A 51,004-nucleotide genomic window follows, 5' to 3' on the forward strand; every position below is an offset into this window, starting at 1 on the left:
CTGCCGGCCGTGTGGCTGCTGATCTGCACCACCACCGCGGGCCTGATCAAGTTGTTCGACCCGAACCCTGCGGTCGGCTTCCTGGCCCTGGCCAAGAAGTACAGCACCGCGCTGGATGCCGGCCAAGTGCTGGCCCCGGCCAAGGACATCGGCCAGATGCAGCATGTGATCTTCAACGCCTACACCAACGCCGGCCTGACCGTGCTGTTCCTGGTGGTGGTGTTCAGCGTGCTGTTCTTCGCCGTCAAGGTTGGCCTCGCCGCCCTGGGTCGCAAGGAGCGCACCGACAAGGAAACCCCGTTCCAGGCCCTGCCTGACGCTTGAGAGGATCGCCGCGATGTTCAACGACCTGGGTCGACTGGGCAAGTACCTGGGGCAGGCCGCCCGCCTGATGGTCGGCATGCCCGACTACGACAACTATGTCGAGCACATGCGCAAGAAGCACCCGGACAAGCCGGTGATGAGCTACGAAGAGTTCTTCCGCGAGCGCCAGGAAGCGCGCTATGGTGGCAAGTCCGGGCCCAAGTGCTGTTGAACCCGCGACACGCGTGAACCAGTGGGAGCCCGGGCAACCGGGCTCCCACTTTCATTTTCAGCTGCAGGAGACAACCGCGTGCAAACGCCGATTCCCGTTACCGTGCTGACCGGCTTCCTTGGCGCCGGCAAGACCACATTGCTCAAGCATATGCTCAGGGCCGAGCATGGCCTGAAGCTCGCCGTGATCGAAAACGAATTCAGCGAGGCCGGCATCGACAGCCAACTGCTGGGCGATGAACCGGTGCAGGTCATGACCCTGGCCAACGGCTGCGTGTGCTGCAGCATCCATGGCGACCTGACCCGGGCCCTGTACCTGCTGCTCGAACGGCTGGATGCCGGTGAAATCGCCTTCGATCGCCTGGTCATCGAGTGCACCGGCCTTGCCGATCCGGCGCCGGTGGCGCAGACCTTCTTCATCGATGAAGAGCTGCGCGAGCGCTATATCCTCGACGGCATTATCACCCTGGTCGACACCGCCCATGCCGAGCTGCACCTGACCCAGGCCATCGCCCAGGCCCAGGTTGGCTTCGCCGACCGCCTGCTGCTGAGCAAGACCGACCTGGTCGAGCCGCAGGTAGTCGACGCCCTGCGCGAGCGTCTGGCGCGCATCAATGGCCGGGCGGCAATCCGCGTGGTCGAGCACGGCCGCATCGACCTGGCCGAGCTACTCGATGTGCGCGGCTTCAACCTCAACCCCGACCTGGGCATCAGCCCAAAGCCCACCTTGCGCCCGCTGCTCAAGCCGGCCACCCCTGACCGTATCTCGACGCTGGTGCTGCGCACCGAAACGCCGTTGGACATCGATCGGCTCAGCGACTTCATGAACGAGCTGCTGGAAGAGCACGGCAAGCAATTGCTGCGCTACAAGGGGGTATTGAACATTGCCGGTGAGGACCGCCGTCTGGTGTTCCAAGGGGTGCTGAAGCTCTATGGCTTTGATTGGGACGCCGAGTGGAAGGACGGCGAGACACGGGAAAGCGTGATGGTGTTCATTGCCGATGAGCTGCCGGAAGAGAATATTCGGGCAGGGTTTGAGGCGTTATATCACGCATGAATGGGACGTAGCTGACTGGTTGATGCCGCCAAATGGCGGCATTTTTTTGCCTCGTTCAATACATTGGGCCACACGCTATGGCCCCCTTGAAAGAGGTACCTTTTTTGGTGCACTTGGTCGAGTCACAAGCGGGTGATTGCCTGGCAGCTGACTGAGGCGATGAAGCAGCAGAGGGTCAGCAAGAAGGCGCTTGCCGAGCGCATGCACACCAGCCGTACGGCGGTCGATCGAGCGCTTGATCAGACGGATGCCGGCATGACGCTGGCAACGCTGGCCAGTGCGGCGAGAGCCTTGGGCCAGCGCGTGGAAATACGTCTCGTGCCGGATGTCGCAACAACTCGCTGAGAACAAGCACAAAAAAGCCCGGCACATGGCCGGGCTTTTTCACATCAGGCGTCCGCCAATCAGTTGCCGTACACCGGCAGCTTCTTGCAGATGGCCTTGACCTTCTCGCGCACGGCGTCGATCACCGCTTCGTTGTTCAGGTCGGCCAGGATGTCGCAGATCCAGCCAGCCAGTTCGCGGCACTCGGCTTCCTTGAAGCCACGGGTGGTGACGGCAGGGGTGCCGAAACGCAGGCCCGAGGTGACGAACGGCGAACGTGGGTCGTTCGGGACCGAGTTCTTGTTGACGGTGATGAACGCCTTGCCCAGGGCGGCGTCGGCGTCCTTACCGGAGATTTCCTGCTTGATCAGCGACAGCAGGAACAGGTGGTTCTGGGTGCCGCCGGAAACGACGTCGAAACCACGCTCGATGAACACTTCGGCCATGGCCTGGGCGTTCTTTACCACTTGCTGCTGGTAGGCCTTGAACTCAGGCTGCAGCGCTTCCTTGAAGCAGATCGCCTTGGCGGCGATGACGTGCTCCAGCGGGCCGCCCTGGGCGCCCGGGAAGACCGCGGAGTTCAGCTTCTTCTCGATGTCGGCGTTGGCGCGGGCCAGGATCAGGCCGCCACGCGGACCGCGCAGGGTCTTGTGGGTGGTGGTGGTGACCACGTCGGCGAACGGAACAGGGTTCGGGTACACGCCGGCGGCGACCAAGCCAGCCACGTGGGCCATGTCGACGAACAGGTAGGCACCGACCTTGTCGGCGATTTCGCGGAAGCGTGGGAAGTCCAGGACCTGCGAGTAGGCGGAGAAGCCGGCGACGATCATCTTCGGCTTGTGCTCCAGGGCCAGTGCTTCGACTTCGTCGTAGTTGATCAGGCCGTTGGCGTCGATGCCGTACTGGATGGCGTTGTACAGCTTGCCCGAGGAGGAGACGCTGGCGCCGTGGGTCAGGTGACCGCCGTGGGCCAGGCTCATGCCCAGGATGGTGTCACCGGCCGACAGCAGGGCCAGGTAGACGGCGGCGTTGGCCTGGGAGCCGGCGTGCGGCTGGACGTTGGCGTAGTCGGCGCCGAACAGCTCCTTGGCGCGGTCGATGGCCAGCTGCTCGACGACGTCGACGTACTCGCAACCACCGTAGTAGCGCTTGCCTGGGTAGCCTTCGGCGTACTTGTTGGTCAGAACCGAACCCTGGGCCTCCATGACCGCCGGGCTGGTGTAGTTTTCCGAAGCGATCAGCTCGATATGCTCTTCCTGGCGCAGGGCTTCTTGCTGCATGGCTTCGAAGAGCTCGGCGTCGTACTTGGCAATGGTCAAATCACGGCTGAACATGGCGGTCCTCAAGGATCGGGCAGAATTGGGGGGGCATTCTAACCGATTGATTCGCCGCTGGCATATGAAGTGGCATCAAGTCGCGGACCAATGGCCCTCATGTTGCAGCCCGCGCCGTTTCTGGGCTGGAGTTGACTTTTGGGTCCGTTTTTCAAGGCTTGGCGCCGTGCACTGTGGGAGCGGCCTTGCGTCGCGAAAGAGCCGCAAAGCGGCCCCGGCGATCTTTGCGTTAACACTTAGGTCCTGGGGCTGCTGCGCAGCCCTTTCGCGACGCAAGGCCGCTCCCACGGAAACCGTCTCGTGTCACCGTCGTCACTGGAACATGAACAACGTCTCGTTGCTGAACTGCGCCTCGAACTGGTTGGCCGGCATCGGCCTGCCGAACAGGTAGCCCTGCACCTCGTCGCAGCCGTGCTCGCGCAGGAACTCCAGCTGCTCGTGGGTCTCCACGCCCTCGGCGATCACCGCCAGGTTGAGGCTGTGGGCCATGGCGATGATCGCCCGGGCGATCTGCGCGTCCTGCTCGCCCTCGGGCAGGCCGTCGACGAAGGTGCGGTCGATCTTGAGCACGTCGATGGGGAACTGCTTGAGGTAGTTGAGCGACGAGTAGCCGGTGCCGAAGTCGTCGACCGCGATGCTCAGGCCGAGATTCTTCAGGCTGTCGAGGATCTGCATGGCCTCGTTGACCTCGCGCATCAGGATGCTTTCGGTCAGCTCCAGCTCCAGGCAGGCCGGGGGCAGCCCGGTTTCCTCGAGGATGGTGGCGATGCGCGTACCCAGTTGGCCGTCGGAGAACTGCCGGGCGGAAATGTTCACCGACACCTTCGGTACCCGCACCTTCTCCTTGTGCCAGGCCTTGAGTTGGCGGCACGCCTCGCGCAGCACCCAGTCGCCGACGTCGACCACCAGGCCCAGCTCTTCGATCACCGGGATGAAGTCGCCCGGCGGCACCAGGCCGCGGGTCGGATGGCGCCAGCGCAGCAGCGCCTCGGCGCCGGTCAGGCGCTTGCCGTCGCCGCTGAACTGCGGTTGGTAGTAGAGGGTGAACTCGTTTTGCTCCAGGGCATGGCGCAGGTCGCTCTCCAGCTCCAGGCGCTCCAGGGCGCTGGCGTTCATGTCTGCCTGGTAGAACTGGAAGTTGTTCTTGCCGCGCTCCTTGGCGTGGTACATCGCCGTGTCGGCGTTCTTCATCAGTTGGCTGAGCTCGCTGCCGTCCTGCGGGCTCAGGGCGATGCCGATACTGGCGGTGACAAAGAACTCGCGGTTTTCCAGGACGAACGGCGTGACCAGCCCGTCGAGGATGTGCTCGGCGACATGGATCGCCCGGTTGAGCGCCTGCTCGCGGGTGGCCTTGGGCTGCAGCAACAGGGTGAACTCGTCGCCGCCCATGCGCGCCACGGTGTCGTCGTCGTCGACGCAGGCCAGCAGGCGCTCGGCCATGTCCTTGAGCATGCGATCACCCGCGGCGTGGCCGAGGGAGTCGTTGATCGGCTTGAAGCGGTCGAGGTCGAGGAACATCAACACCACCCAGGCCTTCTGCCGTTCGGCCTGCTGCAGGGCGGTGTACAGGCGGTCCTGGAACAACGTGCGGTTGGGCAGGTGGGTCAGGGCGTCGTAGTAGGCCAGGCGGTGGATGCGCTGTTCGCTGGCCTTGCGCTCGCTGATGTCGGTGAAGAAGCACACGTAGCTGGCCAGGTCGCCCTCGTCGTCGAGCACTGCGGTGATGCCTACCCACGCCGGGTAGTGCTCGCCGTTGCGGCGCTTGAGCCAGACCTCGCCTTCCCAGGTACCGCGCTGGCTCAGTTGCTTGAGCACGTAGCCCAGCTGGGCGCTCTGCTGCTGTTCGACGGTGAGCATGCCGGGCAACTGGTCGAGCACTTCGGCCACGGCATAGCCGCTGACCCGGCTGAAAGCCTCGTTGGCCTGAACGATATAGCCGGCCGGGTCGGTGATGAGGATCGCCGAGGTGGAGTGTTCGAACACCGTCGCGGCCATGCGCAGGTCTTTCTCGGCACGGCGCTGCTGGCTGATGTCGCGTCCCACGCCGAGCACGCCTTCGAAGCGCTCGTGTTCGTCCCACACCAGCACCAGGCGCAGCTCGATGGGGATCTTGCGGCCATCGGCGCGCAGGCAGTCGAACAGGAACAGCTGGGTGGGCAGGGTGCTGCGCAACTGGGCCAACTGCTCACTGTCGCCCAGCACCTTGCTGACCCGCTCCAACAGGTTGTAGACGCCGCTGAGCTGGGCGGGGTTGGCGACGATCGACTGCCAGCCGTTGGCGAAGATCCAGTCGGCCTGGTAGCCCAGCACCGCCTGCACCGAGGGGCTGACGTAGTTGAGCTGCAACTGGCTATCGGTGGAGAAGATCACGTCGCTGATGCTCTCGGCGAGCATGCGGTAGCGCTGCTCGCTGTCGCGCAGGGACTCGCTGGCCTCGATCTGCACGGTGACGTCCTTGCCCACGCCGATGATGCGGGTGACCTGGCCCTCGCTGTCGCGGGTCAGCACCTGCTCGCGGATGTCGTAGCAGCGCCAGCCGCCGTCACGGTGGCGGAAACGCAGCTGGCAGTGCAGCGACTCGCCGTGGCCGGTGTCGCGCTGCTGCTGGCGCAGGGCACGATAGTGCTCGGCGTCGCCGGGGTGCAGGAGCATTTCCCAGAAGCGGTCGCCCATCTGCGCCAGTTCCACACGGTCGTAGCCCAGGGTCTGGCCGAGGTGGCGGTTGCTGAAGATCATGCGCTGGCTGTTGACGTCCTGCACGTAGAGCTGGTCGGGCACGGTGCGCACCACGTCCGACCAGAAGCCTTCGCGTTCGAGCAGCGACAGCTCCACCTGCTTGCGGCTGGTGATGTCGCTGATGCTCAGGATCACCGCCTGGTAGTCGCGGCGCTGCTGGGGCAGGCGGGCCATCAGCCACAGGTGCAGTTCGCCACCCTGCGGGGCGGGCAGGCGCACCTCCAGTTCAAGCTGCTGGCGCTCTTCGATCAGCGCGTCGATCAGTTGCATGCCGATACTGTCGCGGCTGTCGCCGCTGCCCTCGATCAGGCGCTGCCAGGCGCCTTCGTGGCTGTCGACATTGAGCAGCTGACGCGCCACCTGGTTGATCTCGGTGATCTTCAGTTCCGCCAGCAGCGTGCGGCGCAGCTTGGTGTCCAGCGCCAGGCTGTGCTTGAGCGCGGCGCGGTTGCGCAGGTGGTAACGGTCGAGCTGGCCGGGCAGGCTGGACAGGTCGAGCACGCACAAGGCCACGCCAGTGCCCTCGAAAATTTCCTGGTAGCGTCGGCGATCCTCCTGCAGGGCGCGCTGGCGGCGACGCATGTTGATCAGCGCCAGCACCGGCAGCAGGGCGCAGAACAGCACCAGCACACACTTGCCGATCAGCGCCGGCAGCAGTTTGTCGCGGGCCATGCCTGCGTCGAACAGGCCGCGCAGTTGCCAGGTGCTGTTGTCGATGAACGCGAGCATCACGCTTTGCAGCGGTTCGTCGCTGGCCTGGCGGTGGCCATGGTGCTGGATGATCTCGCCGCTGCGGCTGTTTTCCAGCAGCCACAGGGGGTGGGTAGGGCCGTCCAGGTGGCGGGTCAGCTCCTGGTAGTAGTCCGGGCTCAGGCGCAGCAGCCAGTAGCCGCGGTCCTGCTCGGCCGGCTGGCGCAGCAGCAGGTACACTCGCTGGTTGTCGGCGCCGTTGCCATAGAAGAAGGCGCGGCCTTGGTTCAGTTGCAGAAGGTCGTCAATCAACTGACGGTCCGGCGTGCCGTCGAGGCTGTCGCTGCGTACCTGCCCGGCGGCGTCCAGCCAGGCCAGGTCGCGCAGGGCCGGCAGGCGCGCCTGCAAGGTGGTGAGCAGGCTCGGCAGGGCGGCGGGCGCCGGTGGATTGACGTAAGGCTGGACCAGGTTCAGCGATTGCTGGGCCTTCAGCGCCATGTTCAGGCCCAGGTGGTCGGCCAATTCGGCGCTGGTCGTCAGGCTGTGCTGACGCAGGTCGGCCTGGGTATGGCGGAACTGGGCGAACAGTTGCCACAACAGCAAACCCAGCAAAACCAGGGCGAGCAGGGCCAGCGCCCCCTTGAGCGAGCCACGCAGGTGTGTGCCGGCCGAGGTGTCGGCAGGCCGCAGGGATGACGGTTGCGTGAGATTGGTCAAGCGTTGGGTCCTGCGATTTGGCTGGCGATGGCAGGGGTTGCGTCCTCGCAGCATGCACGGCGCGTGCCGTGGTCGCTGGGCGCACTATAAGGCGCACGCGAGAAGCCGACTAGCATGCCCGCAAACATGGCAAAGTGCCAGTCCGTATGTCCGCGCACCGCCCGGCAGCCGGTCATGTCGGTTCGGCAAGCCCCTGCAACCTGTGCGAGAATGCCGCCCGCTTCATAGTCAACGCAACGGAGATGTACGGTTTTGGTTACCCACTATTCCACCAATGGCCTCGATTCCGCCTGTGGGCGCAGCAGTCAGACCCTGGTCAGCACTGCCGTGACCGAGGACGTATCCTGCAAGACCTGCCAGCGTTCGCTGGCCAAGCCGGACACGGCTGCCGCCAGTGCCAACAAGACGCCGTCGCTGGCCGAACTGCGCAAGCAGGCCATGCCTGCGGTCGAGGCCGTCACCCCGGCGGCTGGCAAGCCTGTTGCCGCGCCCGCCAAGGCCGCGAGCAAGCCCGCCGCCAAGGCTGCGGAAAAACCTGCCCGCAATGGCGGCTTCAGCGTCAAGGCCGCCTGGGCCGCGCGCCTGGCCGAGCAGTCGGACCGTTGCCGCCTGCCGCGCGGCAAGGTCAAGCAAGCGCACGTCTGAGCCTGCGTCACCTTGATCGCGGGCCAACCCCGCTCCCATGCAACAACGCCGTGGCGTGGGAGCGGGCTTGACCCGCGGTAGCCGCCGAACGGCGCCGCCATCTACCCATCTGTGCAACGCCGCGAGTTGGCGTAGAATGGCCCACTTTGTTCAACGACACCCCGTAATCACATCCCCCTGGCCCATGCCGGGGCGCGTGTCTTTACCTATCTGATAGAGGGCTTGGTTTTGGCTCAATACGTCTACACCATGCATCGGCTGAGCAAGGTCGTGCCGCCGAAGCGGGAAATTCTCAAGAACATTTCCCTGTCGTTCTTCCCTGGCGCCAAGATCGGCGTGCTGGGCCTGAACGGCGCGGGTAAATCGACCCTGCTGCGGATCATGGCGGGCGTCGACAAGGAATTCGACGGCGAAGCCCGTCCGATGCCCGACATCAACGTCGGCTACCTGCCCCAGGAGCCGCAGCTGGATCCGACCAAGACCGTGCGTGAAGTGGTCGAGGAAGCGGTCAGCGTGATCAAGGACGCCCAGGCCCGCCTGGACGAGGTCTACGCCGCCTACGCCGACCCCGACGCCGACTTCGACAAGCTGGCCGCCGAGCAGGCCAAGCTCGAGGCTATCCTGCAGGCCGCCGACGGCCACAACTTGGAGCGTCAGCTGGACGTTGCCGCCGACGCCTTGCGCCTGCCGGCCTGGGACGCCAAGATCGAGCACCTGTCCGGTGGCGAGAAGCGCCGCGTGGCCCTGTGCCGCCTGCTGCTGTCGGCTCCCGACATGCTGCTGCTGGACGAACCGACCAACCACCTGGACGCCGACTCGGTGGCCTGGCTTGAGCGTTTCCTCCACGACTTCCCCGGCACCGTGGTGGCGATCACCCACGACCGTTACTTCCTCGACAACGTCGCCGGCTGGATCCTCGAACTGGACCGCGGCGCTGGCATCCCGTACGAAGGCAACTACTCGGGCTGGCTGGAGGCCAAGTCGGAGCGTCTGGCCCAGGAATCCAAGCAGCAGAGCGCCCACGAGAAGGCCATGAAAGAGGAACTGGAGTGGGTGCGCAAAGGCGCCAAGGCCCGCCAGTCCAAGTCCAAGGCCCGTCTGCAGCGTTTCGAAGAGATGCAGTCGCAGGAATTCCAGAAGCGCAGCGAGACCAACGAGATCTACATCCCGGCCGGTCCGCGCCTGGGCGACAAGGTCATCGAGTTCAAGAACGTCACCAAGGGCTACGGTGATCGCGTGCTGATCGACAACCTGTCGTTCGCCATGCCCAAGGGCGCCATCGTCGGCGTGATCGGCGGCAACGGTGCCGGTAAGTCGACCCTGTTCCGCATGCTGATGGGCAAGGAGCAGCCGGACTCGGGCAGCATCGAGATCGGTGAAACCGTGCAACTGGCCTGCGTCGACCAGAGCCGCGAGGACCTGGACGGCAGCAAGACCGTGTTCCAGCAGATCTCCGACGGTTCCGACCAGATCCGCATCGGCAGCTACGAGATTCCGTCGCGCACCTACGTCGGCCGCTTCAACTTCAAGGGTGGCGACCAGCAGAAGTTCGTCAAGGACCTCTCCGGTGGTGAGCGTGGCCGCCTGCACCTGGCCCTGACCCTGAAGGAGGGCGGCAACGTCCTGCTGCTCGACGAACCGTCCAACGACCTCGACGTCGAAACCCTGCGTTCCCTAGAAGAAGCCCTGCTGGACTTCCCGGGCGCCGCCATCGTGATTTCCCACGATCGTTGGTTCCTGGACCGTGTGGCCACGCACATCCTGGCGTACGAAGACGACTCGAGCGTGGTGTTCTTCGAGGGCAACTACACCGAGTACGAAGCCGACCGCAAGAAGCGCCTGGGCGACGCCGCTGCCCAGCCGCACCGTGTACGACACAAGAAACTGGCCCAGTAAGCCGGATTTCGCTGCACAGCAATGGGGCCCTTCGGGGCCCCATTTTTGTGCCTGGCATTCGAGCGTCGGCGGGGCAAGGTGGAAGCGGGCTTGCCTTGCGATAGCCGGGTTCAAGCCGATCAGCCAAGCAAGATCCTGTGTCTAGAATTTTGTATACACTTATAGAAAACGCACCAAATAATTTCATAAAAACGACATTGCGCCCTGTTCCAGTGCGATTGGTTCTTGGTACATTCGGGAAAAAACCAAAAACAATCCCTCTTGGTGAGATGTCTACCATGATCGAATCTGTCGACGATTTCCTGGCCCGCCTGCAACAGCGCGACCCGGCTCAGCCCGAGTTCCACCAGGCCGTGGAAGAAGTGTTACGCAGCCTGTGGCCGTTCCTCGAACAAAACCCTCACTACCTCAAGGCCGGCATCCTCGAGCGCATGGTCGAGCCCGAGCGCGCGGTGCTGTTCCGCGTGTCATGGGTCGATGACCAAGGCAAGGTGCAGGTCAACCGCGGCTACCGCATCCAGATGAGCAGCGCCATCGGCCCGTACAAGGGCGGCCTGCGCTTCCACCCGTCGGTGAACCTGGGCGTGCTCAAGTTTCTGGCCTTCGAGCAGGTGTTCAAGAACTCGCTGACCTCGCTGCCCATGGGCGGTGGCAAGGGCGGTTCGGACTTCGACCCCAAGGGCAAGAGCGACGCCGAGGTGATGCGTTTCTGCCAGGCGTTCATGAGCGAGCTGTACCGTCATATCGGTGCCGACCTTGATGTACCGGCCGGTGATATCGGCGTCGGCGCCCGTGAGATCGGCTTCCTGTTCGGCCAGTACAAGCGCCTGGCCAACCAGTTCACCTCGGTGCTGACCGGTAAGGGCATGACCTACGGCGGCAGCCTGATTCGCCCGGAGGCCACCGGCTACGGTTGCGTGTACTTCGCCGAAGAGATGCTCAAGCGTCAGGACAAACGCATCGACGGTCGCCGCGTGGCGATCTCAGGCTCCGGCAACGTCGCCCAGTACGCTGCGCGCAAGGTCATGGACCTGGGCGGCAAGGTGATCTCGCTGTCCGACTCCGAAGGCACCCTGTTCTGCGAAGCCGGCCTGAACGACGCGCAATGGGATGCGCTGATGGAACTGAAGAACGTCAAGCGCGGCCGCCTCAGCGAGCTGGCCGGTTCGTTCGGCCTGGAGTTCCGCAAGGGCCAGACGCCGTGGTCCCTGCCGTGCGACATCGCCCTGCCGTGCGCCACCCAGAACGAACTGAACGCCGAGGACGCCCGTACCCTGCTGCGCAACGGCTGTATCTGTGTGGCCGAGGGCGCCAACATGCCGACCACCCTGGAGGCTGTGGATATCTTCATCGAGGCCGGCATCCTCTATGCGCCGGGCAAGGCTTCCAATGCCGGTGGCGTGGCCGTGTCGGGCCTGGAGATGTCGCAGAATGCCATGCGCCTGTTGTGGACCGCGGGCGAGGTGGACAGCAAGCTGCACCACATCATGCAGTCGATCCACCATGCGTGCGTGCACTATGGCGAAGAGGCCAATGGCAGCATCAACTACGTCAAGGGCGCCAACATTGCTGGCTTCGTCAAGGTCGCTGATGCGATGTTGGCGCAGGGCGTGGTTTGATTCGAGGTCATGGGGGCTGAAGTCTTGGCAAGACCGCTCCGCAGTCGCTTGTGCTAATGACTTAGTACTAATACTTGCGTCACCAGGCTTCGTCTACAGGATGAAATCAGCTTGATTTCATAGGTTTGCGCAGCGCCCGCCGTCCTCTACCACAGGTACTAACACCAAGTTGTGAACTACCTGTTTCGCTGTCCTCGGCTTTCACTGCTGGTTGTGAGTACAACAACCAGCAGCGGGAGTCTTCCCATGAACACTCAAGCGTGGATCAGGGCCGCAACGGCGCTGACGATGGTCATGTCCCTGGGCCTCACCGGTTGCAGCAGTGGCGGAGGTGGGCATCACAGTGAGGTCGATGGTTCCTCGGCCGACGGCGGTACGGGCGCAGGCACCGGTGCGGGTGCTGGAGACTCGGGCGGCGGGGCCGGTGGCGGTGGCACGGGCACCGGTGGTGGCAGCACCCCGGGCGATGGCAGCGCAGGCACGGGTGGGGGCAGCGGCGGCTCCGGCGGCGGCACCACGCCCGGCGGCGGCGATGGCGGCACGGGCGGTGGCACGACCCCTACCGCCCTGGTCACCGGCCAGGTGGTCGATCAACTGGGCAACACCGTCTCCGGTGTCGGTGACGGCGTGAGCAACCTGGGCCAGGTGATCGGCTCGCTGCCCATCGCCGGCGATACCTCGCTGACCGGCGGTGTGGGCGCGCTGGTCTCGTCCGCCGGCAACGCGGTGGACAGTGTCGGCAGCGGCTTGAGCGACGGCCTGGGGCAACTGGGCACTGGCAACAATGCCGTGGGTACCACGGTCGGCGTGGTCGGCGCGGCAACCGCCGACCTGGGCACGGGGGTCTCTGGCCTTGGCCAGGGCGTGACCGGACTGGCCAGCAACGGGCCGGTCGAGCAAGTGCCGGTGGTCAACCAGCTGGTCGCCGGGGCCGGGCAGGGTGTCGACCGGGTCGGCCAGGCGGTGACCATGCTTGGCAACACGCTCTCGCCGGTCGGCACCAGCGGTCCGCTGGCCGGTGCGACCCAAGGCGCGAGTGATGCCCTGGTGCCGGTGGTCTCGCTGGTGGAAAACACCACGGCCAACGTCACCCGGCAGACCGGGCTCGCCGGCCCGCTCAACCAGGCGTTGAATCAAACCGGCACGGTCCTGAACCAGGCCGGCCAGCAACTGGCGGGTTCGGGCAATCCACTGGGCACCACGCTTGGGCAGGCAGTCGCCAATACCGGCACCACCGTGAGCACCGCCAGCGGGCTGGCGCCGGTCACCGGCGGCGCGCGTACCGGGCTGCTGGAAACCGCTGGTGGGGTGGTGGCAGGTGCCGGTAGTGGCTTGGCCGCGAGTATTGGCAGCCCGACGGTTGGCGGTATCGGCGGCAACGTGGTGCAGGCGGGCAACAGCGTTGCCAGCCTGGGCCCGGTGCTCGGCGGCAACGGCGTGACCAACACGGCGGCAGGTGCTCCTGCCGCGGCACTCACCCAGCAGGTGGGCAGCGGACTCAGTCCGGTGGTCGCCGGTGTGTCCAGCGTGACCCAGCAGATCGGTGCCAGCACGGGCGCGGGAGCGCCGGTGGCCGGGTTGCTGAACCAGGTGGGTGGCGCGGTGGGTACCGTCGGCACGCAATTGACCGGCGCCACGGCCAACCCGACGGTCAGCCAGCTGGGCGCAACGGTGACGGCGGTGGGCGCAACGGTCGGCCAGGCCGGCACCCTGGTCAACGCCAATGGCGCACAGGGCAGCGGTCTCGGCGGCGCCCTGGGTGGCTTGACCGGCGCCCTGGCAGGCGGGCAGCGCTGACGCGACGGGCTACGCTAAAGGTGAGTGAGGCCGACCGGTGCGCCGTGCGCCGGTCGGTCACCCTGTCACCCTTGGATCATGGAGTGTCCGAATGCGCCGATTGCTGGTGACGATGCTGGCGCTGTCCGTGGCCAGCCTGGCCCGGGCCGAACCCCTGCCGAGTTTTCTCAACAGCAACGAGACCGAGCGCCGCCTGCCCACGCCGAACCTGCCGGTGGATGCCTATCGCCCCGGCCCCGCCGGCCTGCACGTGCCCACCGTGGACAGCGCGCGCCAATCGCCGCTGTTGATGAGCACGCAGGTGGCGGTGCGCAAGGTGCGCTTCGAAGGCGGCACCGTCTATCCATTGAGCGACCTGCGTGAGCATTTCCAGCCGTTGATTGGCCGTGAGGTGACACTCGCCGAGCTGATCGAGGTCACCCGTCGCCTGACCCAACGCTACCAGCAAGACGGGTACTTGCTTTCGTACGCCTACCTGCCGCCCCAGGACTTCGCCGATGGTCGGGTGCGGGTGGTTTTGGTGGAAGGCTACATCCACGACTATCAGGTACAGGGCGATATCGGCGCGGCGCGCGCCTACCTGGACCAGTTGATGGACCGCCTCAAGGCCGAGCGTCCGCTGACCCGTGAGAGCTTCGAGCGCTACACCAGCCTGGCCGGGCGCATCCCCGGGGTGACCTTCCAGGCCCAGGTGCCGCCCCCGGCCACCACCGATGGCGCGACCCGGCTCCTGGCCGAGGTCTCGCGCAAACCGATCACGACCACCCTGAGCCTCAACGACGGCAGCCGCGACGACCTGCAGGCGTTGATCGGCGCCAGCAGCAACGCGCAAACGCGTTTTGCCGAGCAACTGAGCGCCAGCGTGCTGGTGCCGCCCGGCGAAGACAAGGAGCATTACTACCGCCTCGACTACAGCCAGTTCCTCGATGCCGAGGGCTCGAAGCTGCTGCTGTCGGCCTCGCGCTACCGCAGCGATCCCAAGGCGCGCATCCGCCTGGACAACGGCATCGACCTGACCCAGCACCGCGAGAACGATCGCTACTCGATGGGCATCAGCCAGACATTGATCGCCTCGCCCAGCGAATGGTTGGAGGTGGTCGGGCGCTTCTACGTGGTCAACGACCGCATCGACTACCAGGTGGTGGGCTTTCCGTTGCGCCTGGACAGCCAGACCGATATTCGTGCGCTGTCCTTCGAAGGGGACTGGCGCAAGGCCGAGGCACGGCGCCTGCGCATCCTCAGTGCCGGTGTCTACCAGGGCCTTGACCGCCTGGGGGCCAGCACCAATGCCGACTACGACCTGGACTTCCTGCGCCTGCGGGTATCGGGGGTGCAGAGCGACAACTTCACCGACAACTGGCAGGGTGTGGCCTCGGCGGCAGCCTACTGGAGCAACGACAGCCTGCCCGACAGCGAACGGGCGGTGTTCGGCGGGCAGAACTTCGGGCGGGGTTACCCCAGCGACCAGGGCTCGGGCGACAAGGGCTGGGGGTTGGCCTACGAGCTCAACTACAGCTTCCGGCGTGACGGCGCCTGGCTCAAGGTCGTGCAGCCGTACGTGGCACTCGACACGGCGCGGGCCTGGTTCAACGCGCTGGACGTGGAGGACACGAAGATGTCATCGGCGGCGCTGGGGCTGCGGTTCGGCGATATGCGCTACTACAACATCGCGGTCGAGGTGGCCAAGCCGATGTCGGACATCGCCCTGGACAGCTTCAACCGGCGGCCACGGCTGAACCTCAGTTTCAGTTATCAGCTGTAGGAGCGCGCAAGCTATTTGACGGCCTGCATCAATGGCTTGGGAAACAGGTTCTCCAGCGTCTCGAGTAGCCGTGCGTGGTAGATCGGCTTGCGGAACAGGTCGAGCACCTGCAGCCGCAGCAGGTCGCTGACATCGTCCATGTCGGCATGCCCGGACATCACGATCACCGGCAGGTGCTGGCGCGCGGTGTGCTCACGCAGGCGCTGCACCAGGCCCAGGCCGCTTTCCTCGGGCATGCGCAGGTCGGTGATTACCAGGGCGACATCGGGGTGGCGGGTCAATTGCTGCAGGGCGCAGCGCACCGAGGTGGCGGTGTGGCAACAGAAGCCCTCGTTCTCCAGCAGCTCGGCCAGTTCCAGAAGGGCCTCTTCCTCGTCGTCCACCAGCAGGATCTGTTGACGCAAGGAAGAGGTCGGCATGGTCGGCTCCAGGCAGTGGGACTACACGTCATGCAGGTGCTGCGGTCACTGGGTGATCGCGGTCTTGATGGTGGTCATGATGGCCGATACCTCGGTCGAGATCGGCGTGACGAAGCCGGCCAGCACCACCGCCACCATGGCCGCGATCACGGCGTATTCGATACCGGAGGCGCCGTCCTTGCGCTGGAGGAAAGCCCTTACATGGATGAGGATTTGTTGCAGCAGCATGGCACTACTCCTTGCGCTCGATGGGCGCCGGTCGGCGGGGCTTGATAAGTGATACCCCTTTGCCATCAGAGCATTGCCAAGCTGTGGCGACCTGCAAATGTAAGAAGGCATTAATCCAAAAGTATTGGTTGTAATTGGCGATGCTAAGTTTTTGTTTTGCCGACGCGTCAATTTCATGGCTCTAAAAATGCGGTGCAGGTAATGGCGAAAGATGGCGGCTCAGCTACCGTCCAATAGCGAAATAGTTACCTTTTGCCATCATTGGTCCCAGGCGTGGGGGGAGAGCGCAGATGAGCAGTCGCCTGACCATGATCCTCGCCGGCCTGTTCCTGATCGCGGCCTTGCTCGCCGGGTACTGGGGCCTGCGTTTGAGCCGCCCGGCCGAGCCCGCGCCAGCGCCATTGGCGCCTCCGAGCGAAGCGGCGATCCCCGCCGCGCCCGTCCCCGTCGCCCCTCCCGAGCCGCCGCGCTCGCCCATCGTGGTGTTGCGCAGGGCGGTGCCGGCCAACACCCCCTTGAGCGAGGACGATGTGCTGGTCGAACGCCTGCAGGTGGTGCCGGCCGGCGCCTTCCAGCAACTCGACCAGGTGCTCGGGCGCCGCAGCATCCGGCCCCTGGCGGCAGGCAGTTGGCTGGAGGAGTCGAGCTTCCAGGCCGGCGGACCGCTGGCGCGGATGATCCGCCCCCACGAGCGCGCCGTGGCGGTGGCCGTCGACGATGTGATCGGCGCCGCCGGGCAGTTGCGCCCGGGTGACTTCGTCGACGTGCTGCTGTTTCTGCGCGAGGAGAACAACAACCCGCAGTCCTCCGCCCAGGTGGTGCTGCCGGCCCTGCGCGTGCTCAGCGTCGACCAGCAGACCGGCCTGGCCAACGACGGGCGTCCGGCGCAGACAGCCGAAGAGCAGAAGGCCCGTCGCGACCAGCAATCGCTGAACAGCAACACCACCCGCACCGTGGGCCTGGCCGTGCCAGAAGCCCTGGCCAGCCGGCTGATGCTGGCGGCCCAGGCCGGGACCTTGCGCCTGGCGGTGCGCAGCGCCGAGGAGCCACTGCTGGCGGCCTACTGGTCCGGCCAGGACGCCAGCCCGCAGTTGCAGAGTGCCAACCGCGACCTCTATCGCTTCAGCCAGCTGTCCCAGGTGCCCCTGGCCAGCCAGGCGGCCGCCGCCGCGGCTGGCGCCCCAGCGATGCAGATCATTCGCGGCGCCCAGAACGGCGATAACAACAAGACTCCCTGAACCGGCAAGGATGCGATCCATGCGTATTTCTTTGCGTGTTACTCCACGAGGCGGATGGCTGGTCCCGGCGCTGCTGGTCCTGGCCCTGCTGGCGCCGACTGCGCAGGCGGCGGCCAAGGGTTGCGCCGCGTTCGGCCAGTTGCCGTCGGTGATCGAGATGGACCAGGGCTTGCAGCAGGAACTGCGCCTGCCGGTGGCCATCACCCGGGCCGCGGTGGGCGAGCCCAAGGTGGCCGATGTGCAGCCCAGCGGCGAGCGCGCCGTGCTGCTGACGGCGGTGGGGCAGGGCACCACCAGCCTGATGCTGTGGACCGACTGCACCGCGCAGCCGCACCGGGCCATGTTGTTTGTCAAGGGCCGGGCCAGCGCCGACATGACGGAAACGGCGCAACTGCCCTCCGCCCAGGAGGACCTGCCGGTGCAGGTGCAGGCTGATATCCGCTTCGTCGAAGTGCGCCGCCTCAAGTACAAGGAGGCCGGGGCGCGGTTGTTCTTCAAGGGCTCGAACAACAGCCTGATCGGCTCGCCCGGCACCGTGCCCGACACGGTGGTGCGCCCGGGCTACGTGCCGAGCACCGCCAGCGTGCCGAGCTCGGCCAACTACGCCGACGCCCGGCCCGGCATCCCCCTCGACAACAGCGTCTTCAACATTGTCTGGGGCGGCGGCAGCAGCCGCTTCCTGGCAATGATCAACGCCCTGGAGAACAGCGGTTTCGCCTATACCCTGGCGCGCCCCAGCCTCACCGTGCTGAGCGGGCTGACCGCAAGTTTCCTGGCCGGTGGCGAGATCCCCATCCCGGTGCCCAGCAGCGGCAGCGACAACGTGTCGATCGAGTACAAGGAGTTCGGCGTGCGCCTGGCGCTGACCCCCACGGTGGTCAGCCGCAACCGCATCACCCTGAAGGTCGCCCCCGAGGTCAGCGAGCTGGACTTCAACAATTCGGTGGTCATCGCCGGCACCCGGGTGCCGGGGCTCAGCGTGCGGCGTACCGATACCAGCATTTCCCTGGCCGATGGCGAGAGCTTCATCATCAGTGGCCTGATCAGCAGCAACGTGCGTTCGAACGTGGACAAGATGCCGGGCCTGGGCAACCTGCCGATCATCGGTGCGTTCTTCCGCCAGTCGGCGCTCAATCGCGAGGAGACCGAGCTGTTGATGATCGTCACCCCGCACCTGGTCCAGCCGCTGGCCGCCAATGCGCGCCTGCCGGAACTGCCGGGCGAGGCGTTGCGCACCTACGACCCCAGCTGGGGCCGCCTGTTCTTCATGGAAAACGGCAACTTCGAAGGCCGTGGCGGGTTGTCCCAATGAACGAAAGCCTGAACCAGACCTACCTGGCCCTGACCCGCACCGACGAGGACCTGCACTGGCTGCAGGGCGCGCTGGCGCCGCTGGGGCAGGTGATCGGCGCCAGCAGCCCGAACCTCGACGAGCTGCTGGCGCTGGTCGACATGACCTTCAGCAACCTGGTGTTCATCGGCCTGGACCGCGAGCAGTTGATCGGCCAGTGCGCGCTGATCGAGGGCATGCTCGAAGCCAAGCCGATGCTGGCCATCGTCGCCCTCGGCGACGGCATGGACAACCAGCTGGTGCTGCACGCCATGCGCGCCGGCGCCCGCGACTTCGTCGCCTATGGTTCGCGGGCCAGCGAGGTGGCGGGGTTGGTGCGGCGCCTGGGCAAGCGCCTGCCGACGGCCACCAGCAACCCCAGCCTGGGCGGCCTGACCGTGCTCTTCGGCACCCAGCGCGGCGCCGACGGCGCGCTGCTCACCACGCACCTGGCGCGGGTGGTGCAGGAGAGCGGCCAGCAGACTCTGCTGCTTGATCTCGGCCTGCCCCGGGGCGACAGCCTGGCCCTATTGGGCCTGGAGGCCTCGTTTCATTTCGGCGACGCCCTGCGTCACCTGCGTCGGCTCGACGCGACCCTGATCGACAGCGCCTTCACCCGCGACAAGGGCGGCTTGCGCATCCTGGCCTATGCCGACAACGACGAAGCCCTGGCACAGTCCAGCGCCGCCGAGCTGTACATGCTGCTCAGCGCCTTGCGCCAGCACTTCCAGCACATCGTCGTGAACCTCACCGGCCAGGCCGACAGCGAGGCCCTGCGCACCATCGTCAGCCACTGCGACAAGCTGATCGTCTACACCGACCAGAACATCATCGACTGCCGGCGCAACCTGGATGTGCTCGAACAGTGGCGCGACCGCGGCATCAAGCTCGAACACGCCAGCCTGCTGGTGGACCGCTACCTGCGCCATGTGGCGCCGGATGCCGACGCCCTGGCCAAACGCTACGGGCTGGCCTTGCTCAAGGTCATGCCCTACAGCCCGGAGGTGCGCCTGAACGCCAAGAACCAGGGCTTGAGCCTGTTCGAGCTGGCTCCGCGCGAAGGCCTGACCCAGGCCCTGCGCGGCCTGGGCGAGCGCCTGGCGCAGCGCTCGGAAAACCTGGCGCCGGCAGGCCAGGGCTGGCTCAACCGGCTGTGGGGCAACCGATGAGCAACGAAGAACCCTTTGGCGGGCCGCGCCATGCGGCCAGCGATCCGCAGGTGCTCAAGCGCGCGCTGCACCGGCACGTCATCGACGCCATCGAGGACAGCGGCCGCAACCTGCTCGAAGGGGCGCGACCGGTGCTGGCGCAGTTCGTCCTGGAACAGGTGGGCGACTATGTGGCGCGCCTGCGCCTGGCCCTGTCGCGCTACGAGATGGAGCGACTGGCCGAGGAGATCGTCGACGAGCTGACCGGCTACGGCCCGCTGGAGGTGCTGCTGCGCGATCCGAGCGTCACCGAGATCCTGGTCAACGGCCCGTACCGGGTGTTTGTCGAGCGGGCGGGGCTGTTGCAACAAACCGACTTGCGCTTCATCGACGCGCATCATGTCGAGCGGGTGATGCAGCGCATCCTTGCGCCCCTCGGGCGGCGCCTGGACGAGTCGTCGCCGATGGTCGACGCGCGCATGCCCGACGGCAGCCGGGTCAACGCGATCATCCCGCCGGTGGCCCTGGACGGGCCATGCCTGTCGATCCGCAAGTTCCGCCAGGACATGCTCAAGAGCGCCGACCTGCTGGCCACCCGGGCCATCGACCAGCCGATCTACGACTTCCTCGAACGCGCCGTGGGCCGACGTTGCAACATCCTGGTCAGCGGCGGCACCGGCACCGGCAAGACCACCTTGCTCAACATCCTCAGCCAGATGATCGCGCCCCAGGAACGTCTGGTGACCATTGAGGATGTGGCCGAGCTGCAACTGCATCACCCGCATGTGGTACGCCTGGAGACCCGCCCGCCAAATGCCGAAGGCCATGGCGAGATCAAGGCCAGCGAGCTGATCCGCAACGCCCTGCGCATGCGCCCCGACCGCATCATCCTCGGCGAGATCCGCGGCGCCGAGGTGCTCGATGTGATGACCGCGATGAACACCGGCCACGACGGTTCGATGAGCACGGTGCACGCCAACACTGCCCAGGACGCGCTGCTGCGCCTGGAGACCCTGGTCGGCCTGACCGGCCGGCAGGTGGCCGAGAAAACCCTGCGGCAGATGATCTGCGCGGCGCTGGACGTGGTGATCCAGCTGACCCGACTGGCCGATGGCCGGCGCTGCGTCAGCGAGGTGCTGGAAGTGGTCGGCGTGCGCGATGATGTGTATGTGACGAACACCCTGTTCCGCCTCGACCGGCGCAGCGGCGACGGTTTCTTGCGCGAGGCGCCGAACCCCGCGGGAAACAAGCTGCGCCACGAGGGCGTGCTGTGATGGGCCCGCTGCTGCTGGCGCTGTCGCCCTTGTGCCTGGGCATGGCGCTGCTGCTGTTGCGCCTGGGCCTGTACAAGCGTGGCGAGGAGCGCATCCTCGAACGCCTGGGCCGGGCCTACCGCGCCGTGCGCAGCGGCAATGCCCGGCGCGACTGGCTCGACCCGTTGCTGCAGCGGGCGGGCCTGGCCCATGCCGAATTTTCCCCCAGGCCGTGGCTGTTCGCCTGGTTGGCGCTGACCGTGCTCGCCGGCCTGGTGGCGGGCTGGGTGGTGGCGTCGATGGTGCTGTTCGGCCTGCCGCTGTTCGGCCATTTCTTCCTGGCCTGGCGCTGCCGGCGGCGCCTGCAGCAGATCGTCCAGCAACTGCCTGGCCTGCTCGACTACAGCGTGCGCAGCCTCAAGGCCGGTCGCACCCTGAACGAGGCGGTGCTCGGCGGCGTCGACAGTACTCGCGAGCCGCTGCGCTCGGCGATGCTGAGGGTACGGCGCAACGTGCAACTGGGTGTGCCGCTGGAGGATGCGGTCAATGAATTCGCCGAACTCTATGGCCAGGCCGAACTGCGCATGTTCGCCCTCGGGCTGCGCATCAACCAGCGTCACGGCGGCAATGCCAGCGAGCTGATGGAGAACCTGATCAAGCTGATTCGCGAACACGAGCAGGGCGACCGGCAACTGCGCGCCATGACCGGCGAAACACGCATTACCGCGTGGATCCTCGGCGCGCTGCCGTTGGCCATGGTCGGCTACTTCCTGTTTGCCAATCCCACCTATCTGTTGGCCATGTGGCACGACCGCAGTGGGCAACTGATGCTGCTGTTCGCCTTCGCCCTGCAGGCCGTCGGCTGCCTGGTGCTGTGGCGCATGATGAGGAGCCTGTAAGTATGGCCTTGTTGCTTTGCGCGCTGTTCTTGTTTGCCGCGTTCGTGCTGCTGGCCTTGCAGGTCGGCCAGCAATGGCGGGCCCGGCAGCGGGTGGCGCGACGCCTGCAGGGACGGCTGGTCCGTGACGAGCGGCTCGGCGACTGGCTGCAGTGGCTGGGCAGCAGCCCGCTGGGACGGCGCCTGCAACGGCTGGATGGCGAGACCCAGGCGCTGCTCGATCGCCTGGGCTGGCGGCGCAGCCGGCAACGGGCGTTGTTCGCCGCCGTGCAGTTGGGCTTGCCGCTGCTGGCGGTGGGCGTGGCGCTGCTGCTAGGCCATGGCTTGCCCGGGGAAAACCGCGGGCACTGGGGCGTGCTGGTGCTCTGCGCGATGGGTGGGGGCTACCTGCTGCCCAAGCGCTTGCTGGTGTTGGCGGCGGCGCGGCGCCAGCGGCAGATCGCCCAAGAGGTGAGCCTGCTGATCCCGCTGCTGCGCATCCTCTTTGAAACCGGGCTGGCGGTGGAGCAGGCCCTGCGGGTGCTGGCCCATGAAGGCTGCAGCCTGGTACCGAACATCAGTGACGAATTGCGCCTGGTCCTGCAGCGAGTCGACTCAGGCCTGGCCCTGGGACCGGAGCTGGAAAAGACCGCGCGCCTGCTGGCGGTGGACGAGTTGATCGACACCTGCGTCATTCTCCAGCAACTGCTGGTGCAGGGCAGTGGCTCGATGAAGTCGCTGCTGGCGCTCAAGGAGTTGCTTGACGACCGGCGCCTGACCGGCCTGCAGGAACGGGTGTCGAAGATGTCGGCGAAGATGTCGGCGGTGATGATGGTGTTCCTGTTCCCGGCGTTGCTGATCGTCCTGGCCGGGCCAGGTTTTTCCGCGCTGGCGCGGGCCTTGGGCTCATGAGGGGATAAATGGATATGAAAGCGATCCTGACGTTGATCGGCCTGTTGCTGCTCACCGGTTGCGCCGGCCAGCCCCCCGAAGGCCTGGCCCGTCTGCTCGGCGGTGGCACCTGTGGCAAGCCCGATGCCGACCAGCAACTGAGCCTGGACATGGCCGACCAGATGATCAGCGAAGGCCGCCCGCACGCGGGCCTGGCCCACCTGGAACAGCTGCCTGACACCCTCGACCAGGTCCGCCTGCGCAAGGCCAAGGTACTGCGCCAGCTCGGGCGCGGCGAGGCCGAGCCGCTCTACCGCAGCCTGCTCGGCGGCTGCCTGGCCGCCGAGGGCGAGCACGGCCTGGGCCAGCTGGCTTCGGCCCGTGGCGATGACGTCCAGGCCTTGCGCAACCTGCAGCGGGCGGTACGCCTGGCGCCAACCGACGAGAAGGTGCGCAACGACCTGGGCGTGGTGCAGATGAACCTGGGCAACCACGAACAGGCGCGCTTCGAGTTCCTCACCGCCATCGAGCTCAAGGACGACAACCCGCTGCCAGCGGTGAACCTGGTGACCCTGTCGCTGGTGCAGGACAACTGGCGGCAGGCGGAAGATTTGGTCAATCGCCTGCGCCTGAAGCCCGAGCAATTCGCCGAGGCCCAGGCCCGGGCCCAGCGCATCAGGTCCAACGGGCGCGGCCCACTGGCGGCGACCGAGTCTTCGGCCGCGGCCATCAACTGATCGGGAGGTGATCATGTTCAAGCCCTGGATTGTCCTGGCCTGCCTGGCCGCACCGCTGCTGGCGCAGGCCGAAGAACCTGTGCGCCAGCCACGCCCACAGACCGCCACCGAGGCCCTGCTGCAGGTACAGGCGAGCAATCGCCAGGCCTCCAGCGTGCGCCAGGAACAGACCGACAAGGAACGCGACCAGGCCATGCAGCGTTGGCTGGACAGCTACAAGTACGCGATTCCGGATTTCTACCGCTGGACCAAGATCAGTTCGTCGAACAATTGAGCACTTGAAGCTGTGGCACGATCGTGTAGGAGCGGTATTCACAAGGTCAGTGCGTGGTAAACCGCTGATGCACCGGCGACGAACGCGGAGTCAACGCCAGCGCCAACTGCGTGCGGTTGTGCATGTGGGTCAGGCGCAGCACCTGCGACACGTACAGCTTCACTGTGTTCTCGGTGATGCCCAGCTCGCAGGCGATCTGGTAGTTGGTCTTGCCCTTGCTTACCAGCCGGGCCACTTCAAGCTGGCGCGGTGACAGCTTCTCGAAGGCGGCGGGCAGCTCCGCCTCGCCGTCCTCGGCATCGCTGGCGCGACGGTGGGTGCCCTGGCCACGGGCTTTTTCCAGGTCCTGGTAGAGATCATCGATGGACTCGGCCAACTCCTGCAGACGCTGGTTGAGGCTGCCCAGCTCGCGGAAGTTGCGGCGCCGTTCGAGCAGCGCCGCTTCCTGGCGGCGCACGCCTTCGAGCAGTTCGTCGAGGTCCATGGGCTTCTGGTAGTAGTCGGCGAAGCCCTCGCGCAGGGCGCGGATCACGTCCTGCTTGTCGGCGCGGCCGGTCAGCATGATCGCCTCGAACATGCGCTGCGGCCCTGCGTTTTGCTTGAGGGTGCGGACCAGCTCGATGCCATCGCGCTCGGGCATGTGCAGGTCGCACAGGATCAGGCCGATGGTCTCGTCGGCCTTGAAGCAGTCGATGGCCTGGCCGGTGGAATGGGCGGGGACGCAACGGTAGCCCTCGCTTTCGAGAAATTCGCACAACTCTTCGACGATCACTGGCTGGTCGTCGACTACCAGCACTTTCACCTCACTGACGGACTTGTTCACGATCAACTCCCTGTTGTATCGGCTCTGCTCCCGGGCCAGAGGCTCTGGCAGGTAGAAAAGTAGTCGCACTTTGCAATTATGTACATGCATCTAGCTCATGGAAGCGACCCAGCGGTCGGTTATTGGATCCAGACGGCCGTCAACAGGAAGCCGGCCAGCACATACGGGGCAAAGGGCTGCTTGTCGCCGACCTGTTCGGCCAGCGCCTGCAGGCGCTTTTTCACCTTGGGATTGAGCAGGGTCCACAGACGCCGCCGGCCGAACATCCAGGCGAGCACGGTGACCCCGGCGCCGATGAAGGTGCCGAGCACGTATTGCGGGCTGGTGGCCAGGGCCAGGGCGCCCATCAGCTTGACGTCGCCGGCGCCGAAGCGGCCGAGCATGTAGCCGGGCAGGGTGAGCAGCATGACGATGGCCAGGGCCCAGCCGGCTTCGCTTGCGTCGGCGCCGATCCAGCTGCGTCCGGTGGCGAACAGCCAGGCCAGGGCGCACGCCGCGACCCCGAGGGTCAGGGCGTTGGAGATTTGCCGTTCACGGACATCTTGTTCGGTGCACAAGGCAAGCCACATCAGGAGAACAATGCTTTGCATTGGCAAATTGCCATCCCTATTCGTTGAACGGTTCTATGCTTTCAGACAGGTCTCACAGTCAGGGTAGACGCGATCATGAAAGCAAGCCCGGCGGGACAGCAAAAAGGCGCGGCAGCCATCGAGTTTGTCGCGGTATTCATGGTGTTTTTCGCGGTGTTCTACGGGCTGGTCAGCTACGCCTTGCCGATGCTGATGCTGCAGTCGTTCAACCAGGCCAGCAGCGAGGCGGTGCGTCGCTGCGTGGCCGTGGACCCCGCCAGCCAGACCTACGAGCTGGACGTGCAGGGGCTGGCCCGCCAGGTGATCGGCCAGCAGTTGGCGTGGATGCCCAGCGCGCTGGGATTCAACGTGCTCACTGACACCCGGGTCACCGTCGGTGTGGACAAGGTGCTCACGGTGGTGATCGACTACCCGCGCTCGCGCCTGACGCGGGTGCTGCCGACCCTGGTGCTGCCGGTGGTCGGTGACGTACCGAAGCTGCCCGCGCGGCTGCAGGCCCAGGCGAGCCTGCAACTGTGAGTGGTGGCCTGTTCGATCGCTGGTTCGCCGCGCCGGTCCCGGCCCAGACGTCCGAGGTGACGCCGGCCATCGGTCTGCAGCTGTGGCTCGACGACCAGGCGCGGGTGTTGCGTCTGGCCGGTCCGCTGCGCAGCCTGCTGGCACTTCCCGCTCAGGCGGGCGCGCGGGTGCACGATTATCTGGAGCGTCACAGCTGGCTGGTGCTCGAAGGGCAGCCCGCCGACTGGCAGGGCCAGCCCCTGGACCTGGATTTTCACACCGTCATGGGCCATGCGCTGCACACCCGTGGCTGGCTGCAGCGCCACGAACAGGGCTGGATGCTGCAGCTTTTCGACATCGGTGACCTGCTGCGCGAGCAGCGCTGGGACCGCCAGCGCCCCTTGCTCGGCGAGATCGGACACGCCCTGCGCGAATGTGGCAGCGAGCGCCTGCTACAGACGGCCCGCGAACAGTTGCACAGCCTGGCCGAGCACTGGCAGGCGGCCGCGTTGCGGCTGATGCTGCGCGAACCAGGAGGCTGGCGCCACTACGCCAGCAGCGACGAGACCTGGCCCTGGCCCGACGATCGCAGGCTGCGTGAGCGCCTGGACCGCTGGCCGGCCCATACCCTGGTCGAGGTCGATGACGACCCCGAGCTGCTTGCCCTGTGCGGTGCTGCGTCGTTGTTCCTGGTGCCCTATCGTCAGGGCCTGGAGGCCGAGGCCTGGGTGCTGTGCGCCGGGGCGCGGCAGGCGCCTGCGGTCGACATGGCCCTGGCGCTCGTACGGACCTTGACCGAGCCGCTGCTGGTGCGCCATCGCCGCCAGCAACTGCAGCACCAGGCCCATCACCTCGATGACCTGCAGCGCCAACTGGGCGCGGGATGGTGGGAGTGGCCGGCGCACGGCGAGCTGCAGCTGGACCCGGCCCTGGCCGCGACCCTCGGGCTGGCGAATCGGGTCAGCCTTGGCCAATGGCTCGCCCGCCTGCACCCGGCGGACCGCGAGCCGGCGCAACTGGCCCTGGACCAGGCCCGTGACGGGCAGGCGCTGAGCCTCAGCGTGCGCCTGCCGGGTCACGATCCCCAGGCGCCGCCGCGCTGGTTCCATTGGGCCGGCCAGGGCCAGGCCGGCCAACTGCGCGGCTTCCTGCTCGATATCAGCGCCCTCAAGGCCCAGGAGCAGCAGGCCGGCGCGGCCCGTGCGCGGCTGGAGAACCTCATCGCCCGCTCGCCCGCGGTGATCTACGTGCAGCGCTATGCCGAAGGCGCGCTGCACAGCGACTTCTACAGCGCCAGCCTGGCGCCGTTGCTCGGCTGGGCGGCCGATAGCGAGCAGGCGCGCCAGCCGGGCCTGGCGGTGCATCCGGACGACCGTCCGCTGTGGCTGGAGCGCACCCGCGGTCTGTTGCGCGATGGCCAGGTACGCTGCCGCTATCGCCTGCGCGATCACCTTGGCGGCTATCACTGGATGCTTGACGAAGCCCGCCTGCTGCGTGACGACCTCGGCCAGCCGCTGGAGGTGGTCGGCCTGTGGCTGGACGTCAGCGAGGCCACGGAAGCTGCCGAGCGCATGCGCCAGAGCGAGGAGCGCTACCGCGTGCTGGTGGAAGACTCGCCGGCGATGATCTGCCGTTATCGCCCGGACCTGACCGTGCTGTTCGGCAATCGGCCCTTGGCCGACTACCTGGGCTGCACGCCCGGGCAGTTGCAGGGCGCGGACCTCGGGCAATGGTTGTCCGCCGGCCAGCGCGAGGCCTTCCTCCTGCGCCTGCGGGCGCTGACGCCGGAGCAGCCGGTGAGCAGCGCGGAGATCTGCCTGCAACTGCCCGGCCGCGAGCATGCCTGGTGGGTCTGGGCCGACCGTGGGTTGTTCGATGCCGAGGGCAACCTGCTGGAGGTCCAGGCCGTGGGCCGCGACAACACCGAAGTGCGGCGCAGCCAGCAGCAACTGCTGCAGGGCGCGAAGATGGCGACCCTGGGCGAGCTGGCCACCGGTTTGTTGCACGAGATCAACCAGCCGCTCAACGTCATGCGCATGGCGGTGGTCAACACCCTCAAGCGTCTGGAGAACGGCGCTGCCGATCCTGTTTATCTGGAAGACAAGCTGCGCCGTATCGAGGCCCAGGTCGAGCGCGCCGCCCGGCTGGTCGACCATATGCGGGTGTATGGCCGGCGCTCGGCGGTCGAGCGCGAGCGCTTCGCCGCCTGGGCCGCGGTGCAAGGCGCCCAGGCGTTGCTAGAGGAAGGCCTGCGCGGCAAGGGCGTGACACTGCGCCTGGAACCGCCCGAGGCCTTGGCCCAGGTGCTCGGGCATCAGGATCAGCTGGAACAGGTGCTGATCAACCTGATGGTCAATGCCCGTGACGCCTTGCTGGAAAAGCAGGTGGCGCAGCCGTGGATCCGGGTACGCCAGACGCTGCATGGCGGGTGCCTGTGGTTGCTGGTGGAGGACAACGCCGGCGGGATCGATCCGCAGCTGCACGAGCGGATCTTCGAACCCTTCTTCACCACCAAGTCGGCCGGGGTCGGCACCGGGCTGGGCTTGTCGGTCAGCCATGGCATCGTCAGCCAGATGGGCGGCCGCCTGAGCGTGGACAACGGCGTCGAGGGCGCGTGCTTGCGGGTCGAACTGCCCCTTCACAGCACCAGTTGAGCGTGGCCGCTGGCGCAGCTGAGGTTGGTGCCGACCTGGGCGTCGAGCAGGTCGATACCCAGCACCTTTAGCAAGCCGTTGACCAGGGGATCAAGCAGGGGGCTGAGCAGGTTCTTGATGACCGGCTCGAGGATGTTCTTCACCCCGTCCAGCAGCCCGGCGGTGAGCACCAGCACCTGGCCGAGGCCGCCATTGCCGGTGGGCCTGTAGGCTTCCAGGTGGATGCCCGCCAGGGTGTCGGACAGACTCGCCACCACCTGCGCCTGGTCGCTGTCCATGGGTTGGTAGGCCGGTTCCTGGCCGATTTCGGTCGGGGCATGGGCACCGCTGAACAGCAGGGTCTTTTCCACTGGGCCACTGCCCAGCAGCTTGCTGTCCACCCGCAGGCCGATGCCACCGCCGGCGTAGGGCAACCGCGTGCCGCAGGACGGCGGCAGGATCAGCAGGCGGCTGCAGACATTGGTGCCGATATCGATGACTGGCAAGGCCTTTACCACGGTGGTGCCGTTGCTGAGGAAGTCCGCCGTTGAATCGAACCTGCCGATGGCGATTTTCGCCGCCGAGCGCTGGGTGAGGGTGGTCAGGCTCTTCGGGCTACAGGTGTAGTTGTCGGGCGGTGCCGGGCGCAGGCGGCTGCTGCCTTCGGCGACTTCGATGCCGATATCGATATGCACCTGGCCGTCCAGCAGCTTGATGTCGCTGACCTTGCACGGAATGCCCAGGGCGCAGGTCAACGATTGCACGGTGCCCAGCAGGTTCAGGCTGAGCAGGTTGTTGAGCACGTTGGTCAAGGGTGCCGCGAGGTCCAGCACCGCATTGAGCAGCCCGGCGATGCCGCTTAGCAGGGGCAAATCGAGGGAGACCAGGGCGCGGATCTGGGCGGTATGAACGCGCAACTCGTCCGTGCGCGGGTCACCCACCGCCGAGATCTGCGGGGGCTCGATCACCCGCAGTTGCACGCGGCCATTGACCAGCCCGAGCACATTGATCGGCAGGTCGGCGTTGACGGCGTTCTCGCTGGCCGCCAGTTGGATCACCCCTTGCACCAGTTGCAGCAGCTGGATGCTGGCGTCCAGGCCAGCCTGGGCCGTGCCGTTCTGCAGGTCGAGCAGCTCGCCCAGTTGCAGGCCGCCCACCGGCAGGTCCGCCGCCAGCTTGCCCAGGTTGGTGATCACATCGACGGCGGCGCCGCTTTGCTGCAACACCTTGACCGCGGCCTGCAGCAGGACGGTGGCGCTGGTGTCGGCGTTGAGCAATTGCTGGTAGTCGCCGATATCCAGGTGCAGGTCCACCGCCAGTTGGTCGAGGTACTTCAGCAGGTTTAGCTGGGTGTTGGCGATGCCCTGCCAGCCCAGCACATCGAGCTGCGCCGAGCCGCCCAGGGCCTTGAGCAGGGCGTTGAGCACCGAGCCCTGGGTCGAGTTGACGGTGGCCAGGGTAGTGCGGATGCTCAGCCGCGCCTGGGGCGTCCCGGGGGTGGCTGCCACCGCGCTGGCACGCAGGGTGGTGGTGCGGGCGATGGCGCCACCCTGGACCAGCGCGTACACCCCGCCAGCGACGCTGGTGACCACCACGTTGCTGACCTCGACCCTGATCGCCTCGTGACGCACGTTGTCGGCGGTGAACGTGCGCAGGTTGTCGAGGCCGGTGCGCAGGTAGCCGCAGTTGGCAATCAGGGGGTTGAGAGGCGAGTGGCCGTTGCGGGTGGCCGCGGTGCGGGCCAGGGTGGAGGCCTGCGGGCCGCTGCCGCTGCAGACGCCGCCGTGCTCGGCGGCTTCCAGGGCGGCCATGTCGGCGATGCGCTGCAGCTTGCGTTGTTCGAGGTAGAGGCGGCCGCTGTCAACGGTCAGGAGCATGAACACCAGGGCCAGGCCCATGGTCAGCGCGGCCATCAGGCCGATCGCGCCGCGTTGGCGCACAGCGGAACGGGGAACCACGGGCACTCCTTTGCCGGCCTGTGGCCCGGCAGCGCGGCGGCGGTGCAAGGAGTGTAGTCAAGGTGATGGCAAGTTGCCTTGTCTGCTGCACGCGATCTCTGTGGGAGCGGCGCGCAGGCTTCAGTGCGGCGGATAGTTGCTCAGCACCTGGGTCACGGTCTTCTGGATCGCCGCATTGCGCTCCTGCGGGCTGGGCGGGTAGTTGTTCATGATCTGCTCGGCGCTGCCGCGCCATACCAGCTTGCCGTCGCGGCCATCGAACAGGTCGACCTGAATGGTCGCCACCTTGTAGTCGACGCTGCGCGTCTCGTTGTACATCGGCCCGCCCCAGTAACCGCCCCAATAACCACCCCAGGCACCGCCGTAGTTGGTGGTGACCTGCTGCTGGCGGTCCTCGACGATCAGGTAGGCGCGCACCTTCACATCCGCCCGGGCATTGCCCTGGACCGGGCGCAGGCCGCGCTGGTCGAGCTGGTTGGAGACCGCCTGGCGAATGCGTTGCTCGGTCAGGTCGCTCTTGATCCGCGGATCGTCCGGGCGATATTGCAGGCCCGGTTCCTGCCAGGCCCAGCTGCGATAGGCGGCGAAGTCGCGGCTGGCATCGAAATCGTGCTGCACGTTGTTGCTCGAACAGGCGGCCAGCAGCAGGGCTAAGGACAGTAGAACGAGACGGCGCAACATGGTGGTTCTCCGTTGAACGTTAGCTGGGAGGATAGCCGCTCATCGCCTTGCTCACTGACTCGCGCAGGGCGCTTTCGCGCTCACGCGGCGAGTCCTTGTCGCTGCCGCTTTCGGCGCTGGCGCTCCACACCGGCTGGCCGTTGCGGGCATCGAACAGGTCGATGCGCACCACCATCACCTCGACTTCGTAGGTGCGCACGATCGGCACGCTTGCGTAGCCGCCATAGCCGTTGCGATAGCCGCCGTAGCCGACGCCGCCGTAAGGGTAGGGGCCGTAGTAGGGATCGTAGTCGTAGTCGCGCACCTGGCGCAGGCGCCGCTCCAGACGCACGTCGGCGCTCACCAGCAGGTCGGCGGGCGCATTGCGTGCCGGGCGCAGGCCGTGCTGGTCGAGGGCACCGCTCACCGCGTCGGCCAGTTGGCCCGGCGTCGCGTTGGCCAGGCCCCCGGGTGGCTGGTTGTTGCGCCAGCTCCAACTGCGGTAACGGCCGTAGTCGCGTGTCGGCGCGGGGTAGGCGCTGGCATCGAAGGTACTGGCGGCCTGTGGCGGCGCCGGCGGCAGCGGCTTGCCGCTGGCGACATAGGGGTTGCTGCCCTGGCAGGCGGCCAGGGCGAAGGGGAGCAGGGCCAGGCAGAGCAGACGATACGGCATGGATCCTCCTGGCGAGCGGGTCAGTGGGGGCGGCACATCCAGTGCAGGTAGCGGCCCAGGCCGGCGAAGCTGGGGTGACGGCGGTGCGCCAGTTCCATCTCCAGCAGGTCGAGCAGCTCGGCCTTGTCCTGGAACTCTTTGGGCATGTAGTCGTGGAACACCCGTACGCCGCTCTCGCTTTCGACCTGCCACAGAGCTTCAAGTTGCGCCTTGAGCTGGCGTGGATCAAGTGGTTTCTGTGGTGTGAGGCTCTGCTTTTCGCCGGCCAGCCGATTGTGCCGCAACTTGCGGAAATGGCCCTTGAGCAGGTTGCGGTAGACCAGCGCGTCGCGGTTGTAGAAGGCCAGCGACAGCCAGCCACCCGGCGCGGTCAGCTGGTGCAGCACCGGCAGGATGCTCTCGGGCTCGGCCAGCCATTCGAGCACGGCGTGGCACAGCACCAAGTCGTAGGGTTCGGTGAGTTGGCCGAGCAGGTCCTGCCACGGCGCCTGGATGAAGGTCGCCTGCTGGCCGGCCTCGGCGAAGCGCGCACGGGCGCCGTCGAGCATCGGCGCGGCGGGTTCTGCAAGGGTCACCTGGTGGCCGCGCTGGGCCAGCCACAGGGCCATGTGGCCGAGGCCCGCGCCGATATCGAGCACCCGCAGGGGGCGGTCGGGCAGGGCCTCGGCCAGGTCGGCCTGGAGCACCGCCAGGCGGATGGCGCCCTTGGCGCCGCCGTAGATCTTCTCGGCGAAGCGGCTGGCCAGCTCATCGAAATGACGGTCGTTCATTTGCCGAAGCGCCTCTCGCTGTCGGCGAGCTTGGCCCGCACCACCTCGTTCATGTCCAGTCCCAGCTCACTGCACAGCAGCAACAGGTAGAGGACGATATCGCCGACTTCCTGGCCGGCGTGGGCGAGCTTGTCGGCGGGCAGCCGGCGGGACTCGTCCTCGGTCAGCCACTGGAAGATCTCCACCAACTCGGCCATTTCGACGCTGGCGGCCATGGCCAGGTTCTTCGGGCTGTGAAACACCCGCCAGTCGTTGGTGTCGCGGATGCGGTGCAGGCGTTCGGTCAGTTCTTGCAGGTTCATCGGGGTCTCCTCGTGGCGCATAGCTTCCGGCGAGGTGCCTTGCAAAGCAAGCCCGATCAGAGCGTGCGCCAACTGCCGAGCATATGCAGCAGGCCGCCGTGGCCATCCAGGCGCAGCTCGCCGCTCGGCCCCGCCTGGCTGGCGCTCAATATCACCTCCGAAGGCAGGCGCACCGGTTTGTGGAAGTCCACCGCGAAGGCATATCCGGCCTTGGGCAGGTGCCCCTGCAAGGCCGCCAGCGCCATGGCCTTGCTCCACATGCCGTGGGCGATGGCCCTGGGGAAGCCGAACAGGCGTGCCGTGAGGCTGCTCAGGTGGATCGGGTTGTAGTCGCCGCAGACCCTGGCGTAGCGCCGGCCGATATCGCCGTCGGCATACCAGCGGGTGGCTTCGGGCAACGTGGCGGACGTTGTGTCGGCGAGTTCCGCGGCCGGTGCGTCGAGCTTGAGGCCGCGCACCAGCATGCGGCTGGTTTCGCGCCAGAGCAGGCCGAGGCCATCCTCGGCCTCGGTCACCAGGTCGAAGGTGCCGCCTTTTTCATGGGGCTGCAGGTTGTCGGCATACACCGCGAAGCGCAGCCCGTCGATGCCGCCCAGGGGGCGCAGCACCTGCAGGCTGTTGTGCAGGTGCACCAGCCCCAGCAACGGGAAGGGAAAGTCCTCGGCGGTGAGCAGTTGCAGTTGCAGGCTGAAAGCCATGACGTGCGGGTAGGTGCCCGGCAGGCGGCCATCGTCGGCGAAGTGGCAGAGCCGGCGGTAGGCCGCCAGGTTGGCGGGGTCGACCCGCAGGAAGCAGCGCAGGCCCTGCTCCGGCAGCTGGCTGCCACGGATCTTGCGTTTGCCGAGGGCGCGCAGGTACAGGCTCGGTCGTGATTCGGGGCTGTGCAGGTCGTGCCAGGATCGGGTCATGGTCAGGCTCCCATCAAGGCCTGGCCGCAGACCCGCAGGGCCTGGCCATTGACCGCGCCCGAGCCCGGCTGGCTGAGCCAGGCGATGGCTTCGGCGACGTCCTGCGGCAAGCCGCCCTGTCCCAGCGAACTCAGGCGTCGGCCGGCCTCGCGCAGGCCCATGGGCATGGCCGCGGTCATGTGCGTTTCGATAAAGCCTGGCGCCACCGCGTTGATGCTGGCGCCCTGTTCGGCCAGGCGTGGCGCCCAGGCCTGGGCGAAGCCGATCAGCCCGGCCTTGCTGGCCGCGTAGTTGGACTGGCCGCGGTTGCCGGCGATGCCGCTGACCGAGGCGAGCAGGGTGATGCGCGCATCCGCGTGCAGCTTGCCGCCTGCGAACAGCGCCTCGGTCAGCACCTGGGGCGCCTTGAGGTTGACCGCCAGCACTGCGTCCCAGTACTCCGGGGTCATGTTGGCGAGGGTCTTGTCGCGGGTGATGCCGGCGTTGTGCACGACGATATCCAGGCCCTGGGGCAGGGCTTCGAGCAGTTGCGCGGCGGCATCGGCGGCGCAGATGTCCAGCGCCAGGGCACGACCGCCCAGGCGCGCGGCGAGGGCGTCGAGGTCGCGCTGGGCCTGGGGCACGTCGAGCAGCGTCACCTCGGCGCCGTCTCGGGCCAGGGTTTCGGCAATCGCCGCGCCGATGCCCCGGGCGGCGCCAGTGACCAGGGCGTGGCGGCCGGCCAGCGGCCGGGTCCAGTCTTGCACCTGGGCGGCGCAGGGCGTCAGGCGCAGGACTTGGCCGGAAACGAACGCGCTCTTGGGCGAAAGGAAGAAGCGCAGCGCGCCCTCGAGCTGGCTTTCGGCGCCTTCGGCGACATACAGCAGGTTGGCCGTGGCGCCATTGCGCAGTTCCTTGGCCAGCGAGCGGCTGAAGCCTTCCAGGGCCCGCTGGGCAACGCTGGCCTGCGCATCGGCGACGCCTTCTGGCGCACGCCCCAGGATCACCACGTGGGCGCTGGAGGCCAGGCTGCGCAGCAGGGGTTGGAAAAATTCGCGCAACTGCTTGAGGTCATCGCTGTCGGACAGGTGACTGGCATCGAACACCACCGCCTTGAGCTTCGGCCCCAGGCCCGCGACCCAGGCCGGGACCTCGAGCGCGTCGCTGGCGAAGCCGTAGCAGTCGGCGGTCAGGCGTGGAGCGATCGCCGCCACCTGGGCTGCCAGCGGCCCGCCGCCCAGCACCAGTGCGCCCTCGATGGGGCGCAGGCGCCCGGCCTGCCAGCGTTCCAGCGGCACCGGGCGGGGCAGGCCGAGGGCATCGACCAGTTTTCGTCCGAGGGTGGAGTTGGCAAAGCCCAGATAGCGGTCGCTCATGTACGGTTCTCCCTGAAGGCAAGCATGCAAGTGTGGACCAAGTTTGTGGCAGGGTCGTTCGAATGCGCGAAAAGAACCTAGGCTTAAGGATCAAATTGTTTCAGGAGGAATACAGGCATGCAGTCAATTCGCCGGGTCGCGATCCTGGGGGGCAACCGGATTCCCTTCGCCCGCTCCAACGGCGCCTACGCCAAGGCCAGCAACCAGGCGATGCTCACGGCGGCCCTCGAGGGCCTGGTGGAACGTTACCGCCTGCACGGCCTGCGTCTGGGCGAAGTGGCGGCCGGCGCGGTGCTCAAGCATTCGCGTGACATGAACCTGACCCGCGAGTGCGTGCTGGGCTCGAGGCTGTCGCCGCAGACGCCGGCCTACGACATCCAGCAGGCCTGTGGCACCGGCCTGGAAGCGGCGTTGCTGGTGGCCAACAAGATCGCCCTGGGGCAGATCGACAGCGGCATCGCCGGGGGCGTCGACACCACCTCGGACGCGCCCATCGCCGTGAGCGAAGGGCTGCGGCAGATCCTGCTGCAGGCCAACCGCGGCAAGACCCTCGGCGAACGTCTCAAGCCCTTCCTGAAACTGCGCCCGGGCCTGCTCAAGCCCGAGTTGCCGCGTAATGGCGAGCCGCGCACCGGGCTGTCGATGGGCGAGCACTGCGAACGTATGGCGCAGACCTGGCAGATCGGCCGCGAGGAGCAGGATGAACTGGCCCTGCTCAGCCATCAGCACCTGGCGGCGTCCTACCGCGAGGGCTGGCACGACGACCTGCTCACGCCCTACCTTGGCCTGACCCGGGACAACAACCTGCGCGCCGACCTGACCCTGGAGCAACTGGCCAAGCTCAAGCCGGTGTTCGAGCGCAGCGGCCTGGGCACGCTCACGCCGGGCAATTCCACGCCGCTGACCGATGGCGCCTCGCTGGTGTTGCTCGGCAGCGAGGCCTGGGCCGAGACGCAGGGCCTGAAGGTACAGGCCTACCTGGTGGACGGTGAGACGGCCGCAGTCGATTTCGTCCATGGCCAGGAAGGCCTGCTGATGGCACCGGTGTACGCGGTGCCGCGGCTGCTGGCGCGCAATGGCCTGACCTTGCAGGATTTCGACTTCTACGAGATCCACGAAGCCTTCGCCGCCCAGGTGCTCTGTACCCTTAAGGCTTGGGAGGATGCCGACTACTGCCGCACGCGCCTGGGGCTCGAAGGGCCGTTGGGGTCGATCGATCGCGCCAAGCTGAATGTGAAGGGCAGCTCGCTGGCCGCCGGGCATCCGTTCGCGGCGACGGGAGGGCGGATACTGGCGAACATGGCCAAGCTGCTGGGCGAGCGTGGCAAGGGGCGTGGCCTGATCTCGATCTGCGCGGCGGGTGGGCAGGGGGTAACGGCGATCATCGAACGCTAGGCGGCGATGGCTGGTACCCTTGTCCGACCCGAGACACCAGGCCTTAGCATGTCGATCACCGGACCACGTCCCATCCCCGCCCTGGACCAATTGCCCAGGCCGCTCTACGCCCGCGCCGAGAGCCTGGGCGCCGGGTCCTGGACCACCCGTCACCAGCATGACTGGGTGCAATTTTCCTATGCCATCAGCGGCGTGCTTGGCGTGTACACCAGTGACGGCAGCTACTTCGCCCCGCCGCAGTGGGGCGTGTGGATCCCGGCCGGCACCGAGCATGAAGTGCTGACCTCGATGCAGGCCGAGATGCGTAGCCTGTATGTGCGCCGCGATGCCTGTCCTTGGGCACCGGGCGAATGCCGGGTGCTGGAGGTCACGCCGCTGGCGCGGGAGCTGATCAAGCAGTTCTGCACCTTCGCGGTGAACTACCCGGAAGGCGACAGTGCCGAGGCGCGGTTGGTGGCCGTGTTGCTGGACCAGCTGCGCACCCTGCCGCAGGTGGGGTTCTCGCTGCCGCTGCCGCGCCACCCGGGCTTGCTGGCGTTGTGCAACGGCTTGATCGCCGCCCCCGACCGGCCCCAGACCCTGCAGCAGTGGGCGGTGCAACTCGGGGTATCGGAAAAGACCCTGATGCGCCTGTTCCAGCGCGAGACGGGGCTGAGCTTTCGCAACTGGCGCCAGCGCATGCGCCTGCTGTCGTCGCTGGCGCTGCTGGAGGCCGGAGAGAGCGTCACCCAGGCCGCGCTGGGCTGCGGGTATGACTCGACTTCGGCCTACATCGCCGCCTTTCGCCAGCTGTTCGGCGCCACGCCAGGGGAACTGCGCCTGTAGTAGCGGCTGCTGTTTCGGTCAGTGACAGCACCCGCTGCCATTGGCCAGGTCCTTGAGGATCGGACAGTCCGGCCGGTCGTCGCCCTGGCAGTGGGCCACCAGCTCGCCGAGGGTGTCGCGCAGGCTCACCAACTCCTCGATGCGCTTGTTCAGCGCCTCGATATGCTGCATGGCCAGGGCCTTCACGTCGGCGCTGGCGCGCTGGCGGTCCTGCCACAGGGTCAGCAGCTTGGCGACTTCTTCCAGGGAAAAGCCCAGATCACGTGATCGCTTGATGAACGCCAGGCTGTGCAGGTCCTCCTGCTGGTACAGCCGGTAGCCGCTTTCGCTTCGCGTGGCGGGGCGCAGCAGGCCGATGGACTCGTAGTAGCGGATCATCTTGGCGCTCAGCCCGCTGCGGCGGGCGGCCTGGCCGATGTTCATGGGGCCTCCTGGTCGATGGCGGTGGGTTTCCAGGTCTTCAGCCACAGGGCATTGCTCACCACGCTGACGCTGGACAACGCCATGGCGGCGCCGGCCAGCACCGGATTGAGGTAGCCCAGCGCGGCCAGGGGGATGCCGATCAGGTTGTAGATGAATGCCCAGAACAGGTTCTGGCGGATCTTCGCGTAGGTCTTGCGGCTGATTTCCAGTGCCGCGGGTACCAGGCGCGGATCGCCGCGCATCAGGGTGATGCCGGCCGCCTGCATGGCCACGTCGGTGCCGCCGCCCATGGCGATGCCGATGTCGGCGGCCGCCAGCGCCGGGGCGTCGTTGATGCCGTCGCCGACCATCGCCACCACGCCCTGTTGCTTGAGCGCGGCCACCGTGGCGGCCTTGTCCGCCGGCAGCACTTCGGCGTGCACGTCGTCGATGCCGAGCGCCTCGGCCACCACCTTGGCGCTGCCGCGGTTGTCGCCGGTCAGCAGGTGGCTGCTGATGTGGCGCGCATGCAACGCGGCGATGGCCTGGCCGGCGCCGGGTTTGAGACTGTCGCCGAAGGCGAACAGGCCCAGCACGCGGGGGTGGCTGCCGAGTTCGATCAGCCAGGACAGGGTGCGGCCCTCGGCCTCCCAGGCTTGGGCGCTGGCGGCCAGCTCGCCCGGTACCAGCCGGCTCTCGTCGAGCAGGCGGCGGTTTCCCAGGGCCAACTCGCGGCCCTCCACCTGGCCGGCGATGCCACGGCCGGTGAGGGACTGGCTGTCGGCCACTTGCGGTACGTCAAGATTGCGTTCGGCGCAGGCATCGAGCACCGCCTTGGCCAAGGGGTGCTCGCTGCCACGCTGCAGGGCGCCGGCCAGGCGCAGCAGTTGGTTATCGTCACCGCTGCTGGCCTGCTGGTGGACGATGCGCGGACTGCCGGAGGTAAGGGTGCCGGTCTTGTCGAATACCACGCGGTTGACCGCATGGGCGCGCTCCAGCGCTTCGGCGTCCTTGATCAGGATGCCGTGGCGGGCGGCGACACCGGTGCCGGCCATGATCGCCGCGGGCGTGGCCAGGCCCAAGGCGCAGGGGCAGGCGATCACCAGCACGGCGACGGCGTTGATCAGCGCGGTTTCCAGCGGTGCGCCGGCCAGCCACCAGCCGACCAAGGTCACCAGGGCCAGCACCAGCACGGCGGGGACGAATACCTGGCTGACCCGGTCGACCAGCTTCTGGATCGGCGCCTTGGCCGCCTGGGCGTCCTCGACCAGGCGGATGATGCGGGCGAGCACGGTCTCGGTGCCCAGCGCCAGGGTCTTCACCAGCAGGCGGCCTTCGCCGTTGATGGCGCCACCGGTCACCGCGTCGCCGGGCTGCTTGGGCACCGGCAGGCTTTCACCGCTGATCAGGGCTTCGTCGGCGTGGCTGCTGCCTTCGAGCACCTGGCCATCGACCGGGAAGCGCTCGCCGGGCTTGACCAGCACCACATCGTCGAGGCGCAGCTGGCTGATGGCGACGTCTTCCTCGCGCCCCTCGACCACCCGCACGGCGCGTTCCGGGCGCAGGGCCTCCAGTGCCCGGATGGCGCTGGCGGTCTGGCGCTTGGCGCGGCTTTCCAGGTACTTGCCCAGCAGCACCAGGGCGATCACCACCGCCGAGGCTTCGAAGTACAGGTGCGGCGTCATGCCGGCGTGGGCGTTGGCCCATTGGTACAGGCTCAGGCCGTAGCCGGCGCTGGTGCCCAGGGCGACCAGCAGGTCCATGTTGCCGGCACCTGCGCGCACGGCCTTCCAGGCGGCGACGTAGAAGCGTGCGCCAAGGATGAACTGCACCGGGGTGGCCAGCAGGAACTGCGCCCAGGCCGGCAGCATCCAGTGCAGGCCGAACGGTTGCACCAGCATCGGCAGCACCAGCGGCAGGGCCAGCAGCAGGGCCGCGGCGACCGCCAGGCGTTCGTTGAGCAGGCGGCGTCGGGCCTGTGCCTGGTCATCGTGGCTGGCCAGCGGCAGGGTGGCGCTGTAGCCGGCCTTCTCGACCGCGGCGATCAGCGCGCCGTCGTCGACGCCCTCAAGTACTTCAAGGTGGGCGCGTTCGTTGGCCAGGTTGACGCTGACCTGCTCGACCCCCGGCAGTTTGCCGAGGGCGCGCTCGACCCGGCCGGCGCAACTGGCACAGGTCATGCCGCCGATCTGCAGTTCGAGGGTACGGGTGGGGACGCTGTAGCCGGCGTCGCGCACCGCGTCGACCAGCGCCGGCAGGCTGTCGGCCGGGGCCTGGACCCGGGCCTGCTCGGTGGCGAGGTTGACGCTGACGTGTTCGGTACCGGTGACCTTGCGCAGGGCGCGTTCGACCCGACCTGCGCAGCTGGCGCAGGTCATGCCACCGATCGGCAGGTCGAAGGTGGTGGATGCGGGCATGGCTCTCTCCTCCGTGGACAGGCCTCCAGCATCAACCTTGCCATGCGGGCAAGGTCAATAGCCCAGGCCGGCTCTCTTGAGCACCAGGCCATTGTGCCCCATGGCGATCCGGTATTTGTTGATCTGGCCCGCCTGCAAGGTCAGGCGCGTGCTGCGCTGGTCCTCGACGCCGGGCGCGCAGCCGGGCACCTGCCCGGGCAACAGGCGCAGGCGCACATCGACGGGGCCCGGCGGTAGGTTGAATGAGGTTGACTGCTCCTGGAACAGGCGGCCGGACAGCTGGTCGTTGAGGTAGATGCCGATCTCGCAGCTGGTGGCCACCTCCAGGCGTTCCCGGGAAATGATCAGCACGCTGTAGTCCGAATTGCCCTCGGCGCTGGCCGGTGGCACGACGGCCAGCGCGCCCAGCAATCCGACGAGGCCCAATGCTGCCCTGATCATGAAAAATCTCCTGCTTGCCAAAATCGTCAAAGGCGCAGCTTGGCCGAGGCGCGCGCGGATTTCCAGCCCGGCCGTTTTCTGCGGAACTTGACCTTGCCCCGATGGCAAGGCTGAGACTGGGCAAAACCCACAAGGAGGCAACCTCGATGCAAGTGTTCAATGTACAAGGCATGACCTGTGGCCATTGTGTGAAGGGCGTGACCCGGGCGGTGCAGGAGCAGGATGCGGCGGCACGCGTGGAAGTGGACCTGGCGGCGCGCCAGGTGCGGGTGGAAAGTGCCCTGGCGGCGGATCAGATCCTGGCGGCGATTCGTGAAGAGGGGTATCAGGCCGAGGTCGCCTGAGTTATCGCGGTGTGCATGGCGATAGTCTTGCGGCGCCGGTGAGATCGCGCGCCGCGCAGGCGGCGCGCGATCTGACTGACGGTGCACGGTTTCCGTGGTGCACCTACAAAATCAATACAAAGGTTTTCAGGTAGACTAGCGGACTTGCTTAGCCTGCTATGGATTTTCCATGAACCTTCGAACCTTGCTGATTCTCGGCGCCCTCAGTGCGTTCGGGCCTCTGGCGATCGACTTTTATCTGCCGGCCTTCCCGGCCATGGCGCATGCCTTCGGCACCGACGAAAAGCATGTGCAGACCACCCTGGCCGCCTATTTCCTCGGCTTGTCCCTGGGCCAGCTCGCTTACGGGCCGGTGGCCGACCGTTTCGGCCGGCGTCTGCCGCTGCTGTTCGGGGTTGGCCTGTTTACCGTGGCGTCACTGGCCTGCGTCTATGCCCCAAATCTCGACAGCCTGATCCTGGCGCGTTTCGTCCAGGCCCTGGGTGGCTGCGCCGGCATGGTGCTGTCGCGGGCGATCGTCAGCGACAAGTGTGACGCGGTGGCCTCGGCCAAGGTGTTTTCGCAACTGATGCTGGTGATGGGCCTGGCGCCGATCCTCGCGCCGATGCTCGGTGGCGTGCTGGTCAACGTGGCAGGCTGGCAGTCGATCTTCCTGGCCTTGGGCCTGTTCAGTGCGGCATGCCTGCTCGCCGTCGGCCTGGGCCTGCCGGAGAGCCTGCCGGCCCATGTACCGCGCCAGCCGCTGTCGGGCGCGCTGCGCCAGTACCTGAGCCTGTTCGGCGACCGGGTGTTCGTCGGACATGCGCTGACCGGCGGCATCGCCATCGCTGGGATGTTCGCCTACATCGCCGGTTCGCCGTTCGTGTTCATCAAGCTCTACGGCGTGCCGCCCGAGCACTACGGCTGGCTGTTCGGCACCAACGCCGCCGGCTTCATCCTGATGGCCCAGGTCAATGCGCGGCTGCTGGCCAAGCGCGGTCCGGCATTCCTGCTGGCGCGAGCGGTGTGGTTGTACCTGGTGGCGGCGCTGGCGCTGCTGGTGGTGGCGGCGTTGCGCCCGGCACAGCTCTGGCCATTATTGGTGCCGCTGTTCGTGTGTATCGCCAGCCTCGGTTGCATCATCCCCAACGCTTCGGCCTGCGCCATGAGCGGGCAAGGAACGCGGGCTGGCAGTGCCTCGGCCCTGATGGGCTGCCTGCAGTTCAGCGTCGCCGCAGGCGCGGCGGCGCTGGTCGGAGTGCTGCACGACGGCAGCGCGGTGCCCATGGCGCTGGTGATCAGCTTGTGCGGCGCGCTGGTGGTCAGTGTCGCAATGCTGACCCGGCGCCTGCAGGCCAGCCGGCCCGCGTGAGCGGGTGGGGCGCGTTGAGACGCGCCTCCAGCAGGGCGACGAACGATCGCGCCTCGGCCTCGCTGCGGAAACTCACCACATGCTGGTCGAGCTGGACCTGCCAGGGGCAGGTGGGGTTCCGGTTCGACGCACTGACGACAATCTTCATCGCGATCCACCTCAAGTGAGCGGGAGCGGATCTAGTGTAGCGCTGCCCCCGGCTCGCGCCATGACCGCGATCAGTACCCAGACTGACGGTCATGACGGTCTGACGCTGGGAGACGTTCTGTTTTGCAGGGCGGAAATTTTCCCTCTTCCCGTCGGACATATCGACCCCCTGGTTCGTTGCTGTCAGCTGCGTTCCCGCTAGAGCCACGGTAGTACGGGGGATGGGCAGAGTCAGTCGTCAGCCACTCTGACAGACGCATCTTTAAGAACGATTTTGGGAAGGCGTATACCGACCCATCTGGGGCATGCCTCCCTCACGGCGAGTGCCCTCCAGCGGCTTATACTGCCCCCTGGCGGCCAGCGAAGGGTGAGCGTTTCCCTGGGCTGGCGACCACCATCCGGCACACGAACCATCCCGCGCTTGCCCACACCGGAGGCAGGGCATCTGCGGCGTTCGCCAGCAGGCGGGAATCATCAGGGAGCTTCAGGTTCATGAACGCAGTCCGCAGCATCAGTCAGGTCGCCAACCTGATGGCCGATCCCAAGCGCAGCGCCATGTTGTGGGCGTTGATCGATGGTACCCCGCGTGCGGCGGACGAGCTTGCCGTGCTCACCGGGCTGAGCACGTCGTCGGCCTGTGCGCACCTGTCGCTGTTGTGCAGTGCCGGGCTGCTCAGGCACGAGGCGCGTGGGCGCAAGCGCTTCTTTCGCCTGGCCACGCCGGAGGTCGGCACTGCGGTGGAAGCCTTGGCCAGCGTGCAACTGGCGACGCGCTCACCTGGGGAGCAGGGCACGACACTGCAGATTCCCCTGTCGATGCGCAAGGCACGCCTGTGTGGTGATCACCTGGGCGGCGAAGTGGCCGCCGCGCTGCTCCACCGCCTGCAGGTGGCCGGTTGGCTGGAGGGCAGCGAGCAGTACCTGTCGGTGAGCCAGGAGGGCAAGGAGCACCTGGAGGCTCTGGGGGTATTCATTGACGCGATGGCCGCCGGTGACCGGCGCGGCTGCGTGATATGCCACTGCAGTAAATGGAACGATCAGGGCCCGCACCTGGGCGGTTGCCTGGGCAAGGCCTTGCTCCGCTTGTTCACCCAGTCGGGTTGGGTGCGTGAGCAGGAGGGCAGCCGGGCGGTGCAACTCACACCGCTCGGCCAGCAGCAGATCAACGCGATCGCCTGCCTCCCGGCCCGGCAGGTCGGCTAGCGGACCAGTCGCGCATCCAGGCTGTTCTGCGCCAGGCGGCGTGCCTGGTCCTGGGTCATGCCCAGGTGCTGATGCAGGGCGTGGAAGTTCTCGGTGACGTAGCCACCGAAGTAGGCTGGATCATCGGAGTTGACCGTAACTTTCACCCCACGCTCGAGCATGTCGAGGATGTTGTGCTGGCCCATGTGTTCGAACACGCACAGCTTGGTGTTGGACAGCGGGCAGACGGTCAGCGGGATCTGCTCGTCGATGATGCGCTGCATCAGGCGCTCGTCCTCGATGGCGCGCACGCCGTGATCGATCCGCTGGATCTTCAGCAAGTCGAGGGCTTCCCAGATGTACTCGGGCGGGCCTTCCTCGCCGGCATGGGCCACGGTCAGGAAGCCTTCGCTGCGGGCGCGATCGAAGACGCGCTGGAACTTGCTCGGCGGATGGCCTTTTTCCGAGCTGTCCAGGCCCACGGCGACGAAGGCATCGCGGAAGGGCAGGGCCTGGTCCAGGGTCTTCTGTGCCTCGTCTTCACTCAGGTGGCGCAGAAAGCTGAGAATCAGGCCGCTGCTGATGCCCAGCTGCTCGCGACCATCCTTCAAGGCCCGGTTGATGCCATTGAGCACCACCTCGAACGGGATGCCCCGGTCGGTGTGGGTCTGCGGGTCGAAGAACGGCTCGGTGTGGATGACGTTCTGCGCTTTGCAGCGCTGCAGGTAGGCCCAGGTCAGGTCGTAGAAGTCCTGCTCGGTGCGCAGGACATCCGCGCCCTGGTAGTAGAGGTCGAGGAATTCCTGCAGGTTGTTGAAGGCATAGGCGCTGCGCAGGGTCTCGACGTCCGCCCAGGGCAGCGCGATCTTGTTGCGTTCGGCCAGGGCGAACAGCAGTTCAGGCTCCAGCGAGCCCTCCAGGTGCATGTGCAGTTCCGCCTTGGGCAAGGCGTTCAGCCATTCATACATGTGTGCAATCTCGATCAGGTACGGTTGGCCGCCATTCTACAGGGCCTGGCCGGGCAATGCGCCCACCCAGGCCGCAACGCCCGGGTTTACCAGATGAGCGCTTCACCCTTGTAGTTGATGAAGCGCAGGCCGCCATTGCCGCTCTGGGCCTTGACTTGCTCGAGCATGCCCCGGGTGCTGGTCAGCACGTCGATCTCGGCGTTCTCGCCGCCCATGTCGGTCTTCACCCAGCCCGGGTGCATGGCCAGCACGGCCAGGTCGGGGCGCTGCAGCTCGACCACGAAGCTGTTGATCATCGAGTTGAGCGCGGCCTTGCTGGCCTTGTACAGGCAGACTTCGCCACCGTCGGGGATGGTCACACTGCCCAGGATCGAGCTCATGAACGCCAGCACGCCGCTGCCTTCGCGCACCTGGCCGGCCAGGCGACGGGCCACACGGATCGGCGCCACGGCGTTGGTCATGAACAGCTCGCCGACCTGCTGTACCTGCACGCTTTCCAGGTCCTGCGGCAGCGGGCCCATTACCCCGGCGTTGACGAACAGCAGGTCGAATACTTCGTCTTGCAGGCGCTGCTTGAGCCCGTCGAGCTGGGCCGTGTCGTTCATCTCCAGGCGCTCGATGCGCACCCCGGGGACTTCGCCCAGCGCACCCGGCTGTTGCGGGTCGCGCACGGTGGCGACGACGTTCCACCCATCTTCGCGCAGGCGTTGTACCAAGCCCAGGCCGAGGCCTCGGGAGGCGCCGATGATGAGGGCGGTCTTGTTGGCGTTCATAGCGATACTCCATATCAAGGGCGCGGCGAGCGGTGCTGTGCACAGGTTCGCTTGTCGCGCGGCAACGTGGCGGTTGCCCTCCACTGGGAGGGCCTGGGTGACGAGCATAAACCAGGAAGAGGTCGGCTGCCCTGTCGCGGCTGGTCAAAAAATGATCGAAGGCCTGAAAGGCCTGTGGAGACGGGGTCTGACAGGGTGGTTCACGGGTTATCCACAGGCTGCTCCACAGTAATTGTGTGCAAGCGCGACAGCCTGAAAATGCCCGTTTCAGGGAACGCAGTCGCTGCTGACTGGGGATAACTCACACGCTTTCAGTGACTTGGGTTAATGTCACACAAATGTGATCAAAATATGCTCAATACGCTGCAGGCCTTGCGGAACAAGGCCTGCAGCGGAGTGCCCCAAGCTTATCCACAGGCAGGCCCACAGCAGTTGTGGGCAACGCTCAGGCTCGTTCCAGCAGGATGCGCCCGCGGCTCAGGTCGGCGAGCTGCTGCTGCAGCACCTCGAGGTGGCTGTCACCCAGGGCGATGCGCAGGTCGACGCCGTTGGCGGTGAACTGCTCGTCCAGCACCAGGCCGTCGACTTCGCCCAGGCGCAACTTGACCAGTGCCAGTTCGCTGAAGGTGCAGCTGCAGGCGAACTCGCTGCGCTGTACCAGCAAGCGCTTGGGCGCCTGCTGCAGGCATTTGTTGGCGCCGCCGCCGTAGGCCCGGGCCAGGCCGCCGGTGCCCAGTTGGATGCCGCCGTACCAGCGGATCACCAGAACCACCACCTGGTCACAGTCCTGGGCCTCGATGGCGGCAAGGATCGGGCGCCCGGCCGTGCCGCCGGGCTCGCCGTCGTCGCTGCTGCGGTATTGGCCGCCGAGCTTCCAGGCCCAGCAATTGTGGGTGGCCGCCAGGTCGCTGTGGCGTTCGATGAAGGCCATGGCCTCGGCCGGGCTACTGATCGGGCCGGCGAGGGTGATGAAGCGGCTCTTGCGGATGTCCTCGCGGAACTCGCAGAGCTCGAGTAGGGTAGAAGGCATAAGTCCGGGTCAGGCGGGCGTGCTGATGCCGCAGCCTTTGAGAATGATGTGGATAAGGTTGTTGCTGGCGTCTTCCATGTCCTGCTTGGTCAGCCGGCTGCGGCCGGTCACCTGGCAGATCTGGGTGGCGAAGTCGGCGTAGTGCTGGGTGCTGCCCCAGAGCAGGAAGATCAGGTGCACAGGGTCGACCCGGTCCATCTTGCCGGCGTCCATCCAGGCTTGGAACACCGCGGCACGGCCGCGGAACCATTCGCGGTAGTCGGCGCTGAAGTACTCGCTCAGGCATTCGCCGCCGCTGATCACTTCCATGGCGAATATTCGCGAGGCCTGCGGGTTGCGTCGGGAAAACTCCATCTTGGTGCGGATGTAGTGGCTGAGCGCCACGGCCGGGTCGTCTTCCACGCTCAGGGCATTGAAGGTGCTGTCCCACAGCTCGATGATGTTGCTCAGCACCGCGATGTACAGGCCCAGCTTGTTGGTGAAGTAGTAGTGCAGGTTGGCCTTGGGCAGCCCTGCCTTGAGCGCGATGGTGTTCATGCTCGTGCCCTTGTAGCCGTGGCGGGCGAATTCGTCTTCGGCGGCCTGGATGATGGCCTGCTCGTTCTTCTGGCGGATGCGGCCGGCGGGCTTGCCCGAGGCGGGGGAGCGATGCGCAGGGACTTCTAGGGTCATGGACGATTCCGGGCGGGTCGTTACAGATGTCCGACAGATTACCTGCCTGTGCCGAAGTGACAAGCATTAGCGGTAGAGATACGTATCAACGTGTCGCAGCCAGGCTCTCGAGGAAGCTTTCCAGCACCAGGTTCGGCCGACGGCCCTTGCGCGTCACCCAGCTCAGGCTCAGGTCATAGAAGCGCTGGGCGGGTTTGAGCGCACGCAGGCGCCCCTGCTGCACCCAGAGCATCGCGTAATGGTCGGGCAGGTAGCCGATGTAACGTCCGGTGAGGATGAGGAAGGCCATGCCTTCGCGGTCCGAGGCACTGGCGGTGCAGCGCAAGGCCTGGTAATGGGCCTGGATGTCGGCCGGCAGGCGGAAAGTTGGGGCGATCGCATCCTGGTCATTGAGGCGGTCGTCGTCGATCTGCTGGTCATCGGCATAGAACAGCGGATGGCCGACCGCGCAGTAGAGCAGTGAGCGCTCGCTGTACAGCGGCTGGTACTCAAGCCCCGACAGTGGGCTGGTCTGAGGCACCACGCCGACATGCAGGCTGCCATCGAGCACACCCTGCTCGACCTGGCTTGGCGCGATCATGCGGATCTGGATGCGCACGTCCGGGCCGCGGTCCTTCAGTTCGGCCAGGGCATGGGTGATGCGCATGTGCGGCAAAGTCACCAGGTTGTCGGTGAGGCCGATGTTCAGTTCGCCGCGCAGGTGCTGGTGCAGGCCGTTCACCTCGGTGCGAAAGGTCTCCAGGGCGCTGAGCAACTGCAACGCCGAGTGGTAGACCTCGCGGCCTTCCTCGGTGAGCGAAAACCCGGCGCGCCCCCGTTGGCACAGACGCAGACCCAGGCGTTGCTCGAGGTCGTTCATCTGCTGGCTGATCGCCGAGCGGCCGATCCCCAGCACGTTCTCCGCCGCCGAGAAACCGCCGCATTCGACGACGCTGCGGTAGATTTTCAGCAGGCGGATGTCGAAATCGCTGACTTGGGCGAGGGGATCGGGACGTCGGCTCATTAGTTTAGTTATCCGCTGACTGAAGATTAGAAATGCTGGGTTTTTCGAACTTTATCGCCGTGACAATTTAGCTGCAACAACACCCATCGTTGCCTAATCGTCTTCCGAGGAATCGCCCGATGAACATGCCCGAAACCGTCCAGGTCGGTCTGGCCAGCCAGCTCAAGCTGGACGCCCACTGGATGCCGTACACCGCCAACCGCAACTTCCAGCGCGACCCGCGCCTGATCGTGGCGGCCGAAGGCAACTACCTGGTCGACGACAAGGGCCGCAAGGTGTTCGACGCCCTCTCGGGCCTGTGGACCTGCGGTGCCGGGCATACCCGCAAGGAGATCAGCGAGGCGGTGGCCCGTCAGGTCGCCACCCTCGATTATTCGCCGGCCTTCCAGTTCGGCCACCCGCTGTCGTTCCAGCTGGCCAAGAAGATCGTCGACCTGGTGCCGGGCGACCTGAACCATGTGTTCTTCACCAACTCCGGCTCCGAGTGCGCCGACACCGCGTTGAAAATGGTCCGTGCCTACTGGCGCCTGAAGGGCCAGGCCACCAAGACCAAGATCATCGGCCGTGCCCGTGGTTACCACGGCGTGAACATTGCCGGCACCAGTCTGGGCGGGGTCAACGGCAACCGCAAGCTGTTTGGTCAATTGCTGGACGTCGATCACCTGCCTCACACCGTGCTGCCGGCCAACGTGTTCAGCAAGGGCATGCCGGAAGAGGGCGGCATCGCCCTGGCCGACGAGATGCTCAAACTGATCGAGCTGCATGACGCCTCTAACATCGCCGCAGTGATCGTCGAGCCGCTGGCCGGTTCCGCCGGTGTGCTGCCGCCGCCGAAGGGCTACCTCAAGCGCCTGCGCGAGATCTGCAGCCAGCACAACATCCTGCTGATCTTCGACGAAGTGATCACCGGTTTCGGCCGCATGGGCGCGATGACCGGCGCCGAAGCCTTCGGCGTCACTCCGGACCTGATGTGCATCGCCAAGCAGGTCACCAACGGCGCCATCCCGATGGGGGCGGTGATCGCCACCAGCGAGATCTATCAGACTTTCATGAACCAGCCGACCCCCGAGTACGCCGTGGAATTCCCCCACGGCTACACCTACTCGGCACACCCGGTCGCCTGCGCCGCCGGTATCGCCGCGCTGGACCTGCTGCAGAAGGAAAGCCTAGTGCAGTCCGCCGCCGAGCTGGCGCCACACTTCGAGAAGCTGCTGCACGGCATCAAGGGGACGAAGAACGTCGTCGACATCCGCAACTACGGCCTGGCCGGCGCCATCCAGATCGCCGCGCGCGACGGTGATGCCATCGTCCGTCCGTACGAGGCGGCCATGAAGCTCTGGCAAGCCGGCTTCTATGTGCGCTTCGGTGGCGACACCCTGCAGTTCGGGCCAACCTTCAACACCCAGCCGCAGGAACTGGATCGCCTGTTCGACGCGGTGGGCGAAGCCTTGAACAAGGTCGACTGACTTTTCTGATTTTGACGTCGGGCGCGTGAGTACCACGCGCCTGTCTCTACCTTCTTTATCTGGAGTTCTGCATGAGCATTGTTCAGCACCTGATCCACGGCGAGCTGGTCACCAAGGGCGAGCGCACCGCCGATGTCTTCAACCCGTCCACCGGCCAGGCCGTGCGCAAGGTCGAACTGGCCAGCCGCGCCACCATCCAGCAGGCCATCGATTCGGCCAAGGCCGCCTTCCCGGCCTGGCGCAACACCCCGCCGGCCAAGCGTGCCCAGGTGATGTTCCGCTTCAAGCAGCTGCTGGAGCAGAACGAGGCGAAGATCTCGCAGATGATCAGCGAGGAGCACGGCAAGACCCTGGAAGACGCGGCGGGTGAGCTCAAGCGTGGCATCGAGAACGTCGAGTTCGCCTGCGCCGCCCCTGAGCTGCTCAAGGGTGAGTACAGCCGCAACGTCGGCCCGAACATCGATGCCTGGTCCGACTTCCAGCCGCTGGGTATCGTGGCCGGCATCACCCCGTTCAACTTCCCGGCCATGGTGCCGCTGTGGATGTACCCGCTGGCCATCGCCTGCGGCAACGCCTTCATCCTCAAGCCGTCCGAGCGCGATCCGAGCTCGACCCTGTACATCGCCCAGCTGCTGCTGGAAGCCGGCCTGCCGAAGGGCATCCTCAACGTCGTGCATGGCGACAAGGAAGCGGTCGATGCGCTGATCGAGGCGCCGGAGGTCAAGGCCCTGAGCTTCGTTGGTTCGACCCCGATCGCTGAGTACATTTATGCCGAGGGCACCAAGCGCGGCAAGCGCGTCCAGGCCCTGGGCGGCGCGAAGAACCATGCGGTGCTGATGCCTGACGCCGACCTGGACAACGCCGTCAGCGCGCTGATGGGCGCGGCCTACGGTTCCTGCGGCGAACGCTGCATGGCCATTTCGGTGGCGGTGTGTGTCGGCGACCAGGTGGCTGATGCGCTGATCGCCAAGCTGGAGCCGCAGATCAAGGCGCTGAAGATCGGTGCCGGCACTGCCTGTGGCCTGGACATGGGCCCGCTGGTGACCGCCGCCGCGCGTGACAAGGTGGTGGGCTACATCGATGACGGCGTCGCCGCTGGTGCCAAGCTGGTGGTCGATGGTCGCGGCTACCGTGTGGCCGGTAACGAGGATGGCTATTTCGTTGGCGGTACCCTGTTCGACAAGGTCACCCCCGAGATGCGTATTTATAAGGAAGAGATCTTCGGTCCGGTGCTGTGCGTGGTGCGGGTGAACAGCCTGGAACAGGCCATGCAGCTGATCAACGAGCACGAGTACGGTAACGGAACCTGCATCTTCACCCGTGACGGTGAAGCGGCGCGGCTGTTCTGCGACGAGATCGAAGTGGGCATGGTGGGTGTCAACGTACCGCTGCCGGTGCCGGTGGCGTACCACAGCTTTGGTGGCTGGAAGCGTTCGCTGTTCGGCGACCTGCATGCCTATGGTCCGGACGGTGTGCGCTTCTATACCCGTCGCAAGGCGATCACCCAGCGCTGGCCACAGCGGGCCAGCCATGAGGCTTCGCAGTTTGCGTTCCCGAGCCTGTAAGGCGCAGGGATGAAAGCGGGGCGGCCGACAGGCCGCCCCGCTTTGTTTTTTGGCTGCTTATATAGGTGCTAGGGCTGTGATGGGCAGCTGGCAGCCCTGACGCGGTGTTTTCCCCCGATATTTCACTTTAATGAAATTAACGGTTGACGCCCTCTCAGATCCCCTTATAATGCGCCCCACTTCCGACGTAGTCGAAACGAAAAACTTCTTGTTAATCAATAGGTTGAATGTTTCAGGTAGTGTCGGAAGTGCTTCGATCATCTGATCGGCAGCGGTGAAAAAGGCAGTTGACAGCAGGTTGTAACGCTGTATGATTCGCCTCCCGCTACGAGAGATCGCAGCGAGTC

At 66.4% G+C, this 51,004-nt stretch carries 47 protein-coding genes and 2 pseudogenes (1 of these 49 running past the window's edge); 26 read left to right on the forward strand and 23 right to left on the reverse strand.

All coding sequences use genetic code 11. The annotated features are described in order from the left end of the window. The 4 genes and pseudogenes from AC25ND_RS24230 to AC25ND_RS24245 all read left to right on the forward strand — a co-directional run. A protein-coding gene (locus tag AC25ND_RS24230; RefSeq protein WP_062362098.1) for a carbon starvation CstA family protein crosses the window boundary here: on the forward strand, window positions 1-324 show its final stretch. It extends 1,743 nt beyond the left edge of the window; the window shows 324 of its 2,067 coding nt (coding positions 1,744-2,067); its start codon lies beyond the left edge, outside the window; it ends in the stop codon at window positions 322-324. A gap of 13 nt (window positions 325-337) precedes the next feature. Continuing rightward, window positions 338-535 (forward strand): YbdD/YjiX family protein, encoded by a 198-nt coding sequence (locus AC25ND_RS24235; RefSeq protein WP_028691348.1) that lies wholly within the window; start codon window positions 338-340, stop codon window positions 533-535. 78 nt (window positions 536-613) lie between these two features. After that, window positions 614-1,591, forward strand: coding sequence for a GTPase (gene yjiA / locus AC25ND_RS24240; RefSeq protein WP_028691349.1), 978 nt, complete (start codon window positions 614-616; stop codon window positions 1,589-1,591). A gap of 126 nt (window positions 1,592-1,717) precedes the next feature. Further along, window positions 1,718-1,936: pseudogene (locus tag AC25ND_RS24245) on the forward strand (helix-turn-helix domain-containing protein); the annotation flags it as partial. A 59-nt stretch (window positions 1,937-1,995) separates the two neighbouring features. On the opposite strand, the gene glyA reads toward AC25ND_RS24245, so the two are convergent. After that, window positions 1,996-3,249, reverse strand: coding sequence for a serine hydroxymethyltransferase (gene glyA / locus AC25ND_RS24250; protein WP_028691350.1), 1,254 nt, complete (start codon window positions 3,247-3,249; stop codon window positions 1,996-1,998). Window positions 3,250-3,561: 312 nt separating this feature from the next. After that, window positions 3,562-6,546 (reverse strand): annotated as a pseudogene (locus AC25ND_RS24255) (sensor domain-containing protein); the annotation flags it as partial. A 1,098-nt stretch (window positions 6,547-7,644) separates the two neighbouring features. On the opposite strand from AC25ND_RS24255, the gene AC25ND_RS24260 reads away from it, so the two are divergent. The 5 genes from AC25ND_RS24260 to AC25ND_RS24280 all read left to right on the forward strand — a co-directional run bounded on the left by AC25ND_RS24260 (window position 7,645) and on the right by AC25ND_RS24280 (window position 15,111). Then, on the forward strand, window positions 7,645-8,037 hold the full coding sequence (locus tag AC25ND_RS24260; RefSeq protein WP_062362092.1) for a hypothetical protein: 393 nt from the start codon (window positions 7,645-7,647) through the stop codon (window positions 8,035-8,037). A 228-nt stretch (window positions 8,038-8,265) separates the two neighbouring features. After that, a complete protein-coding gene (gene ettA / locus AC25ND_RS24265) occupies window positions 8,266-9,933 on the forward strand; it encodes an energy-dependent translational throttle protein EttA (protein ID WP_028691353.1) in 1,668 nt (555 codons plus the stop codon). 278 nt (window positions 9,934-10,211) lie between these two features. Next, the gene (gdhA, locus tag AC25ND_RS24270; protein ID WP_028691354.1) at window positions 10,212-11,552 is read left to right on the forward strand and encodes an NADP-specific glutamate dehydrogenase; all 1,341 of its coding nucleotides are present in this window, start codon (window positions 10,212-10,214) and stop codon (window positions 11,550-11,552) included. Between the two features lie 246 nt (window positions 11,553-11,798). After that, window positions 11,799-13,349, forward strand: coding sequence for a collagen-like triple helix repeat-containing protein (locus AC25ND_RS24275; RefSeq protein WP_288518933.1), 1,551 nt, complete (start codon window positions 11,799-11,801; stop codon window positions 13,347-13,349). A gap of 91 nt (window positions 13,350-13,440) precedes the next feature. Then, window positions 13,441-15,111 (forward strand): ShlB/FhaC/HecB family hemolysin secretion/activation protein, encoded by a 1,671-nt coding sequence (locus AC25ND_RS24280; RefSeq protein ID WP_288518931.1) that lies wholly within the window; start codon window positions 13,441-13,443, stop codon window positions 15,109-15,111. An 11-nt stretch (window positions 15,112-15,122) separates the two neighbouring features. On the opposite strand, the gene AC25ND_RS24285 is transcribed toward AC25ND_RS24280, so the two are convergent. Further along, a complete protein-coding gene (locus AC25ND_RS24285) occupies window positions 15,123-15,530 on the reverse strand; it encodes a response regulator (RefSeq protein ID WP_028691357.1) in 408 nt (135 codons plus the stop codon). Window positions 15,531-15,575: 45 nt separating this feature from the next. Further along, window positions 15,576-15,758, reverse strand: coding sequence for a Flp family type IVb pilin (locus tag AC25ND_RS24290; RefSeq protein ID WP_028691358.1), 183 nt, complete (start codon window positions 15,756-15,758; stop codon window positions 15,576-15,578). 290 nt (window positions 15,759-16,048) lie between these two features. Between AC25ND_RS24290 and cpaB the strand changes: the two genes are divergently transcribed. The 8 genes from cpaB to AC25ND_RS24330 are packed head-to-tail and all read left to right on the forward strand — an operon-like array spanning window position 16,049 to window position 23,506. Then, window positions 16,049-16,996, forward strand: a complete 948-nt coding sequence (cpaB, locus tag AC25ND_RS24295) for a Flp pilus assembly protein CpaB (protein WP_486976620.1) — start codon at window positions 16,049-16,051, stop codon at window positions 16,994-16,996. Between the two features lie 19 nt (window positions 16,997-17,015). Further along, on the forward strand, window positions 17,016-18,308 hold the full coding sequence (locus AC25ND_RS24300) for a type II and III secretion system protein family protein (RefSeq protein WP_182324529.1): 1,293 nt from the start codon (window positions 17,016-17,018) through the stop codon (window positions 18,306-18,308). Beyond that, window positions 18,305-19,495, forward strand: coding sequence for a CpaE/TadZ family protein (locus tag AC25ND_RS24305; RefSeq protein WP_028691361.1), 1,191 nt, complete (start codon window positions 18,305-18,307; stop codon window positions 19,493-19,495). The genes AC25ND_RS24300 and AC25ND_RS24305 overlap by 4 nt, the downstream gene beginning before the upstream one ends. Then, window positions 19,492-20,748 carry a TadA family conjugal transfer-associated ATPase gene (locus AC25ND_RS24310; RefSeq protein ID WP_028691362.1) on the forward strand — a complete coding sequence of 419 codons (1,257 nt, stop codon included), beginning with the start codon at window positions 19,492-19,494 and terminating at the stop codon, window positions 20,746-20,748. Before AC25ND_RS24305 ends, AC25ND_RS24310 begins: the two co-directional genes overlap by 4 nt. After that, window positions 20,745-21,626: a type II secretion system F family protein gene (locus tag AC25ND_RS24315; protein ID WP_349739034.1), complete on the forward strand. Its 882-nt coding sequence runs from the start codon at window positions 20,745-20,747 to the stop codon at window positions 21,624-21,626. Before AC25ND_RS24310 ends, AC25ND_RS24315 begins: the two co-directional genes overlap by 4 nt. Before the next feature lie 2 nt (window positions 21,627-21,628). Continuing rightward, a complete protein-coding gene (locus AC25ND_RS24320) occupies window positions 21,629-22,516 on the forward strand; it encodes a type II secretion system F family protein (RefSeq protein WP_486976621.1) in 888 nt (295 codons plus the stop codon). A gap of 14 nt (window positions 22,517-22,530) precedes the next feature. Next, entirely contained in the window at window positions 22,531-23,232 is a 702-nt protein-coding gene (locus AC25ND_RS24325) for a tetratricopeptide repeat protein (protein WP_207852033.1), read from the forward strand. A gap of 13 nt (window positions 23,233-23,245) precedes the next feature. Continuing rightward, window positions 23,246-23,506 carry a DUF3613 domain-containing protein gene (locus AC25ND_RS24330; protein ID WP_028691366.1) on the forward strand — a complete coding sequence of 87 codons (261 nt, stop codon included), beginning with the start codon at window positions 23,246-23,248 and terminating at the stop codon, window positions 23,504-23,506. Window positions 23,507-23,552: 46 nt separating this feature from the next. Here AC25ND_RS24330 and AC25ND_RS24335 read toward each other — a convergent pair whose 3' ends face one another. Both AC25ND_RS24335 and AC25ND_RS24340 read right to left on the reverse strand, forming a co-directional pair. Then, the gene (locus AC25ND_RS24335; protein WP_189660374.1) at window positions 23,553-24,335 is read right to left on the reverse strand and encodes a response regulator; all 783 of its coding nucleotides are present in this window, start codon (window positions 24,333-24,335) and stop codon (window positions 23,553-23,555) included. 113 nt (window positions 24,336-24,448) lie between these two features. Continuing rightward, window positions 24,449-24,919, reverse strand: coding sequence for an A24 family peptidase (locus tag AC25ND_RS24340; RefSeq protein WP_028691368.1), 471 nt, complete (start codon window positions 24,917-24,919; stop codon window positions 24,449-24,451). A gap of 75 nt (window positions 24,920-24,994) precedes the next feature. Between AC25ND_RS24340 and AC25ND_RS24345 the strand changes: the two genes are divergently transcribed. Both AC25ND_RS24345 and AC25ND_RS24350 read left to right on the forward strand, forming a co-directional pair. Next, window positions 24,995-25,438, forward strand: coding sequence for a TadE family protein (locus AC25ND_RS24345; protein ID WP_028691369.1), 444 nt, complete (start codon window positions 24,995-24,997; stop codon window positions 25,436-25,438). Continuing rightward, window positions 25,435-28,071: a PAS domain-containing sensor histidine kinase gene (locus tag AC25ND_RS24350; RefSeq protein WP_338148746.1), complete on the forward strand. Its 2,637-nt coding sequence runs from the start codon at window positions 25,435-25,437 to the stop codon at window positions 28,069-28,071. Before AC25ND_RS24345 ends, AC25ND_RS24350 begins: the two co-directional genes overlap by 4 nt. On the opposite strand, the gene AC25ND_RS24355 is transcribed toward AC25ND_RS24350, so the two are convergent. From AC25ND_RS24355 to AC25ND_RS24385, 7 genes are all read right to left on the reverse strand, one after another. Continuing rightward, a complete protein-coding gene (locus tag AC25ND_RS24355) occupies window positions 28,056-30,008 on the reverse strand; it encodes a pilus assembly protein TadG-related protein (protein ID WP_486976622.1) in 1,953 nt (650 codons plus the stop codon). The two genes, AC25ND_RS24350 and AC25ND_RS24355, sit on opposite strands and share 16 nt — an antisense overlap. A 120-nt stretch (window positions 30,009-30,128) precedes the next feature. Continuing rightward, the gene (locus tag AC25ND_RS24360; RefSeq protein ID WP_186597267.1) at window positions 30,129-30,689 is read right to left on the reverse strand and encodes a DUF4136 domain-containing protein; all 561 of its coding nucleotides are present in this window, start codon (window positions 30,687-30,689) and stop codon (window positions 30,129-30,131) included. Window positions 30,690-30,708: 19 nt separating this feature from the next. Further along, window positions 30,709-31,341, reverse strand: a complete 633-nt coding sequence (locus tag AC25ND_RS24365; RefSeq protein ID WP_069017042.1) for a DUF4136 domain-containing protein — start codon at window positions 31,339-31,341, stop codon at window positions 30,709-30,711. A gap of 20 nt (window positions 31,342-31,361) precedes the next feature. After that, a complete protein-coding gene (locus AC25ND_RS24370) occupies window positions 31,362-32,111 on the reverse strand; it encodes a methyltransferase domain-containing protein (RefSeq protein ID WP_062362070.1) in 750 nt (249 codons plus the stop codon). Further along, window positions 32,108-32,413, reverse strand: coding sequence for a MazG-like family protein (locus AC25ND_RS24375; RefSeq protein WP_028691375.1), 306 nt, complete (start codon window positions 32,411-32,413; stop codon window positions 32,108-32,110). The genes AC25ND_RS24370 and AC25ND_RS24375 overlap by 4 nt, the downstream gene beginning before the upstream one ends. 56 nt (window positions 32,414-32,469) lie before the next feature. Then, window positions 32,470-33,321, reverse strand: coding sequence for a MaoC family dehydratase (locus tag AC25ND_RS24380; RefSeq protein WP_088851502.1), 852 nt, complete (start codon window positions 33,319-33,321; stop codon window positions 32,470-32,472). A 2-nt stretch (window positions 33,322-33,323) separates the two neighbouring features. Then, on the reverse strand, window positions 33,324-34,676 hold the full coding sequence (locus AC25ND_RS24385) for a 3-oxoacyl-ACP reductase (protein WP_028691377.1): 1,353 nt from the start codon (window positions 34,674-34,676) through the stop codon (window positions 33,324-33,326). A gap of 117 nt (window positions 34,677-34,793) precedes the next feature. Here AC25ND_RS24385 and AC25ND_RS24390 point away from each other — a divergent pair, with 117 nt between their 5' ends. Then, window positions 34,794-36,071 carry an acetyl-CoA C-acetyltransferase gene (locus AC25ND_RS24390; protein ID WP_232853742.1) on the forward strand — a complete coding sequence of 426 codons (1,278 nt, stop codon included), beginning with the start codon at window positions 34,794-34,796 and terminating at the stop codon, window positions 36,069-36,071. Window positions 36,072-36,119: 48 nt separating this feature from the next. Further along, window positions 36,120-36,896, forward strand: a complete 777-nt coding sequence (locus AC25ND_RS24395; protein WP_028691379.1) for an AraC family transcriptional regulator — start codon at window positions 36,120-36,122, stop codon at window positions 36,894-36,896. A gap of 18 nt (window positions 36,897-36,914) precedes the next feature. Here the strand turns inward: AC25ND_RS24395 and cueR are convergent, their stop codons facing one another. The 3 genes from cueR to AC25ND_RS24410 are packed head-to-tail and all read right to left on the reverse strand — an operon-like array spanning window position 36,915 to window position 40,156. Continuing rightward, a complete protein-coding gene (cueR, locus tag AC25ND_RS24400; RefSeq protein ID WP_028691380.1) occupies window positions 36,915-37,319 on the reverse strand; it encodes a Cu(I)-responsive transcriptional regulator in 405 nt (134 codons plus the stop codon). Next, the gene (locus AC25ND_RS24405) at window positions 37,316-39,715 is read right to left on the reverse strand and encodes a heavy metal translocating P-type ATPase (RefSeq protein WP_486976623.1); all 2,400 of its coding nucleotides are present in this window, start codon (window positions 39,713-39,715) and stop codon (window positions 37,316-37,318) included. The genes cueR and AC25ND_RS24405 overlap by 4 nt, the downstream gene beginning before the upstream one ends. 54 nt (window positions 39,716-39,769) lie before the next feature. Next, window positions 39,770-40,156 (reverse strand): hypothetical protein, encoded by a 387-nt coding sequence (locus AC25ND_RS24410; protein ID WP_028691382.1) that lies wholly within the window; start codon window positions 40,154-40,156, stop codon window positions 39,770-39,772. A 146-nt stretch (window positions 40,157-40,302) separates the two neighbouring features. Between AC25ND_RS24410 and AC25ND_RS24415 the strand changes: the two genes are divergently transcribed. Both AC25ND_RS24415 and AC25ND_RS24420 read left to right on the forward strand, forming a co-directional pair. Next, on the forward strand, window positions 40,303-40,500 hold the full coding sequence (locus AC25ND_RS24415; protein WP_028691383.1) for a heavy-metal-associated domain-containing protein: 198 nt from the start codon (window positions 40,303-40,305) through the stop codon (window positions 40,498-40,500). Between the two features lie 169 nt (window positions 40,501-40,669). Further along, entirely contained in the window at window positions 40,670-41,851 is a 1,182-nt protein-coding gene (locus tag AC25ND_RS24420) for a multidrug effflux MFS transporter (protein ID WP_486976624.1), read from the forward strand. On the opposite strand, the gene AC25ND_RS24425 is transcribed toward AC25ND_RS24420, so the two are convergent. After that, window positions 41,802-41,999, reverse strand: a complete 198-nt coding sequence (locus AC25ND_RS24425; RefSeq protein WP_081791590.1) for a hypothetical protein — start codon at window positions 41,997-41,999, stop codon at window positions 41,802-41,804. The genes AC25ND_RS24420 and AC25ND_RS24425 overlap by 50 nt on opposite strands. A 491-nt stretch (window positions 42,000-42,490) precedes the next feature. Between AC25ND_RS24425 and AC25ND_RS24430 the strand changes: the two genes are divergently transcribed. Then, window positions 42,491-43,201 (forward strand): ArsR/SmtB family transcription factor, encoded by a 711-nt coding sequence (locus AC25ND_RS24430; protein WP_062362044.1) that lies wholly within the window; start codon window positions 42,491-42,493, stop codon window positions 43,199-43,201. On the opposite strand, the gene AC25ND_RS24435 is transcribed toward AC25ND_RS24430, so the two are convergent. The 5 genes from AC25ND_RS24435 to AC25ND_RS24455 all read right to left on the reverse strand — a co-directional run bounded on the left by AC25ND_RS24435 (window position 43,198) and on the right by AC25ND_RS24455 (window position 47,626). Then, window positions 43,198-44,148, reverse strand: coding sequence for an adenosine deaminase (locus AC25ND_RS24435; RefSeq protein WP_236180396.1), 951 nt, complete (start codon window positions 44,146-44,148; stop codon window positions 43,198-43,200). The genes AC25ND_RS24430 and AC25ND_RS24435 overlap by 4 nt on opposite strands. A gap of 86 nt (window positions 44,149-44,234) precedes the next feature. Then, entirely contained in the window at window positions 44,235-44,921 is a 687-nt protein-coding gene (locus AC25ND_RS24440) for an SDR family oxidoreductase (RefSeq protein ID WP_182324518.1), read from the reverse strand. A gap of 445 nt (window positions 44,922-45,366) precedes the next feature. Continuing rightward, entirely contained in the window at window positions 45,367-45,951 is a 585-nt protein-coding gene (locus AC25ND_RS24445; protein ID WP_028691388.1) for an IMPACT family protein, read from the reverse strand. Between the two features lie 9 nt (window positions 45,952-45,960). Beyond that, entirely contained in the window at window positions 45,961-46,623 is a 663-nt protein-coding gene (locus tag AC25ND_RS24450) for a TetR/AcrR family transcriptional regulator (protein WP_028691389.1), read from the reverse strand. An 85-nt stretch (window positions 46,624-46,708) separates the two neighbouring features. Continuing rightward, the gene (locus AC25ND_RS24455; protein ID WP_028691390.1) at window positions 46,709-47,626 is read right to left on the reverse strand and encodes a LysR family transcriptional regulator; all 918 of its coding nucleotides are present in this window, start codon (window positions 47,624-47,626) and stop codon (window positions 46,709-46,711) included. Between the two features lie 119 nt (window positions 47,627-47,745). On the opposite strand from AC25ND_RS24455, the gene aptA reads away from it, so the two are divergent. Further along, window positions 47,746-49,092, forward strand: coding sequence for an omega-aminotransferase AptA (gene aptA / locus AC25ND_RS24460; RefSeq protein ID WP_486976625.1), 1,347 nt, complete (start codon window positions 47,746-47,748; stop codon window positions 49,090-49,092). A 71-nt stretch (window positions 49,093-49,163) separates the two neighbouring features. Further along, the gene (locus tag AC25ND_RS24465) at window positions 49,164-50,657 is read left to right on the forward strand and encodes a CoA-acylating methylmalonate-semialdehyde dehydrogenase (protein WP_028691392.1); all 1,494 of its coding nucleotides are present in this window, start codon (window positions 49,164-49,166) and stop codon (window positions 50,655-50,657) included. Window positions 50,658-50,714: 57 nt separating this feature from the next. Here AC25ND_RS24465 and AC25ND_RS24470 read toward each other — a convergent pair. Then, window positions 50,715-51,004 (reverse strand): hypothetical protein (locus tag AC25ND_RS24470; RefSeq protein ID WP_486976626.1); only part of this gene is annotated, 290 nt, incomplete at its 5' end.

The organism is Pseudomonas sp. P110(2024) (genome assembly GCF_057480795.1).

Excerpts from the sequence above, each read along its gene's own strand:
- gdhA (WP_028691354.1), top strand. The coding sequence starts at position 10,212 with ATGATCGAATCTGTCGACGATTTCCTGGCCCGCCTGCAACAGCGCGAC.
- AC25ND_RS24340 (WP_028691368.1), bottom strand. The coding sequence starts at position 24,919 with ATGCAAAGCATTGTTCTCCTGATGTGGCTTGCCTTGTGCACCGAACAA.
- AC25ND_RS24275 (WP_288518933.1), top strand. The coding sequence starts at position 11,799 with ATGAACACTCAAGCGTGGATCAGGGCCGCAACGGCGCTGACGATGGTC.
- AC25ND_RS24430 (WP_062362044.1), top strand. The coding sequence starts at position 42,491 with ATGAACGCAGTCCGCAGCATCAGTCAGGTCGCCAACCTGATGGCCGAT.
- AC25ND_RS24325 (WP_207852033.1), top strand. The coding sequence starts at position 22,531 with ATGAAAGCGATCCTGACGTTGATCGGCCTGTTGCTGCTCACCGGTTGC.
- AC25ND_RS24320 (WP_486976621.1), top strand. The coding sequence starts at position 21,629 with ATGGCCTTGTTGCTTTGCGCGCTGTTCTTGTTTGCCGCGTTCGTGCTG.
- AC25ND_RS24375 (WP_028691375.1), bottom strand. The coding sequence starts at position 32,413 with ATGAACCTGCAAGAACTGACCGAACGCCTGCACCGCATCCGCGACACC.
- AC25ND_RS24425 (WP_081791590.1), bottom strand. The coding sequence starts at position 41,999 with ATGAAGATTGTCGTCAGTGCGTCGAACCGGAACCCCACCTGCCCCTGG.
- AC25ND_RS24450 (WP_028691389.1), bottom strand. The coding sequence starts at position 46,623 with ATGACCCTAGAAGTCCCTGCGCATCGCTCCCCCGCCTCGGGCAAGCCC.
- AC25ND_RS24415 (WP_028691383.1), top strand. The coding sequence starts at position 40,303 with ATGCAAGTGTTCAATGTACAAGGCATGACCTGTGGCCATTGTGTGAAG.
- AC25ND_RS24440 (WP_182324518.1), bottom strand. The coding sequence starts at position 44,921 with ATGAACGCCAACAAGACCGCCCTCATCATCGGCGCCTCCCGAGGCCTC.
- AC25ND_RS24280 (WP_288518931.1), top strand. The coding sequence starts at position 13,441 with ATGCGCCGATTGCTGGTGACGATGCTGGCGCTGTCCGTGGCCAGCCTG.
- AC25ND_RS24390 (WP_232853742.1), top strand. The coding sequence starts at position 34,794 with ATGCAGTCAATTCGCCGGGTCGCGATCCTGGGGGGCAACCGGATTCCC.
- AC25ND_RS24455 (WP_028691390.1), bottom strand. The coding sequence starts at position 47,626 with ATGAGCCGACGTCCCGATCCCCTCGCCCAAGTCAGCGATTTCGACATC.
- AC25ND_RS24310 (WP_028691362.1), top strand. The coding sequence starts at position 19,492 with ATGAGCAACGAAGAACCCTTTGGCGGGCCGCGCCATGCGGCCAGCGAT.
- AC25ND_RS24395 (WP_028691379.1), top strand. The coding sequence starts at position 36,120 with ATGTCGATCACCGGACCACGTCCCATCCCCGCCCTGGACCAATTGCCC.
- AC25ND_RS24330 (WP_028691366.1), top strand. The coding sequence starts at position 23,246 with ATGTTCAAGCCCTGGATTGTCCTGGCCTGCCTGGCCGCACCGCTGCTG.
- AC25ND_RS24405 (WP_486976623.1), bottom strand. The coding sequence starts at position 39,715 with ATGCCCGCATCCACCACCTTCGACCTGCCGATCGGTGGCATGACCTGC.
- cueR (WP_028691380.1), bottom strand. The coding sequence starts at position 37,319 with ATGAACATCGGCCAGGCCGCCCGCCGCAGCGGGCTGAGCGCCAAGATG.
- AC25ND_RS24305 (WP_028691361.1), top strand. The coding sequence starts at position 18,305 with ATGAACGAAAGCCTGAACCAGACCTACCTGGCCCTGACCCGCACCGAC.
- AC25ND_RS24235 (WP_028691348.1), top strand. The coding sequence starts at position 338 with ATGTTCAACGACCTGGGTCGACTGGGCAAGTACCTGGGGCAGGCCGCC.
- AC25ND_RS24370 (WP_062362070.1), bottom strand. The coding sequence starts at position 32,111 with ATGAACGACCGTCATTTCGATGAGCTGGCCAGCCGCTTCGCCGAGAAG.
- AC25ND_RS24365 (WP_069017042.1), bottom strand. The coding sequence starts at position 31,341 with ATGCCGTATCGTCTGCTCTGCCTGGCCCTGCTCCCCTTCGCCCTGGCC.
- AC25ND_RS24380 (WP_088851502.1), bottom strand. The coding sequence starts at position 33,321 with ATGACCCGATCCTGGCACGACCTGCACAGCCCCGAATCACGACCGAGC.
- aptA (WP_486976625.1), top strand. The coding sequence starts at position 47,746 with ATGAACATGCCCGAAACCGTCCAGGTCGGTCTGGCCAGCCAGCTCAAG.
- AC25ND_RS24445 (WP_028691388.1), bottom strand. The coding sequence starts at position 45,951 with ATGCCTTCTACCCTACTCGAGCTCTGCGAGTTCCGCGAGGACATCCGC.
- AC25ND_RS24435 (WP_236180396.1), bottom strand. The coding sequence starts at position 44,148 with ATGTATGAATGGCTGAACGCCTTGCCCAAGGCGGAACTGCACATGCAC.
- AC25ND_RS24285 (WP_028691357.1), bottom strand. The coding sequence starts at position 15,530 with ATGCCGACCTCTTCCTTGCGTCAACAGATCCTGCTGGTGGACGACGAG.
- AC25ND_RS24360 (WP_186597267.1), bottom strand. The coding sequence starts at position 30,689 with ATGTTGCGCCGTCTCGTTCTACTGTCCTTAGCCCTGCTGCTGGCCGCC.
- AC25ND_RS24385 (WP_028691377.1), bottom strand. The coding sequence starts at position 34,676 with ATGAGCGACCGCTATCTGGGCTTTGCCAACTCCACCCTCGGACGAAAA.
- AC25ND_RS24420 (WP_486976624.1), top strand. The coding sequence starts at position 40,670 with ATGAACCTTCGAACCTTGCTGATTCTCGGCGCCCTCAGTGCGTTCGGG.
- AC25ND_RS24410 (WP_028691382.1), bottom strand. The coding sequence starts at position 40,156 with ATGATCAGGGCAGCATTGGGCCTCGTCGGATTGCTGGGCGCGCTGGCC.
- cpaB (WP_486976620.1), top strand. The coding sequence starts at position 16,049 with ATGAGCAGTCGCCTGACCATGATCCTCGCCGGCCTGTTCCTGATCGCG.
- AC25ND_RS24345 (WP_028691369.1), top strand. The coding sequence starts at position 24,995 with ATGAAAGCAAGCCCGGCGGGACAGCAAAAAGGCGCGGCAGCCATCGAG.
- AC25ND_RS24465 (WP_028691392.1), top strand. The coding sequence starts at position 49,164 with ATGAGCATTGTTCAGCACCTGATCCACGGCGAGCTGGTCACCAAGGGC.
- AC25ND_RS24290 (WP_028691358.1), bottom strand. The coding sequence starts at position 15,758 with ATGCTGCTGCAACAAATCCTCATCCATGTAAGGGCTTTCCTCCAGCGC.
- AC25ND_RS24300 (WP_182324529.1), top strand. The coding sequence starts at position 17,016 with ATGCGTATTTCTTTGCGTGTTACTCCACGAGGCGGATGGCTGGTCCCG.
- glyA (WP_028691350.1), bottom strand. The coding sequence starts at position 3,249 with ATGTTCAGCCGTGATTTGACCATTGCCAAGTACGACGCCGAGCTCTTC.